Below are 56,563 nucleotides of genomic sequence, written 5' to 3'. Positions count from 1 at the left end.
TGTCGGGGGATGTCACGGCGCTGGATGGGACGACGCAGCGGCTGGTGGATCAGACGGCAGAGGTGGTCGACGCGGTGGCGGACGGGGCGGCGCCGGTGGCGCTGCTGGGGCATTCGATGGCGACGGATGTGCTGGTGCGGGTGGCGCAGGGGCGCGGGGATGTGGGGCCGGTGGTGCTGCTGTCGGCGTTCAGTCAGGCGATCGACGCAGGCCATCCTGCCGACCTGCTGCTAGTCACGGGCGCCGGAGAGCCGGGGCTGAAAGAGTTCGCGGTCGCGGCGGCGCAGATGGTCGATCCGGCTGCGGTCGATGGACAGACTGTCGTTGATGGTCCGGTCAGCCGGCGGGCGGTGATTGCGCCGTGGGTAGAGCATGTCTCGATCCTGCACAGCAGGCGTGGACGGGCGGAGGCAGTGGACTGGATCGACCGGGCTTACGTGCGAACCTCCGACGTGCCGATCCGCCATACGGGTTGGGCGATACTCGGGTTGCTGGGCGGCATCGTGGCGCTGTTCGGCGCGGTGGCGCGGGTGTTGCCGGTGACGCCGGTGGAGGCGATGCCCCTATCGCGCGGGCGGTTGGCGGTGGTGACGCTGGTGCCGGTGGTCGTGGCACCGGTTGTCTCGGTGCTGGTGAACCCGCAGGTGCTGCCGGTGCTGGTGGCGGGGTACCTCGCGCTGCATCTGGCGGTGTTCGGCGGGTTGCAGCTGTGGCTGATCCGGCGCTGGGGCGGGCGGTTCGGGGCGTTTTCGCCCTTGGCATTTCTCGTGCTGCTGGGGTGGAGCGTGGTGTTCGGCGCGGCACTTGACCGCTATGCCGCGAACTTTTGGCCCATCGCGCAGCGCGTGTGGATCATCGCGGCGATGGCGCTGGGGGCGGTGCCGTTCATGCTGGCGGATGCGGTGCTGACGCATGGGGCGTCATTGGGACGACGGTTTGTCTTGCGCGGCGGGTTCATCGTGTCGCTGGGGATCGCGGTGGCGCTGGACCCAAGCGGGCTGTTCTTTCTGGTGATGATCGCACCCGTGGTGCTGCTGTTCTATGCGGTCTTCGGCACGATGGGGCGCATGGCGGGGCGGCGCGCGGGGCCACTGGCGGCGGGGTTGGCGCTGGGACTGGTGCTGGCCTGGGCGCTGGGCGTCAGCTTTCCGCTGTTTCAGGCGTAAGGTAGGGGCGCAGCAGTTCCATGACGTCGACGCTTGCGCCAAGGCGCGCGGCGAGCAGGAAGATGCCGCCGAACTTGCGCTGCAGAAGCAGGACGTCGATCGGCAGTGGCGGCGGGATGAAGCCATCCTCTGCCAGTGCGATGCCTTGCTGTTGCAGGCGGCGGGACAGTGTCTGGTCGGCGAAGTCGATCTGCGGCGCGGTCAGGGCCGCGAAGACGTCGCGCATCATGGCGATGATCTGGGCGCGGTGGGTGGCTTGCGTGGCGGGGCCGATGAAGCCGATGGCTGCGGCGCATTCACCTAGTGCTGCGGGATCGTCGGCTAGACCGGCGCGGATCAGGGCGAGATAACGGGCGGCGACATCCGGTGCGATGTCGCGGGCGGCGCCGAAGTCGAGCAGGACGATGCGACCCGTGTCCGCCTGCCAGCGGTAGTTGGCGAAGTTCGGATCGGTCTGCATGGCGTTGAAATCGAAGAGTTCCGCCAGTGTGAGGGCGATCAGGTCGCGGGCGATGCGGTCGCGGGTGTCCTGCGGGGCATCGGCGGCAGTCTCGATCGACCTGCCGGGGACGAAGTCCATCGCCAGCACTTGACCGGTGGTCAGGTCGTCGTGCAGGCCGGGGACGGTAAACTGCGGCTGGTCGGCGAGGAGAGTGCCGAAACGCTGGAGCTGGGCGGCCTCGCGCAGGTAGTCGGTTTCGTCGTGCAACTGCTGGCGCGCCTCTGCGAGATAGGGCGCGAGGTCGAGACCCTTGGGCAGCAGGCCGGTCATGCGGATCAGGGCGCCGACGTTGGTCACGTCGCTGTCGATGCTGCGGGCGACGCCGGGGTATTGCACCTTGATCGCGAGCGTGCGGCCGTCGCGCAGGACGGCGCGGTGGACTTGCCCGATGGAGGCGGCAGCGATGGGGCGGACGTCGAAGGTCTTGAACTGTTGCAGCCAGTTTTTCGGCCACTGGGCGTCGAGGACCTGCCGCAGTTGTGCTGGCGGCATGAAGTGGGCGTCGTCGCGCAGGCGGGCCATGATCTGCGCCAGTTCGGGCGGCAACATCTCTCCGGTATCCATGGAGACGAGCTGGCCGACCTTCATGGCCGCGCCGCGCATGTTGGCCAACTGGTCGGCGATGCGGGTCATGTTGCCGGGGGTCAGGAGCAGGTCGCGGAAGGCGGGGCGCTGGCCGCGGCCCAGTTGGCCGATGCCCTGCAGCGCCATGTTGCCCGCGACGCCCGCAGTCATCGTGCCGAGGCGCGTCAGCCGCGAGAGGCGGCCGGAGGGGACAGGGACCGGGCGGGCGCGGGAGGGGGTGTCATTCATCCCCGAAAGCTAGCGGGGATGGGACGTAGCGCAAGGTTGCGGCCATGATGTCGCAGGTCAGGCGGTGTAGGAGGTCAGCGCAGCCTCTGCGCCGTCGGCCCAGATCATCGTGAGCCAGCGGGCGAAGGCATCGGCGAAGGGTTTCGCCTGCGCCAGATCGCCGTAGAGGGGCTGTTCGATCCATGCGGCGGGGCGGTCTTTCGCGGCCTTGGCAGCGGTCTGGAGGTCGGTCCAGATCGGGTCGTTGGCCTCGATCACCGTGCCGTCCTCGCGGGTGCCTTCGCACATGCGGGCCCAGAGGGCTTCGACCAAGGCGAGACCCTCGACCGGGGTGCCGGCCTTGAGGGCGTCGCGCAGGACCGGCAGGATGAAGCCGGTGTGGCGCGAGGAGCCATCGAAGGCGACGCGGCGGGTGGTGTCGCGGATCTGGGGGTTGGCAAAGCGGCTTTCGATCAGGTCGACGTAGGCCTGCGGTGTCATGCCGGGGACGGCGTGGACGTGGGGGACGATTTCGTCGGTTTCGACCTTGCGGAAGAAGGCGTGGATGGCGGGGTGTTCCATGCAGCCGGCGATGGTTTCGACACTCAGGATCTCGCCTGCGTTGGCGATGACCTGATGGCCGCCGTTCAGGATGCGGATCTTCATGGATTCAAAGCTGTGCACGTCGTCGGTGATGGTGGCGCCGACGTCTTCCCACGCGGGGCGACCGGCGCAGAACTTGTCCTCGATCACCCACTGGCGGAAGTTTTCGTGGGTCACGGGGACGTTGTCGGCCACGCCGAAGTCGCGCGCCAAGGCCAGTTCAGAGGGGCCGGTGGCGGGCACGATGCAATCCACCATGGAATTCGGAAAGGTGCACTGCGCGTCGATCCAGTCAGCGAGGTCCGGGTCGGACAGGCGGGCGAGGCCGGTGATCGTCTGGCGCAGGATGTCGCCGTTGCCTTGCAGGTTGTCGCAGGACTGGCAGGTGAATGGGCCGGAGTGCGCCGCACGCCGGGCGCGCAGGGCGGCGACCATGGCACCGAAGGCGCTGCGCGGTGTGTCTGGGTGGGCGGCGTCATGCACCATGTCGGGGTGGCCCGCGTCGAATGTGCCGTCCTTTTGGTAATAGCCGCCCTCGGTCACGGTCAGGGCGACGATGCGAATCTCTGGCGCGGACATGGCGGCGATCAGGGGGGCGTTGCCTTCGGCCACGGCGATGTAGTCGATCATGGAGCCTGTGACCTCTGCCGATTTGCCGGCGGGGTCGAGTTCGATCAGGGTCGTGAGGCAATCCTGTGCCAGCATCTTCTCTCGCGCGCTGGCATCGGCGGGGCGGACACCGGCGCCGAGGATCGCCCAGTCGTGCGCCTGCCCTGCGTCCATCAGCCGGTGCAGATACCACGCCTGATGGGCGCGGTGAAAGTTGCCGAGGCCGATGTGGACGATGCCGGGCGAGAGACTGGCGCGGTCGTAGGACGGCACGCGCACGCCCTCTGGCAGGTCGGACAGGGTGGCGAGGGACAGGGGGGTGGCCATGATGGGGCTTTCAATGGGGTCTTGAGGAATGACGGCGGCGCTTAGCTCATCCACTGGCCGCCGTCGACGTTGTAGGTTTGCGAGACGATGTAGTTCGCCTCGCTTGATGCAAGGAACACCGCCATGCCAGTCAGGTCGGCGGGCACGGCGAAGCGACCGGCGGGAACGCCTGCGGCGACCTCGGCCTTTTTTTGGCCAAGCGGTTTGCCTTCGAGTTTCGCGAACATGGAGTCGACGTGTTCCCAGTGTTCGCCGTCGACGACACCGGGGGCGATGGCGTTGACGTTGATGCCATGCTTGATCAGGTTCAGACCGGCGGATTGGGTCATCGAGATGACGGCGGCCTTGGTGGAGCAATAGACCAGCACGAGGGATTCGCCGCGACGGCCCGCTTGCGACGCCATGTTGATGATCTTGCCGCCGTGGCCTTGGGCGATCATCTGTTTCGCGGCGGCCTGCATGGTGAAGAGCGTGCCCGCGACATTGACGGCGTAGAGCTTGTCATAGCTGGCGCGGGTGATGTCGACGGTTTCAGCCGCATCGAACAGGGCCGCGTTGTTGATCAGGATGTCGAGCTTGCCGGTTTTTGCAACGACGGAGGCGATGGCGGCGTCGATGCTGGACTGGTCGGTGACGTCGAGTTGCACGGCGTAGGCGCGGTCGCCCAGTTCGCGCGCAGTCGCCTGTGCCGCGTCCATGTTGATGTCGGCGATGGCGACGGTGGCGCCTTCCGCAATATAGCGTTCGGCAAAGCCGCGACCGATGCCGCGGGCGGACCCGGTGATGAGGGCCGATTTGTCGGTCAGGCGGGTCATGCGATGCGCAAGCCTTTGTCGTCGAAACGGTGGATGTGTTCGGCCCGCGGTTCCAGATGGATCGTGTCGCCATGGGTCAGGCCGACCTCTCCCCCTGCCCGCACTGTCATGGGTTCGGACATTTCCGGCACGTGGACGTGGAAGAAGGTGTCGGACCCCAGATGTTCCGCCACGCCGACCCGGCCCGTGAAGGTGCCGCCGCTGTCGACGACGTCGAGGTGTTCGGGGCGGATGCCGATGGTGGTCGCGTTATGCTTTTGCGCAGGCGCGCCGGTCAGCAGGTTCATCTTGGGCGAGCCGATGAAGCCCGCGACGAAGGTGTTGCGGGGGGCTTTGTACAGCTCCAGCGGCGAGCCAACCTGTTCGATGTGGCCGGCGCGCAGGACGACGATCTTGTCGGCCATGGTCATCGCCTCGACCTGATCGTGGGTCACGTAGATCATCGTGGTGGCCAGCGTCTTGTGCAGTTCCGAGATTTCCATCCGCATGCCGACGCGCAGGGCGGCGTCGAGGTTGGACAACGGCTCGTCAAACAGGAACGCGGCGGGTTCGCGCACGATGGCGCGGCCGATGGCGACGCGCTGGCGCTGGCCGCCGGAGAGTTGCCCCGGCCTGCGGTCGAGATAGTCGGTCAGGTTCAGGGCGGTCGCGGCCTTGGCGATGCGGCGGTCCTGTTCGTCCTGCGGCATGCCCGCCATCTTCATCGGGAAGGCGATGTTCTTGCGCACGGACATGTGCGGATAAAGCGCGTAGCTTTGGAACACCATGGCGAGGCCCCGCTTGGCGGGGGGCAGGTCGGTGGCGGGCTGGCCGTCGATGCGGATTTCACCGCCCGAGACATCCTCCAGCCCCGCGATCAGGCGCAGGAGCGTGGACTTGCCGCAGCCGGAGGGGCCGACGAAGACGACGAATTCGCCATCCTCGACCGTCAGATCCAGCGGGGGGATGACTTCGACTTCGCCGAACTTCTTTTGAACCTTGTCGAGTGTGATGCGTCCCATGGTGGTCTCTCCTATTTGACCGCGCCGAAGGTCAGGCCCCGGACGAGTTGTTTCTGGCTGAACCAGCCCATGATGAGGATCGGCGCGATGGCCATGATCGAGGCGGCGGAAAGCTTGGCGTAAAACAGGCCTTCGGGTGCCGAGAAGCTGGAGATGAACTTGGTCAGAGGTGCCGCGTTCACGGTGGTCAGGATGATGGTCCAGAACGCCTCGTTCCACGCCAGAATGATATTGAGCAGGATGGTGGAAGCGATGCCCGGCACGGCCATCGGGGTCAGGACGTAGATGATCTCATTCCGCAGGCTGGCGCCGTCCATGCGCGCGGCTTCGAGGATTTCGCCCGGGATTTCGCGGAAGTAGGTGTAGAGCATCCAGACGATGATCGGCAGGTTGATCAGCATCAGGATCACGATCAGCATGATGCGGCTGTCATAGACGTTCAGGTATTTCGCGATCAGCACCAGCGGATAGAGCACGCCGACGGCGGGCAGCATCTTGGTCGAGAGCATCCAGAGCAGGATGTCCTTGGTCTTTTTGCCCGGCACGAAGGCCATGGCCCATGCGGCGGGCACGGCGATGATGATGCCCAGCAGGGTCGATCCCACGGCGATGATGATCGAGTTCATCAGGGCCAGCGGATAGTTCGACCGTGCCAGCACGTCGGAATAATTCTGCGTCGTCCAGTCGAAGAAGAACCAGACGGGTGGATCGGAAATTGCCACCGCTTCGGATTTGAAGCTGGTCAGGAAGGTCCACAGGATCGGGAAGAAGATCAGCAGACCGATGCCCCAGGCGAGGACCGTCCACATCATCTTTTTGCGGGGCGAGATTGCGCGAGCCATTGTCCGGGTCCCTTCAGGTATCGAGGTTCTTGCCGACGATGCGCATCAGGAAGATGGCAACGATATTGGCGAGGATGACGGCGACGATGCCGCCCGCAGAGCCGAGGCCGATGTTCTGGCTTTCCAGCACGCGCTGGTAGACGAGGTAGGTCAGCGTGCGGGTACCGAAGGCGCCGTTGGTGGTCACGAAGATTTCCGCGAAGATCGAGAGCAGGAAGATCGTCTGGATCAGGATGACGACGGTGATCGCGCGGCTGAGGTGCGGCAGGATGATGTACCAGAAGCGGCTGTAGCCGGGGGCGCCGTCCATCTCTGCAGCCTCAAGCTGTTCGGACGACAGGGACTGCACGGCGGTCAGCAGGATCAGCGTGGCGAACGGCAGCCATTGCCATGCCACGATGATGATGATCGACAGCAGCGGTGACTGGGACAGGAAATCATAGGGCTGCGCGCCGAAGAATTTCCACAGATAGCTGAACAACCCGTTGTCCACGTTGAAGAACATGTTCTTCCACACCAGCGCCGACACGGTCGGCATGACGAAGAAGGGCGCGATCACCAGGATGCGGACGATCCCCTGCCCGAACATCGGCTGGTCGAGCAGGAGCGCCAGCGCGATGCCGCCGCCGATGGTGATGACGAGGATTCCCGCCACCATCTGCAGGGTGACGACGACCGATGACAGGAACGAATCCGACGTCAGGAACGACACGTAGTTGTCGAACCCGATCCACGCATCGAACGTCGCCCTAAGCGGTCGGTAGTCCGCGAAGGAGAAGTAGAGTGTCATGCACAGCGGCACCAGCATCCACACCAGCAGCACGAAGACGGCTGGTGCGATCATGATCCGTGCGGATGATTTGGAATGTTCTGTCGCCATGACCGGCTCCTCCCGTCAGGTGATCGGATGCTTTCGAAGATCGTTTGACCTGCGAAAGGACCCGGGGGTCAGACCGGGGGCAGGATACCCTGCCCCCGGTCATTGGTGTCGCGGGCTTAGTAGCCTGCGGCTTCCATTTCCTCGGCGGTCAGCGACTGGGCATTCGCCAGCGCCTCGTCACCGGTCTGGTTGCCCGCCAGCGCGTCAGAGAACTGCTGGCCGGTCTGGGTGCCGATGCCTGCAAATTCCGGGATCGCGACGAACTGGACGCCGGTATAGGGCACTTCCTGAACGCTCGGGTTTTGCGGGTCGGCGGAGTTGATGCTGTCCAGCGTCATCTTGGCGAAGGGTGCCGCGTCCAGATATTCCTGGTTTTCGTACAGCGACTTGCGGGTGCCCGGGGGGACGTTGGCCCAGCCTTCTTCACCGGCGACCAGTTCCGCATAGCTTTGGCCCGTGGCCCAGCTGATGAAGTCCTTGGCCACGTCGACCTTCTTGGACGACGACGGGATCGCAAGGCTCCAGGCCCAGAGCCAGTTGCCGCGCTTGCCCAGACCGTTGTCGGGGGCCAGTGCGAAACCGACCTGATCGGCCACGGTGCTGTCGGCGGGGTTGGTCACGAAGGACGCCGCGACGGTCGCGTCGATCCACATGCCGCACTTGCCCTGCTGGAACAGCGTCAGGTTTTCGTTGAAACCGTTGTTGGCGGCACCGGCGGGACCGGATTCGTTCATCATGCCAAGGTAGAAGTCGATGGTGTTCTTCCACTCGGGGCTGTCGAACTGGGGCTTCCAGTCCATGTCGAACCAGCGGGCGCCGAAGGAGTTGGACATGGCGGTCAGGAAGGCCATGTTCTCGCCCCAGCCGGCCTTGCCGCGGGCGCAGATCCCGTTGATGTCATTGGCGCGGTCGGTCATCTTCATCGCGGCTTCGCGGATGAAGTCCCAGGTCGGCGCGTCGGGCATTTCCAGCCCGGCCTTTTCCATCAGGTCGGTGCGGTACATGACCATCGAGGATTCGCCGTAGAACGGTGCGGCGACCAGATCGCCGTCGACGGTCAGACCGCCGGCGATGGCGGGCAGTAGGTCGTCCTTGTTCCAGTCGTCGGCCATGCCGTCGTTCAGGGACGTCAGCCAGCCGTTCTTGCCCCAGATCGGCGCCTCGTAGGTGCCGATGGTCATGATGTCATACTGACCGCCGCCGGTGGAGATGTCGGTGGTCACGTTCTGGCGCAGCACGTTCTCTTCCAGGACGACCCAGTTGATCGTGTTGCCGGTGTCCTGTTCCCACTGGGGCGCGAGTTTCTGCATCCGCACCATGTCGCCGTTGTTCACGGTCGCGATGGTGATTTCCTCTGCCATGGCGGCGGAGGCGAGGCCGACGCACAGGCCAAAGCCAACGGTCGTGCCGAGAATGGTCGTCTTCATATTCATGGAAAGCCCTCCCAAGCCTTTTACACGCGTCAAGTCTAGGCGGAGGATTTGGCACCGGTCAACACAAAATTTCTAAAATCATCGCCGCGGCGCAGCATTACGCTGCTGCTTACGCAGAACTCCGGACCTTCATCACCCCATTCATCAGCTTTACGATCTGATTTCCGGTCTGATTTTCCGCGCGCAACTTTTCCAGCAGGCGGTCGACGGCGGCCTGCCCGATCCCGTCGACATCCTGTGCCACGGTGGTCAGCGGCGGGCTGGTGAAGGGGCAAAGCGGGTAATCGTCGTGACCGGCGATTCGCAGACCGCCACGGCGCAGCGCCCCCGGTTCCAGCCCATGCTGCGCCGCCGCACGCAGCGCGCCGATGGCGACCCGGTCGTTGACGCAGAGGATCGTGCTGTCGAGAAGCGCGCCGCGCGCGAAGTGGTCCGACATGACCGCCAGGCCGTGCGATTCGAAATAGGCGCCGGGGCCGGTCATCTGCGTGCCGATGACGACGGGTTCAAGGTCCAGTTCGGTCATCCGGGCGATATAGGCATTCTCGCGTTCGACCGCGTTGAAGTTCACCCGCGGCATGGCGAGGAACACCGGCGGGCCGCCGACGCGGCACAGATAATCGACCATCATGCCGGTGCTTTGCACGTGATCGGTGCCGACGAAATCGACGTTCGTCAAAAGCTCTGGACGGGAATCGAACAGAACGAAGGGCATGCGTGCGTTCAGACGCTCGTAGACATGCAGGTCGCTGTGATTGCCCAGCGGCGCCACGATGGCGCCATCGACGTTCATCGACAGGAAGGTTTCGGCCGCGCGCGCCTCTATCTCTGGGTCGGAGTGAGAGCATTGGCTGATGACCGTGTAGCCTGCCATCATCGCCGCCCGTTCGATGGATTCAAGCAGGCGGGTGAAGAACAGATCGTTGAGGTAGGGGATGATGACGCCGATCATGCCCGTCGTCTTGCGGTTCATTCGGGTGGCGAAGAAGTTCGGGGTGTAATCGACCCGGTCCAGCCCGGTGCGGATACGCTCGACCGAGGAACGGCTGACCTTTGTGGGGTCCTGAAAATAGCGCGACAGGGTGGGACGGGAGACGCCGATGGCGGCGGACAACTCCTCCATCGTGTGAATTTTCGGCTTTGGCATGGGTCGAAACCTTTCCGGATCACGTCCTTGGGGAAAGGTTATGACAAAAATGCGGGGCTGTAAGCCGCAAATTGTTTACATCGGTAAAATAACTTTGGTCGCCCTGTTCACATCGGACGAGAGCCGCCGATGGCGTGGGACCCTGATTCAGCGCAGTCTTGTCCGGATCGCCAGAGGGGCTGCGGGTGCGACAGGTTGACGGCACCCCGGCAACCCTTAAAGAAGAGCTGGCATCCGCGACGGCTGGCCTGCGGGCCGCGACCGGCGCGCTTTGGGAGGACGTCAGGACAGTGTTACGCAGTTTGAGTGTCGTGGCAGCCGCGATCAGCCGGCTGAACTGGGCGATCGGGCAGGTGTTTTCCTGGCTGAGCCTCGGGATCGTGCTGGTCTGCTTTACCGTCGTGGTGTTGCGCTATGTCTTTGCGACCAGCTTTCTGTGGTTGCAGGACCTTTATATCTGGCTGAACGGCGCGATGTTCATGGCGGTGGCGGGGTTCGCGCTGCTGCGTGACGATCACGTGCGCGTCGACATCTTCTATCGCCCGGCCCGGATGAAGACCCGTGCGGCGGTGGATCTGGTGGGCGTGCTGCTGTTCCTGCTGCCCTTCTGCTATATCGTGCTGATCTATTCGCTGCCCTTCGTGCAGCGGGCGTGGTCGTATCACGAGGCTTCGGCCAACGTGGGGGGCATGCCGGGGCTTTATATCCTCAAGACGTTCATCATCGGCTTTGCCGTGCTGCTGGCGCTGCAGGGTGTCGCCATGCTGTGCCGGTCGGTGCTGGTGCTGGGGGGGCGGCGCGATCTGGTGCCTGCGATGATGGCATACCCCGTGAAAACGGCCGACGCCGAGGCCCAAGCGATCGAAGGACTGCACTGATGGATCCCGTCACACTGGGCGAGACGCTTGCCGGTCTCATGTTCTTTGGCATCATCGGGTTTCTGCTGCTGGGCTTTCCGGTCGCCTTTTCGCTGGCCGGTGTCAGCCTTGGCTTTGGTGCTGTCGGCTGGTTTTTCGGCGTGTTCGATCCGTCGAACTTTGGATCGCTGCCGAACCGCTATATCGGGTTCATGACGAACGAGGTGCTGGTCGCGGTGCCGCTGTTCATCTTCATGGGCGTGATGCTGGAACGATCGCAGATCGCAGAGCAGTTGCTGCTGACGATGGGCAAGCTGTTCGGCAATCTGCGGGGCGGTCTGGGGATTTCGGTCATTCTGGTTGGCGCGATGCTGGCGGCCTCTACCGGCGTCGTGGGGGCCACGGTGGTCACGATGGGGCTGATTTCGCTGCCGGCAATGCTGCGGGCGGGATATGATCCCAAGATCGCGACCGGCGTCATCTGCGCGTCGGGCACGCTGGGGCAGATCATTCCGCCGTCGACGGTCCTGATCTTCATGGGCGACATGCTGTCGGGCATCAATTCGCAGGTGCAGATGGCCAAGGGGAACTTTGCGCCCGTTCCGGTGTCCGTGGGCGATCTGTTTGCGGGTGCGATCCTGCCGGGGTTGCTGCTGGTGGGGCTGTATCTGGGCTACGTGATCGTCAAGGCGATCTTTGACCCAAAGGCCCTGCCCGCCACGCCGGTCAGCCCGGAGGACCGCGCGACGCTGGGGCGCGACATCATGGTGGCCCTCGTGCCGCCGCTGCTGCTGATCATGGCGGTGCTGGGGTCGATCCTGGGCGGGATCGCCACGCCGACGGAAGCCGCCTCTGTCGGCGCCGTGGGTGCGATGGTGCTGGCCGCCCTGCGCTGGCGGCTGTCGTTTTCGATCCTGCAGCAGACGGTCATCAGCACGGCGACGATCACGTCGATGGTCTTTGTCATCCTGCTGGGCGCCTCGGTGTTTTCCGTCGTGTTCCGCCTGATGGGCGGCGACAATCTGGTGCATGAATTCCTGTCGAACCTGCCGGGCGGCACGCTGGCGGCCGTGGCCGTCGTCATGGGCATCATGTTCCTGCTGGGTTTCATCCTCGATACCTTCGAGATCATCTTCATCGTGATCCCGATCACCGCCCCCGTCCTGCTGGCGCTGGACGTGGACCCGGTGTGGCTGGGGGTGCTGGTGGGCGTGAACCTGCAGACGTCGTTCCTGACGCCGCCCTTCGGGTTCGCGCTGTTCTACCTGCGCGGCGTGGCACCGGCAGACATGCCGACATCCGCGATCTACAAGGGGATCATCCCCTTCGTGATCCTGCAGATCATTGCAATCGCGATCCTGTTCGCGTTCCCCGGCATCGTGACGTGGTTGCCAAGGCTGATAGCTGGGTGAGATCGGATCGGACCGGCTGTCGCCGGTCCGATCCGCCGGGGGCTTTGCCCCGTCGCCGGCTGGTCCTCGGACCAGTGGCGCACCGGCCGTCGACCCCCAAAGTATGTGCGACCAGAAGAAGATACGACCATCGCACCGTTTTATGCTTGTCGCACAGAAAAAAGGCCCGGGCATAATGCCCGGGCCTTTCGCGGTTTCAAGGTCGTGCGGATCAGAGCGTCAGGTACTTCTGGCGCGCCTGCACGAAGGGGCTGTCGATGTCTTGCGTGCGGGTCCGCAGGATGTTCAGGGATTCGACGAAGCTTTCGGCCGTCTTCTTGACCAGAGCGTCGCCGTTGTCGCGCAGGTCTGTCAGCACCTCGATGGAGGCCTTGGCGCCGGCTTCGAGGATGCTTTCGGGGAACTGGCGGACGTTCACGCCGTGGTCGTTGACGAGCGTCTGCAGGGCGCGCGGGTCGTTGGCCACGAAGTCGGAGGCGACCATGTCGTATTCCGCCTGAGAGCAGTCGCGCACGATGGCCTGCAGGTCAGCGGGCAGAGCCTGATACTTGGCCTTGTCGACAACGAGTTCCGTGGCGAGGCCCGGTTCGACGAAGCTGGGGAAGTAGTAGTTCTTGCAGACCTGATAGAAGCCGAGCGCCAGATCGTTGTAGGGGCCGACGAATTCGGCAGCGTCCAGCGTGCCGGACTGAAGGGCCTGAAAGATCTCGCCTGCCGCCATGTTGGTCACGGTGGCGCCGAGCTTTTCCCAGACCTGACCACCCAGACCGGGGGTGCGGAAGCGCAGGCCGTTGATGTCCTCGACGCCCATCAGTTCGTTCTTGAACCAGCCGCCGGCCTGTGTGCCGGTGTTGCCGGACAGGAAGCCCTGCACGCCGAACTGGTCGTAGACCTCGTCCCAGATTTCCTGACCGCCCATGAAGCGGACCCATGCGGCCAGTTCCTGTGCCGTCATGCCGTAGGGCACGCCGGTGAAGAACGACAGGGCGGCGGACTTGTTCTGCCAGTAGTAGGCGGCGCCGTGGCTCATCTCGGCGGTGCCGTCGATGACGGCGTCGAGGGATTGCAGCGGCGGGACCATTTCGCCGGCGGAATAGACCTGCACGGTCAGGCGGCCACCGGAGGCCGCGGTGATGCGGTCGGCCAGACGCTGGGCGCCGACACCGAGGCCGGGAAAGTTCTTGGGCCATGTGGTGACCATGCGCCAGGTCGTGTTGCCTTGGGCAATGGCGGGTGCGGCAAGGGCCGTGGCGGTGGCGCCGAGTGCGCCGGTGCGGATGAATGAACGACGATCCATTGTGAAACCTCCCTAGGACAATGATCACGGAGACGCCGCGTAGGGGGCGTCCCTTGGGGCGCAGTCAAATCAGGCCGACCGCTGGTTGTCCACCTGCGGCGGGGCGCTATGGCGCAAAAATGACGCGCGGGCTGATGCGGAGCAAGGGCGCGCCCTGCCCCTGCGGTCAGCCGTGGGCCAGCATGATGTGGCGCACGACGGTGTAGTCTTCCAGCGCGTAGGACGACATGTCCTTGCCGTAGCCGGATTGTTTCAGCCCGCCGTGGGGCATTTCGTTGCACAGCATGAAGTGCGTGTTGATCCAGGTGCAGCCGTAGCGCATCTGCGCCGCCGTCGACATGGCCCGGCCCACATCGCGGGTCCAGATCGAGGAGGCAAGGCCGTAGTCGCTGTCGTTGGCCCAGCCGATTGCCTGATCGGCGTCGTCGAAGGGGGTGATGGAGACGACGGGGCCGAAGACTTCACGGCGGACGATCTCGTCCTCTTGCCGGGCGCCGGCGATGACGGTGGGGCGGTAGTAGAAACCCTGGTCCATGGCTTCGCCGCCGGTGGTGACCTCGATGTGTTTCAGCTCTCTGGCGCGGTTCACGAAAGACGCGACCCGGTCGCGCTGGCGTTGCGAGATCAGCGGGCCGATGTCGTTGGTGGTGTCGTCGGCGTTGCCGAGCCGGATCGTGGAGACGGCAGAGGTCAGGTCGGCCACGAGGCGGTCGTAGATCTTTTTGCCCGCGTAGATGCGGCAGGCGGCGGTGCAGTCCTGCCCTGCGTTGTAGTAGCCGAAGGCCTGCAATCCTTCGACCACGGCCCCCAGATCGGCGTCGTCGAAGACGATGACCGGGGCCTTGCCGCCCAGTTCCAGATGGGTGCGCTTGACGGATTTCTGCGCCGCCTCCATCACCTTTTTGCCCGTCGCCACGTCGCCTGTGATCGAGATCATGTCGATGCCGGGGTGGTTGATGAGGTAGCTGCCGACGGTCTGGCCGCGCCCGGTGACGACGTTGGCCACGCCTTCGGGCAGGATGTCGGCCATGATGCGCGCGAGCTTGATCGCGGTCAGCGGGGTCTGTTCGGAGGGTTTGAAGACGACAGTGTTGCCGCCCGCGATGGCGGGGCAAAGTTTCCACGCCATCATCATCAGCGGATAGTTCCAGGGTGCGATGGAGGCCACGACGCCGACCGCGTCCCGGCGCACCATGCTGGTGAAGCCAGCAAGGTATTCGCCGGCGATCGCGCCGTGCATGTTGCGCACGGCGCCCGCGAAGAAGCGCCAGCAATCGACGATGGCCGGAATTTCGTCGTTCAGGGCGAGGTTGATCGGCTTGCCGCAGTTCAGCGCTTCGAGTTTGGCGAAGTCCGCGGCCTCGGCCTCGATCCGGTCGGCGATCTTGAGGAGGGCTGTCGCGCGTTCGCCGGGGGTGGTGCGGGACCAGTGGGTAAAGGCCGTGCGGGCGGATGCCACGGCGCGGTCGACCTGCGCCAGCGATGCCTCTGGCACATCGACGATCAGGGCGCCGGTGCGCGGGTTCAGGACGGGTTCCGGGGCTTCGGTGCCGGGCTCGAACGCGGTGCCGATCAGCAGGGATGTGTCGATGGTCATGGGGTGCTCCTTATGTCTTATTTTCCGCCGCCGGCGGTGTCGGACCCGCCACGGGTCAGGGTGTAGGCCAGCAGAATGGGGATGAAGGTCGCGCAGAACACGACGATGGCGACCACGTTGGTCACCGGGCGCTGGCGCGGGCGGACCAGTTCGTTCAGCATCCAGATCGGCAGGGTCGATTGCTGACCCGATGTGAAGGTGGTCACGATCACCTCGTCGAAGCTGAGCGCGAAGGCCAGCATGCCGCCCGCCAGCAGGGCCGAGCCGAGGTTGGGCAGCAGGATGTAGCGGAAGGTCTGGAAGGCGTTGGCGCCCAGATCCGCCGACGCCTCGACCACGCCGCCGGAGAGGCGGCGGAAGCGGGCGACAGCGTTGTTGTAGACGATCACGATGCAGAAGGTCGCGTGACCCAGCACGATGGTCAGGGTCGAAAACGGGATGTCCATGATCGAGAAGGCCGAGCGCAACGACATGCCGGTGATGACACCCGGCAAGGCGATGGGCAGGATGATCAGCAGCGACAGCTGGTCGCGACCGAAGAACCGTGCGCGCGCCATGGCGGCGGCGACCAGCGTGCCGAGGATCATCGCAAGCAGTGTCGAGATCGCGGCGACCTTGAGCGAGAGGTAGAGCGGCGGCCAGATGTCCGCCCGGCCCCAGGCCACGGCGAACCACTTGGTGGTCAGGCCCGGCGGCGGGAAGGCGAAGGAGCGTTCCTCTGTCGTGAAGGCGTAGAGGAAGATCAGCGCGATGGGCAGGTGCAGGAACAAAAGCCCCGCAATAGCCGAGAGGCGCAGGGACAGGGGCGCGCGGTCAGAGTGCATCGAAGGCCCCTGCCCGTTTGGCCAGCGTGAGGTAGATCAGCATGATGACGATGGGCACGACCGAAAAGGCCGCGGCGAGCGGGATGTTCCCGGCAGTGCCCTGCTGCTGGTAGACCGCCATGCCGATGAAGTTGGCCGAGGTGCCGATGATCTGCGGGATGATGTAGTCGCCCATGGTCAGCGAGAAGGTGAAGATCGAGCCTGCGATGATCCCCGGCAGGGCCAGCGGAAAGGTCACCTTGCGGAACGTGAGGCCCGGGCTGGCGCCGAGGTCGGCAGAGGCTTCCAGCATCGACTCCGGCACCCGTTCCAGCGCCGCCTGCATCGGCAGGATCATGTAAGGCAGCCAGACGTAGACGAAGACGATCCATGTCCCGATGAAGGAGGTGGACAGGGAACTGCCGCCGATGCTGGGCAATGCCAGCAGCGCGTCCAGCAGGAAAGACACGCCGAGGCTGTCAGCGATCCAGGTCAGGATGCCTTCCTTGGCGAGGATCAGTTTCCACGCGTAGACCTTGACCAGATAGGACGACCAGAGCGGCAGCATGACGCCGAGGTAGAAGACCGCCTTCCACCGGCCGCGGGCGTAGCGGGCGGCGTAATAGGCGATGGGCAGCGCCACGACGACCGAGGCGAGCGTGACGGCGGCGGACATGACCAGCGTGCGGATGATGATGTCCATGTTGGACGGACGCAGCAGGTCGCCGTAGGTCTTGAGCGTGAATTCGTGTTTGATGACGCCGGAAAATTCGTCGATGGAATAGAAGCTTTGCAGCAGCAGGGCGGCCAGCGAACCGAGGTAGACGATCCCCAGCCACAGCAGCGGCGGCGCCAGCAGGAGCGCCAGCAGGACGCGCGGCCTGCGCCAGAAGACGGCCGAGATCCGGTCGCCCGGGCCACGGTCGGGGAGGATCGCGGAGGCGGTCATGCCTCTGCCAGCAGGTGCAGGTCCTGCGGATCGAAATCGAAGCGGACGGTTTCGCCGTTTTCGGGCACGGGCTGGCCTGCGGGGATCAGCGCGGCCACGCTTTGGCCCGACACGTCCATCACGACGCGGGTGCCGGACCCGAGGTAGCGGATCGCGGTGACGGTGCCGCTGACGATGCCGTGATACAGCTGGATCGATTCGGGACGCAGGCTGGCCCATTTTTCCGGGCCGCCCAAGGCGCGCGTGACCTGAGGCGAGAGCACGTTGGAGGAGCCGACGAAGTCGGCCACGAAGCGCGTGCGGGGTTGCGTGTAGATCTGAAAGGGCGTGCCGATCTGCGCGATCTGGCCCTTGTTGAACACCGCCAGCCGGTCGGCCATCGACAGCGCCTCGTTCTGGTCGTGGGTGACGAAGACGAAGGTGATGCCAAGGCGGCGTTGCAGGGCCTTCAGTTCGTCCTGCATCGCTTCGCGCAGTTTGAGGTCCAGCGCGCCGAGGGGTTCGTCCAGCAGCAGGACCTTCGGTTCGTTGACCAAGGCACGGGCGAGCGCCACGCGCTGGCGCTGACCGCCGGAGAGTTGTGCGGGCTTGCGGTCGCCGTGGGCATCAAGCTGGACGACCGCCAGCATGTCGTCGGCGCGGTCGTGGCGCTGTTTCTTCGGCATGCCGGCGACCATCAGCCCGTAGGCCACGTTGTCGCGGACGTTCATGTGGGGGAACAGGGCGTAGTCTTGAAAGACCGTGTTCACGTGACGGCGGTTCGGCGGCACGTCGGCCATCTGCTGGCCAAAGATCTCGATCTTGCCGCTGGTGGGGCGCTCGAACCCGGAGATCAGGCGCAGGCAGGTGGTCTTGCCAGAGCCGGAGGGGCCGAGCATGGCGAAGAAGACGCCCTCTGCGATGTCCAGATTGACGCCGTCCACGGCGCGGACGCTGCCGTAGAGGCGCGAAACAGTCTCGAATCGGACGGCGGAGGTCATGGGGGATACCGATGTGGCAAGGGCGTGGGGCGCCCGTCCGCCCCGACAGGGGTCGGACGGGCTGGGTGTCAGCGGCCGCCGATCACGCCGATATAGTCGCTGACCCAGCGGTAATAGGGCACGCAGTCGCCCTGTTCGCAGGTGGAGACGGGCGTGGTCCAGAAGGCGATCTTGTCGAAATCATCGAGACCATTGGCGGTGCAGCCTTCGGCGGTCTGCAAGCCGCGACCGTCGGTGCAGGCGGCAGGCACGGCGGGCACGGCGCCGAACCAGACCGACAGGTCCGATTGCAGGTTCGACGACAGGCTGTGTTCCATCCACTTGTAGGCGCAGTTCGGGTGTTCGGCATCGACGTGCATCATCGACGTGTCCGCCCAGCCGGTGGCGCCTTCCTCGGGGATGGTGGAGGCGATGGGCAGGCCTTCGGATTGCAGCAGGCCGACCTGGAAGGGCCAGGAGCCGGAGGCCACGACGCCTTCGTTCTTGAAGTCGTCGATCTGGATGAAGGCGTCGTGCCAGTAGCGGCTGACCAGCGTGCGCTGGGTGCGCAGCAGGTCGAGGGCGGCTTTGTACTGGTCCTCGTTCAGCTCGTAGGGGGAGGTGATGCCGAGGTCGGGGTTGTGGAACATCAGGTAATGGGCCGCGTCCGCGATGTGGATCGGGCCGTCGTAGGCCTGCACGCGGCCCTTGTTGGTGGCGCCGTCGGGCAGGTCCATCTCCTCGAACACGACGTTCCAGCTGGTGGGGGCTTCGGGGAAGGTTTCGGTGTTGTACATCAACACGTTCGGCCCCCACATGTAGGGCACGCCGTAGTGCACGCCGTCGACCGTGTGCCAGCTTGCGTCCTTCAGCCGGTCGTCGACGGTGGACCACGACGGGATCAGGTCGATGTTAATCGGCTGGACCTTGCCGCCCGCGACCAGCCGCAGCGAGGCGTCACCAGAGGAGGTGACCAGATCGAAGCCGCCTTCGTTCATCAGGGCCACCATCTCGTCCGAGGTGTTGGCGGTCTTGACGTTGACCATGCAGCCGGTGTCGGCCTCGAACTTGGTCACCCAGTCGTAGGCGGGATCGGTTTCGCCGCGTTCGATGTAGCCCGCCCATGCGACGATGTTCAGGGCGCCCTCGCCCTCGCCCACTGCGGTCATCTGGGCGGTGGCGGTCTGGGCGCCGATCACGGCCAGAATTGTCGTCGTCATCAACAGCTTTTGCATCGGTGATCCCCGTTTGGTGCGAAATGAGAAGTGGCGGCAGGTGTTGACGGTATCGTGAGACTCGCCCCAAGCCTTCGCAATATCAAAGTTAAGAACAGCGTTATCGGATAAACCGATAGCTCAGCCGCCGGACACGGTGGCCTGCGCGACGCGGATGAAATGCGCAGCAGGCGCGGGCAGCGGCGCGCCGCGGCGCCATGCGAGGCCGACCTGCACGGTCGGCAGATCGCCTGAGACGTCGCGCAATTCGAGCCGGTCGCCTTCCAGCGACCACGGGCGGTAGGTCAGGCCGGGCAGGATCGCGACCCCTGCGCCCGTTGCGACCAGCGAGCGGACCGCCTCGACCGAGCGGGTGCGGAACATGATGTTGGGGCGGTGGGTCATGCCCTGCATCAGGTCGCGGGTGCTGCCCTCGATCTCGTCCCCCGTCAGCTGGATCAGGGGCCAGTCGGCCAGCGCGTCGAGTTCGATCGCCTCTTGCTGCGCCAGCGGATGGCCCAGCGGCAGCCAGAGGCGGTAGGGCGAGACCAGCAGCGTTTCGACATGGAGCGCGAGGCGGTCGCGGACGGAGGAGGTCAGCAGGACGGCGACGTCGAGCTCTCCTCCGATCAGGAGGTGCTGCAGGTGGTCGCCGCCTTCCTCGATGATGCTGAGTTCGGTCTGGGGATAGGCGCGGCGAAAGCGGGCCAGCAGGTCGGACAGGACGTATCCCGCGACCAGCGAGGTGACGCCAAGGGTCAGCCGGCCGGGGGCCTGTTCGGCGACGTCGGTAAAGGCGTGGCGGGCGGAGGCCACGTCGATCAGGATCTGGCGCGCGTGCCGCAGAAAGGCGGAGCCGCGGTGCGTCAGGGTGATGCCGCGGGCGCGCCTGTCGAACAAGGCGACGCCAAGGTCGGTTTCCAGCGACTGGATCGCCTCGGTCACCGAGGACTGCGAGATCGACAGTGCCTTGGCGGCGCGGGAGACGGACCCCTGCTCTGCTGCGGCGACGAAGAACGTGAGCTGGCGGAAGGTGAAGGCCATGGGCGGGGTCCGGGGTTTGATCGGGGCGTGCCACCTGCATCGGGCAGGATGGGCCGGTGATCAAGTGCTGCGTGGGATCAGACGCGGGAGGCCCGGCCCGGTGTCGCCGCCGCGTCGCCCTGTCCGGTCGTGCCGTGCTGGCGCCGGCGGGGCGGACGGCCCGACCGGGCGGCGTCTGCCACGCGGGCCGCCAGATAGCAGATCAGCATGGCGACCGGCGGCAGGACCCAGGGCAGCCATGCCAGACCCGGTTCGACGTCCATCAGGATCTGACCAACGAGGGCGAGGATCGTGCCGAACCCGAAGACCAGCAGGCCGTGGCCGCCCATCAGGCGCAGGGGCTGCGCCAGCGAAGATGCACAGAGGCGCGTCACGATCGGCAGGCAGGAGATGACGTAGACGAGCGCCAGAATGTGCAGCAGACGCGGCAGGGCGAGGATCGTCTTGTCGTGGGACACGAAATTGCGCGGCGCGCCGAGTGCGCCGAGTTGCGCCATCTTGTGGTTCATCACATCCGCGAGGGCGGGGATATGCCGCCACGCGAAGACGAAGAGCAGAAAGGCCGACAGGACGGCGACGGCGGGCCATGACACCGGCAGCAGTCGCTGGTCCTTGCGGTGGCGGATGCCGATCATCAGGCCCACGACGAAGATGATCTGCCATTCGTAGGGGCTGAGGAACCAGGCGCCGCCACCGGGAAAATAAGAGATGTTCCAGCCGTAAGCCCCCGCAACACCCCAGAGGAGTGCGCTGGCGGCGAGCGTCAGCCAAGGCGCCTTCAGCCCCGCGGCCAGCACGAAAGGGGCGGCCAGCAGCAGGACGATATAGGACGGCAGGATGTTCACGTAGCCAAGCTGATAGCGCAGCGTGGCCAGTCCCAGCAGGGCCCCGCCGGTGTCCTCGTAGATCGTCGACAGCCCGTGCATCTGACGCAATTCGGCGCGGTAGAAAGTCGTAGCCGACCACGCGAAGACGGCCAGCGCGATCACGCTGAGCAGGATCTGCACGGTATAGAGCGTCCACGCCCGCCGCCACATCGGCGCCATCGCATCCCAGAGGCGGGACTCTCCGGCCAGCCAGCGGGCGAGGCCCGGGGAATAGGCGATGCCGGCGGCGATGCCGGACATGACAAAGAATGCCTCTGCCGCGTCGGAAAAGCCGATGTTACGGACGGTGATGGTTTCCCAAGGGTTGCCGGGCATGTGGTCGATGACGATCATCATCAGCGCCAGACCACGGAAGGCGTCGATGCGCGGATCGCGGGGCCGCGACGGCGCGATCAGGCCCTGCCGGATCGGGATCAGCTTGGCGTCAGGCCGAACGGGCGATTGCGCCATGGCTCACTCCCTCTGCGGGGCGGTCGACGGTCAGACGCCTGCGATAGGCCTGCAGGACCGGCGACAGGGCCGCATCCTCTGGCACGGCGAAAAGCCAGCGACCGCCGGACCACGAGGTCATGGCGATCAGAACGGGGGCGAGGATCATCGGCACAGTGACCGGCAGCAGCCACAGCACGAGGTCGGAGGCCGCGAAGAACACGAAGGCCGAGGCCGCAAGGCCCGTCAGCACGATCCAGCGCCCGGCGCGCCAGCCGTCGCGCAGGGTCAGACGCCCCTCGCCGCGGGCGGTGGCGGGCCAGCCGCCGTCGCGGCCGGACATGACCTCTGCCACGGCGCGGGTCTGGTACATCAGCATCAGGGGCGCGATCAGGGCGGTCAGCAGGGTTTCCGCCAGAACCGAGAGCGCGGACCGGCGACGACCGCCGAAGGCCGCGCTGCGGCCGGTCACGAGGGATTCGAGCAGGATCGCGATCTTGGGCAACAGCAGCAGGCCGCCGACGCCACAGGCGAGGGCCACGATCTGCGTGGTCTTGTCGTCGGGGAACACGGGGAAGAGCTGGTACGCGTCGGGGAAGTAGTTCGGCGCACCGGCGGTGGCGGTGGCCAGCAGGGACACGATCAGGAACGCACCCCAGGCGACCGAGACAATGTAGGACAGGATGCCCTGGACGAAGACAAAGCGGCTCCACCCCCTTAAACCGGGGGCGCCGAGCAGGCGGATGTGCTGCAGGTTGCCCTGGCACCAGCGGCGGTCGCGGCGGGCGAAGGCGAGCAGGTTTTCGGGGCCTTCCTCGAACGAGCCGCCGATGCGGGGGTCCATTTCCACCCGCCAGCCGCCGCGCACCAGAAGTGCCGCCTCGACATAGTCGTGGCTGAGGATGGTGCCGCCGAAGGGGGGCGGACCCGAGAGTTCGGGCAGCGCGCAGCATTGTGCGACGGCGCGGACGCGGGTGATGGCGTTGTGGCCCCAGAACGGACCCGCCGGCCCCTGCATCCGGGCCAGACCGCGCGCGAAGACGGCGGAATGGAAGCTGGCCGAGAATTGCATCGCGCGCCCGAACAGGGTCGAGGCGCCGACGATGCGGGGCAGCGTCTGCAGCAGGCCGATGCCGGGGTCCGCTTCCATCCGGGCGACGAGGTGGCGGATCGTGGCACCTTCCATCAGGCTGTCGGCGTCCAGCATCACGGCATAGATATAGGCGCCGCCGGAGGTGCGGATGAAATCCTCGACGTTGCCGGCCTTGCGGCCGTGGTGGTCGGTGCGGGCACGGTAATAGACGCGGTTCGGGCCGTCGCGGTCGCTGAACAGCGATGACAGCGCCAGTTGTTCCGCCTGCAGCGTCTGCGGGTCGGACGTATCGGACAGGATCGCGAAATCGGCCGACACGCCTGCGTCACGCATCGACTGGCGCATGGCGGCGACGCGGGCGCAGACCTCGACCGGGTTTTCGTTGCAGATCGGCACGAGGATGACGGTGGCCGGGAACGGGCCATCGGGCAATGCCACGTCGGGCAGCGGGCCAAGGGTCGGCACGCCGATGAAGGCCTGCGCAGCGCCCCAGGCCAGCCAGGCGGTGGTCAGGGCGATCAGGGCCACGGCAGCGGCATCCCACGGATCGAAGCCGGTGTTCAGACCGGCCTGCGCCAGCGTGGCGGCGGCGGCGGCGGCGCACAGGGCCGCAAACACCAGACCCGCCAGTCGGGACAGGCGGGTCGGGCCGGGTTGCAGATGGGATTGCGCGGGCGCTGCCTGCCGCATGTCAGGCGCGGCGCAGGAACAGACGGCTGACCGCCATCACGAGGTCACCGACCCGGTCGCGTTCCAGCACCTGCCGCGGCATGTCCAGGGGCGCGCGTGCGGGCTGCCAGTCGGTCGCGTTCACGGTCACGGCAGCGTCGGTCGTGTCATTCATTCTTTGAGCCATTGGTATACCCAGGTTTCTGTCAGCGGCTTGTCCTCTGCGCCCAGAAAGGCGCGCAGTTCGACAGTCGCGTTGTTGTCGGCAGCGACCTCGAGCACGAGGCGCCACATGTGATCGTGTCCATCGACCTTTTGCAGCACCTCTTGCGTGAGGGTCCCACCGACGACGTCCACATGTGCGCTAACGGGGGAGTCTTCAATAGGTTCCCCAAGGGCCGGGCCTTCGAAATCAATCACGAACTTTCGCCGGTCGGTGCGCGGTTTCAAGCCGCCGACGCCTCCATTTCCGGCAAGGGTGCGCGAAACCTGTGCAAGATCCGAACTTGCGCCCGCAGGCTCTGCGCCCCAGAGCAGGCGGTAGGACATGCGCTTTTCGTCGCCGCCCTTGAAGTCGCCGGCGGGAATCCAGAACGCCACGATGTTGTCGTTGGCTTCCAGTTCTGACGGAATCTCGATCAGGCGGACGTTGCCGGTGCCCCAGTCGTCCAGCGGCTGGACCATCAGGGAGGGGCGCATTTCGTAATGCGCGCCCGCATCGAGGTAGTCGTCGAAACCGCGGTGCCGCTGCACCAGCCCGAAGGACTGCGGCGAGGGCGTTCCGAAGTAGGAGTTCGCCAGTTGCGGCGGGTTGTTCAACACACGGTAAAGCACCTTGTCACCGGTGTTGATCACCAGCGCCTCGCTGTCGTGGACACGTTCGCGGTAGTCGTCGAAGCTGCCCCGGTCGTTGGGACCGAAGAGGTACATGGAGGTCAGCGGCGCGATGCCGAGCTGTGCCACGTCGTTGCGGAAGAACAGGTCGGTCGTCACGTCCATGGTCGTCGTCTCGCCGGCAGAGAGGACGAAGCTGTAGGCGCCGACGACGGACTGGCTGTCCAGCAGGGCGTAAAACCTGATCTGGGTGTCGCCGGGTGCGGGACGTTCCAGCCAGAAAGCCGTGAACATCGGAAATTCCTCCGCCTCGGAGGTGGCGGTGTTCACCGCAAGCCCGCGGGCGCTGAGGCCGTAGCGGTTGCCTGCGCCCAAGGCCCGGAAGTAGCTGGCGCCAAGGAACGACACGACCTCGTCATAGCGGTCGGGGGCGTTCAGGGGCGCGTTCAGACGAAAGCCCGCGACGCCGGGCAGGTCGGTGCCGGCGGGCAGCGCCTCTGCCGCGTTGCCGTAGTAGTTGAAATCGTCGGTCGAAAAGACCAGCGGCCGGGCGCGGCCTTCAGCGACCTCGAACAGCTGCACGGTCGTATCGAAGAGCCAGCCGGGGTGGTAGGCGTGCAGGACCGCAGGCGCGCCGGGACCGGCCCACAGCGCGCTGTCTTCCTTGAACTGGATATTGCGGTAGGCGTCGTAGTCGAGTTCCGAGAACGGCGCGCCCAGCGGTGCGACGGGTTCGTAATCGCTGGCCGCCATCGCCTTGGCGCGGGCGATCAGGCTGTCGAAATCGAACGGTTCTTCGGTGCTGGGGGCGGCGGCTGTGGCGTCCTGCGCCGCCAGTCGTGCGGCCTGCAGGGGCAGGACCGCCGCGATGGCCACGGCAGAAAGGCCGCTGCGCAGGAAGGACCGGCGCGACGGGGTATAGAGGCGGGAGGGAGAATGCATTTGTCGCTGACTTCCGATTCGTGCTGCACTGCAGAATGCACGTCAAAGTCCCGCAAGTTCAAGACGGTCCGCGATGTTCGGCGAAGATTTGCTGCGGCCGCCCAAGGGGTGTCGCGGGCGGATCAATCCGGCCCGACGGGGCGCGGTGCGCCTGTCCATTCTGCCACAGGTGGGTGAAGACCGCCTTACGGGTAATCGCGGCGCACGCCCGAGAGGCGCGGCACGGGAGAGGCCGGCGCGGCGCGCAGCACGATGGGTTCGACGCGCGCGGGCTGACGGTTGGCTGTGGTGCGGCGCGGGGCGGCTGGCCCGGTGCGGCGGCGGAACGGGCGTTTCAGCAGCGCCCAAAGCGCGCGGATCGCGGCCCAGCCCAGCGCGAAACCGACGCCGCCGGTCACGACACCGGCGGCGGTCACCGGCATCGCGGGGCGATAATCGGCCCATGTCGCGGCAAAGGTGGACGGGTCCGCAAGGCGCTGCGGCATGGCGATGCGGTCCAGCGGGCTGGCGGCGCGCAGGGTGGCGAGATTGTCGGACAGCACGGCGTAGCGCCGGAAGGTGCGGCGCATGTCGGCCTGCCGGTCGGCCAGAAAGGGCGTGCCGGTCAACTCTCCCAGCGCCTGCCCACGGGTCAGGCCGGCGCGCATGGCCGAGGCCTCGAAATCCGTGACGACGATTTCGAGTGCATCGACCTGACCTGCGAGGCGTTGCAGGTATTGCTGTGCAAATTCAGGGTATTGCGAGCAGACAGCCGCACCCGCGATGCCACCGGCGAGGGCGAAGGTCCGGATCATGCGACCCCCGCGGCGTCCAGCCACGCGATGACGCGGGCGGCGTCCTGATCGGGGGGAAAGACGGGATAATTGACCTGCGCGATCACGCTGTCGCGCAGGATCAGGGTGCAGCGTCTCAGCAGGGTCTGGCCGTCCGCCTGAAACGTCGGCAGGTTCAGGGCGCGGGTCAGCGACAGGTCCGCGTCGGACAGCAGGGCGTAGGGCAGATGCAGGCGATCGACGGCCTCTGACTGCCAGTCGGTGGTTTGGGTGGACAGGCCGAACAGATGGCTCACACCGCGCGCGCGCAGATCGGCAAAGTGGTCGCGGTAGGCGCAGGACTGGGGCGTGCAGCCGCGCGCCCCCGGTGTGGCGTCCCAGTCGTCGGGCAGCGCGCGGTCGGGGCGGCCGGTCATGGGGTAGATGTAAATCACCGCAAGGCCCGCCAGCGCCGACAGGTCCACCGCGCGGCCATCGGTGGCCGGCAAAGAGACCCTTGGCATGGCGAGACCGGGCAGATGGGCCGTCCCGCCGTCATCGCGGGGCGCGGGAATCGTGGACCAGTCGACTGCGGTCAATGACATCGGATGGCGCCTCGGCACTGCTTGTTGTTTTGCGCCATGCTGCCGCAAAACGCGGGCCGCGTCCACTGCCTCGCTGCGGCGGGGGGGCGGCGCGGTGCCGCCCGGCCCGGTCAGATGCCGTCGTAGATCGCCGCAATGCGGGCGATGGCGTCCTCGGGCGTGATCTCCTCGCTCTCGCCGGTGCGGCGCGAGGTGAGTTCGACGACGCCGGTTTTCAGACCGCGGGGACCGACGGTGATGCGCCACGGCAGACCGATCAGGTCCATGGTGCCGAACTTGGCCCCTGCCCGCTCGTCCCGGTCGTCATAGAGCGGGTCGAGGCCGCGGGCCTTGAGCTTGGCATAAAGATCCTCGCAGGCAGCGTCGGTGGCGTCATCGCCCTGACGCAGGTTCACGATGCCGACGTGGAAGGGTGTGACGCCTTCGGGCCAGATGATGCCCTTGTCGTCGTGGCTCGCCTCGATGATGGCGCCCAGCAGGCGGGACACACCGATGCCGTGCGATCCCATGTGGACGGCGGTGGGCTTGCCATCGGGGCCTTGCACGGTGGCGCCCATGGCGTCGGAATACTTGGTGCCGAAGTAGAAGATCTGGCCGACCTCGATGCCGCGGGCGGTGCGGCGGCGTTCCTCGGGGACCGCGTTGAAGAGGGCCTCGTCGTGGGTTTCGTCGGTGCGGGCGTAGCGCGAGGTGAACTCCTCCAGCACGGCGGCACAGGCGGCCTTGTCGTTGAAATCGATCTCGCGGTCGCCGAAGGTCAGGTCGGTGATCTCGCTGTCGTAGAAGACCTCCGACTCGCCCGTTTCCGCCAGCACGAGGAATTCATGCGTATCCTCGCCGCCGATGGGGCCGGAATCAGCGCGCATCGGGATCGCCTGCAGACCCATGCGTTCGTAGGTGCGCAGGTAGGTGACGAGGTGGCGGTTGTAGGCGTGCAGCGCGTCCTCTTGCGTGAGGTCGAAGTTGTAGCCGTCCTTCATCAGGAACTCGCGGCCGCGCATGACGCCGAAGCGGGGACGGGTTTCATCGCGGAACTTCCACTGGATCTGATAGAGCGTCAGCGGCAGGTCCTTGTAGCTGCTGACATGCGCGCGGAAGATGTCGGTGACCAGCTCCTCTGCGGTCGGCGTGAACAGCATCTCGCGGCCGCCGCGGTCCTTGATGCGCAGCATCTCGTCGCCGTAGGCGTCGTAGCGGCCGCTTTCGCGCCACAGGTCTGCGGACTGGATGGTGGGCATCAACATGGCGAGGTGCCCGGCGCGGGCCTGTTCCTCGTGGACGATCTGTTCGATCCGCTTGAGAATCTTGTAGCCCATGGGCAGCCAGGAATAGATGCCGGCGCTGGCCTGCTTGATCAGGCCCGCCTGCAGCATCAGGCGATGGCTGACGATCTGCGCCTCGCGCGGGGTTTCCTTGAGAACGGGGAGGAAGTAGCGCGACATCCGCATGAGGCTGACCTTTTGAGCATTGGTTTGCGCAACTGTCTAGTGCGCGCCCTGCCCGCCCGCAAGCATGGCTTGCCCCGCAAGCCGCACTGCGGCATTGAGAGTTGACCATAAGGAGAGCGCCCCATGGCCATGTCGCATCGCCAGCAGACCATCTATTGGGGCATTGCCGCCGTCGTGTTCCTGTGGCTGCTTTATGCCCTTGGCAACGTCATCATGCCGTTCATTCTGGGCGGTGCGATCGCCTACATCCTTGATCCCGTGGCGGACCGCCTGCAGCGGCTGGGGCTGTCACGCGCGCTGTCGGTGACGATCATCGCACTGGTGGCGCTGCTGATCTTCGTGCTGCTGATCCTGCTGGTGATTCCGACGCTGATCTCTCAGGCGACGCAGTTGATCGAGACCGCGCCGAAGCTGTTCAACCAGTTGCAGCAATGGCTGACGACGCGGTTCCCGGAGATCCTTGTCGAAGGCTCGCCCATCCGCACGCAGTTGAGCAATATCGGCGAGATGATCCAGTCGCGGGGCGGCGAGTTGCTGAACACGGTGCTGTCGTCGGCGCTGGGGCTGGTGAACGTCGTCGTGCTGCTGGTCGTGGTGCCGGTCGTGGCGATCTATCTGCTGATCGACTGGGACAACATGGTGGCGCGCATCGACGTCCTGCTGCCGCGCGATCACGTCGACACGATCCGCGATCTGGCGCGCCAGATCGACCGGACGCTGGCGAGTTTCATTCGCGGTCAGGGCCTCGTGTGCCTGATCCTGGGCGTCTATTACGCCGTGGCGCTGGCGGCGGTTGGGCTGAACTTTGGCCTTGTCGTCGGCGCCATCGCGGGGATGCTGACCTTTATTCCCTACGTGGGGGCCATCGTCGGCGGCGGGCTGGCGATCGGGCTGGCGCTGTTTCAATACTGGGGCGACTGGGCGTGGATCATCGCGGTCTGGGCGATCTTTCAGTCCGGTCAGTTCGTCGAAGGCAATATCCTGACGCCGAAACTGGTGGGGTCCAGCGTGGGGCTGCACCCGGTCTGGCTGCTGTTCGCGTTGTCGGTCTTCGGGTCGCTGTTCGGATTCGTGGGCCTGCTGGTCGCGGTGCCGGTGGCGGCGGTGATCGGCGTGGTCATGCGCTTTGCACTCGACCGCTACCGTGCCAGCGCCCTTTATCGCGGCACGACGGACCAGTGAGCGTGGCGCGGCAACTGACCTTCGACTGGCCGGTGGGCGTGGCGCTGGGGGCAGAGGATTTCTTTGTCGCAGAACCCAACCGCGATGCTTATGCGATGATCGGCGCCCCCGCTGCGTGGCCGCAGGGCAAGCTGGTGCTGACCGGGCCGGAGGGGTCGGGCAAGAGCCACCTCGCCCGCGTCTTCGCGGCGCGCCACGGGGCCCGGATCGTCAGCGCAGAGGCTTTGCCGGATGATCTGCACCCGAACGGTGCCCTTGTGGTCGAAGACGCGGACCGTCTGCCGCGCGCGTCCGAAGAGGCGCTGTTCCATCTGCACAATCACATGGCATCGCACAAGTTGCCCCTGCTTTTGACCGCGCGCAGCCTGCCGGTGCGCTGGGATGTGGCCCTGCCGGATCTGGCGAGCCGGATGCAGGCCACGACGCCCGCCAGCATTGCGGCGCCTGACGATGCGCTGTTGCAGGCGGTGCTGATGAAGCTGTTCGCGGACCGTCAGATCCTGCCGCCGCCGGGCGTCGTGGCCTATCTTGTCCCGCGGATCGAGCGGTCGTTTGCGGGCGCGCAACGGATCGTGGCGGATCTGGATGCCCTGGCGCTGCAACACAAGCGGGCGATCACGGTCAAGCTTGCGGCACAGGTGCTGGACAGCGAGACGGGATTGTCGTGAGACTTGTCACACGCCTGCCATGAAACCCGGTCAGAAGGCCCCGCATGATGAACGCTGATTTTCTGGAACATGGCGCCCCGGACCCGGTCGCGCTGGATATCGACCTGACCACCGCCGACCGTTTCGTGAACCGAGAGCTGTCGTGGATCGGGTTCAACATGCGGGTGCTGGAAGAGGCCGAAAATCCCCGCGTGCCCCTGCTGGAACGCCTGCGGTTCCTGTCGATTTCCGCCACGAACCTCGATGAGTTCTATACCGTGCGGGTCGCGGGTCTGCGCGAACTGGCCCATGCGGGCAACACGACGCCGGGTCTGGACGGGCGCACGCCCGCCGAACAGCTGGGCCTGATCGACGTGAAGGCGCGCGAGCTGATGGACCGGCAGCAGACCGTGTTCCGTGCGCTTACGACCGAGATGGCGGCGGCGGATATCCATATCCTGAACCGCGCGGACCTGACCGAGGACGATATCGTCTTTCTGGGGGATTTCTTTCTGGAACAGGTGTTTCCGGTCCTGTCGCCGCTGGCGATCGACCCGGCGCACCCGTTCCCGTTCCTGCCCAACGAAGGCTTTGCGCTGGCACTACAACTGGAACGCGCCAGCGACAAGCGGCCCCTGCGCGCCCTGCTGCCGGTGCCCGCGCAGATCAGGCGCTTTGTCCGGCTGCCGGGCGAGTCGTTCCGCTTTGTCCCGCTGGAGGAGTTGCTGCTGCAGTTCGTGGGACGGCTTTATCCCGGCTACAAGGTCAAGGGAAACTGCGCCTTCAAGGTGTTGCGCGACAGCGATCTGGAGCTGGAGGACGAGGCAGAGGATCTGGTGCGCGAGTTCGAGGTCGCACTGAAGCGCCGCCGGCGCGGCGAAGTCGTGCGGCTGAAGATCTCGGACAATGCACCGGCCCCGCTGCGCGTGCTGATCATGCAGGAATTGCATGTGACCGAGGAAGAGGTCGTGAACGTCGACGGGCTGATCGGCATCTCGGACCTGTCCGAACTGGTGCTGGACGACCGCCCCGATCTGCTGTGGCCCCCGTTCAGTCCGCGCGTGCCGGAGCGTGTGCAGGATCACGACGGCGACATGTTCGCCGCGATCCGGCAAAAGGACATGCTGCTGCACCATCCTTACGAGACCTTCGACATGGTGGTCCGCTTCCTGACGCAGGCGGCGCGTGACCCGGATGTGGTGGCGATCAAGCAGACGCTCTACCGGACCTCCAAGAAATCCCCCATCGTCGAGGCGCTGTGCGAGGCGGCGGAGGACGGCAAGTCAGTGACGGCGCTGGTGGAGCTGAAGGCGCGGTTCGACGAGGCTGCGAACATCCGCCAGTCGCGCCGGCTGGAACGGTCGGGTGCCCATGTCGTCTATGGCTTTCTGAACTACAAGACCCATGCCAAGATCAGCACCGTGGTCCGCCGCGAGGGCGAAAAGCTGGTGACCTATACGCACTTCGGCACCGGCAACTATCATCCCATTACGGCGCGCATCTATACGGACGTGTCGCTGTTCACCTGCGATGCGGCCTTGGGGCGCGATGCGACGAAGGTGTTCAACTACCTGTCCGGCTATGCCCAGCCAGAGGGGCTGGAGAACCTTGCGATCTCTCCCATCAGCATGAAGGGCAAGCTGATCGAGATGATCGAGGCCGAGGCCGCGAACGCGCAGGCGGGCAAGCCTGCGGTGATCTGGGCCAAGATGAACAGCCTGATCGAAAAGGACGTGATCGACGCGCTTTATGCGGCGAGTGCTGCCGGGGTGAAGATCGATCTGGTGGTGCGCGGCATCTGCGGGCTGCGGCCGGGCGTCGTGGGGCTGTCCGAGAATATCCGCGTCAAATCCATCGTCGGGCGGTTTCTGGAACACAGCCGGATCGTGTGTTTCGGGTCGGGCCATATGCTGCCCAGCAAAAAGGCGCGGGTCTTCATCAGCTCTGCCGACTGGATGAGCCGCAACCTGAACCGCCGGGTGGAAACGCTGGTCGAGATCACCAACAACACCGTCAAGGCGCAGATCGTCAGCCAGATCATGGCGGCCAACATGGCCGACGTGGCGCAAAGCTGGGTCATGCAGGCGGACGGCACGTTCGAGCGCGCGACATGGCCGGAGGGGGAGTTCGCCTTCAACTGCCACCGGTTCTTCATGGAAAATCCCTCGCTGTCGGGCCGCGGATCGGCGGGCGCGTCCGACGTGCCACAGCTGACCCATACCGAGGACGCAGCTGCGGCAGCGCCCGTTGACTCCTGACTTGGCCGCGTCACATGGTGACCCTCTGACATGACCGGGACGATCAGACGATGACGGACGACGCCGCCACCGAAACCATCGACTGGGGTCCGTTCGGTCGCCCCCTGTTCAACGACGAGGCAGCCCAGAGTCTGGGTCGCGTGGGCGTGGTGGACGTGGGATCGAACTCTGTCCGGTTGGTCGTGTTCGACGGCGCGGCGCGCAGTCCCGCCTATTTCTACAACGAAAAGATCATGTGCGCGCTGGGGGCCGGTCTGTCGGAAACCGGCACGCTGAACCCGCAGGGGCGTATCCGTGCGCTGTCCGCAATCAGGCGCTTTGCGGCCCTTGCGCAAGGGATGGGTATCGCGCCCCTGACCGCCGTGGCCACCGCCGCAGTGCGCGAGGCCAGCGACGGGCCCGATTTTCGGGCCGAGGTGGAACGGGAGACCGGCATCAAGCTGTGGGTCATCGACGGTGAGGAAGAGGCGCGGTTGTCGGCGCAGGGCGTGCTGCTGGGCTGGCCCGGCAGTTACGGCATGGTCTGCGATATCGGCGGGTCCAGCATGGAACTGGCCGACCTGTCCGAAGGCCGTGTCGGGCACCGGGTCACGTCACCGCTGGGGCCGCTGAAGCTGCGCGAGGTGAAGGGCGGCAAGAAGGTCCTGAAGGCGCATATCAAGGCCATCGTCGCCGACCTGCACGAAAAGATGGACCACGAGACGGGGATGCGCCTGTTTCTGGTCGGCGGATCGTGGCGGGCGATTGCGCGGGTCGACATGGAACGGCGCGGCTATCCGCTGACCGTGCTGCACGAATACCGCATGACCGCGCGGCGCATCGGGGATACCGCGAAATACATTTCCGCATCCGACCTGCAGGATCTGCGGGCGCGGTGCGGGATTTCCGACAGCCGGATGTCGCTGGTGCCGCTGGCGGTCATGGTGCTGAAGGAACTGGTGCGCACCTTCAAGCCGCGCGACGTGGCCGTGTCGTCCTATGGCATCCGCGAGGGGATGCTGTACGAACAGATGCCGCGCGCTCTGCGCGAGCGTGACCCGCTGATCGAGGCCTGCCGCTTTGCCGAGGCCAAGGACGCCCGCCTGCCCGGCTTTGGCCGGTTGCTGTATGATTTCGTGAAACCGCTGTTTCCGCGTGCCAACTGGCAGCGGCTGCGGATCATCAAGGCCGCCTGCCTGCTGCATGACGTCAGCTGGCGCGCGCACCCGGATTACCGGGCCGAGATCACATTCGACAACGCCACACGCGCGAACCTTGGCGGGCTGAAGCATTCGGAACGGGTGCAGCTGGGGCTGGCGCTAATGAAGCGGTATTCGTCCAAGACGCCGGACGGCCGCTTTGCGCCGCTGTTCGCGATGCTGACGCCGGAGCAAATGAAGGAAGCCGATATCCTTGGCCGTGCCATGCGGTTCGGCGCGATGCTGTGGCTGGATGGCGATACCCCGCCGGGCACCATCAAGTGGAGCGCCAAGGCCAAGCACCTGACGCTGACCCTCGCCGCAGGCGCGCGACCGCTTTACGGCGAGGTCGCGGAGGCCCGGCTGGGCGCGCTGGCGCAGGCGATGGACGCGACTTTTGAAGTGAAGTTCAAAAGCTAGAGGTCGACCTCTGCGTCGTTCTTTTGCGGAACGTAGCGCGGGGCGTCGGGCTTGCGCGGGATGATGATGTCGCCGTTGGGCAGGATCCTGGGCGGCATGTAATTGCTGATGTCGTCGATGTTGGCCATGATGTCGGCCAGGGCCGGGCCCATCTCTTCGCGCAGCATCTTCATCGCGGGGCCGACGTCGTCGGCAAGGTCCTGCAGGTCGCGCAGCGCGGGCGCGGCTTGGGACAGCAGGCCACGGAACAGAAGCTTGGCCCCCTCCTCCATCAAATCGCGGCCGGGGGCCGGGTCCACCTGTTCCTGCGGCGGATCGGTCATCTGCGCCGTGGCGGGCAAGGCCGAGACGGCAATGAGGCTGGCAAGGATGATCTGTTTCATGCCTTATCAGATAGGGTCGCCCTCGCCCCTTGCCAAGGGTGCGGGCAGGTCGATGACGACGGGAAAATGATCCGAGGCCAGCAGCAGCGCGTCCCGGAGTGCGGGATCGTCATAGCAGGCCCGCGTGTCGAAGGGGTGCCAGATCGTCCAGCGCGGGTCGCGCGCGGCCAGATCGGGGCTGACCATGATGTAATCCAGCAGGGCCGAGAGATAGACGTCGTCGTGCCTGAACCGCGCCGTCGCGGGCATCGCGGCGCTGGGTCCGGACAGGGCCAGACGGGCGTGCGGATCGAACAGCGGGATCGCACCGTCCTCGCCCAGCACGATGTCCACACCGGAGCGGCCAAAAAGCGCCTCGAACGCATCAAGACCCGGGCCGTCGTTGAAATCGCCCATCACGAGGAGCGGTCGTTGCAGCGCCAGCACCTGATCGACGCGGGCGCGCAGCCAGGCGCATTGCGCCAGCTGCTTGCGCCTGTTCGCGATGTGGATCTGCGTCATGCGGGCCTGCGAGCCGGTCGCGTGCGCTGCCTTCGATTTCGCGTGGACCCCGATCAGGGACAAGGTGCCATGGCCGGGGGCGGTCACGGTCACCTCCAGCGGGGGTTTCGACCAGCGGACCGCGTCGGGGCGGGCGTCCTGATCCAGATCGATGGTGAATGTGCCGTCGAATTGCGGGGCGGCAGGACTGTCCAGTGGCGTATGGGCGGCGGTGAGCCGGTCGGGGTCGTAAAGAAGTGCGATCTCTTGCTGCGTGTCATTGACAAAGCCGGTCAGCACCGCCCGGGTCCGCAGTCCAAAGCGGTCGGCAAAGGTGGTCAGGGCCGTGACGGTGCTGCGGTGGCGCGCGGTATCCGGCGCCTCGATCACCATGACGGCGTCGGCGTCGAGGCGGGCGAAGACGGTGCCGAGGGCCGCGATCTGCTGGGTGCGCGTGATATTCCAGCGCCCGGACCAGCCGTTGTTGTCCAGCAGCTTGCCCGCATCGTCGAACAGGCTGTTGAACCATTCGACATTCCAGGTTGCCAGCCGCAGGGGCGGGATCACTGGCGCAGGTCCGCGATGTCTTCCCAGGCGCGGTTGATCGCGACGAGGCGCTTTTCCGCGAGCTTCACCGCCTCTTCGGGCACGCCGCGGGCGAGCATCCGGTCGGGGTGGGTGTCGCGCACCTGCTGGCGCCAGGCGGCGCGGATCGTGGCAAGGTCCGCGTCGGGGGCCACGCCCAGCACGCCATAGGGATCGCGGGCGGCATCTGGGACGAACTGCGCGCGGATCCGGGTGAAGCGGCGGTCGTCGAAGCCGAAGATTTCGGCCACGCGGGACAGGAAGGCATCCTCGCTGGGGTGATAGCTGCCGTCGGCGAGGGCGATGTGAAAGAGCCCTTCCATCAGGTCACAGAGCGGCGCGGTATCGTTGCCGAACATGCGCTTGATGCGCGCGGCGTAATCCTCGAACCCCGCGACGTCGGTGCGGGCCATGTTGAACAGGCGCGCGGCGTTGGCCTCTTCCTGCGGGGGGATGTGGAACACCTCGCGGAAGGCTGCGACCTCTGAGCGGGTCACGGTGCCATCGGCCTTGGCCATCTTGGCGCCGAGCGCGATGACGGCGATGGTAAAGGCCACGGACCGGTCGGGGGGCGTGCGCAGCATCTCGAACACTGCGGACAGGCTTTCGCCCGCGCGCAGGGCGGCGATGGCATCGGATATGCGGGTCCAGATCGACATGGGGTGCAGCCTAAAGCATCTTTTGCAGAAGGATAAGGTCGATCCAGCGGTCGTATTTGCGCCCGACCTGCGGCAGATGCGCCACCTGCGCGAACCCGAGGGCAATGTGGAAGGCCACGGCGGCGGGATTTTCCGCGCTGCACCCGGCAAAGAGGCTGTGCAGGCCGCGCCCGCGCGCATGATCGCAGAGCGCCTTCATCAGCGCCCGCCCGGTGCCCTGCCCGCGCGCCTGCGGGCCGAGGATGATGGTGTGTTCGCCCGTGTGCCGGTAGCCGTCGCCGCCGCGGAACTGGGCGTAGGTGGCAAAGCCCAGCAGGGCGTCCGCGTCTGTGGCCACAAGGAAGCCTTGCGCCACCTGCCGGTCGGCGATCATCGACGCGACGTCGGCGTCGGATTTCTGCACCGGGTTGAAGGTGATGGTGGTGTCGCGGATCAGCGGGTTCCAGATCGCCGCGATGGCCGCGGCGTCTGCGGTGGTCGCGGGACGGATCCGGACCGTCACAGGGTCACGCGCCCGTTCGGCGCATCGAGCGTCGCGGTAAAACCTGCTGCGCCCGTTGTGAATGTGACGCGCGGATCCTGGAGGGCGAGGCCGTCCTGCAGCAGTGCGGCCTGCGGATGGCTGACATGCCACTGGATCAGGCGGCAGCCGGATTCGGCAAGCTTCTCGGTAGGATGCTGAGCGTTCTTCGCCCACTGGATCAGGGTCGGCATGGCACCGTCCAGCGGCAGGTGGCCATCAGCCGGGACAGTGATCTGCCAGTGCAGGTCGCCGCGTGTCAGCGGGACGGCGGGACCGGGATCGACGGGCGCTGCGGCAATGGCGGAGTCGAGGTCGTCCGTGCGGCAGATCCAGTTCGCGGGACGCATCGGGCCGATAAAGTGGTCCAGGCCGAACCACGCAGGGCGCCCCGTGGGGGGCGCCTGCGGGTCGAGGGCGATGAGTTCGAGGTAGAGCTCGCCCAGCCCCAGCAACATGTTGTGGGTGCCATAGCGGTCGTGGCGGCCACCGGGCTGCAACGCGACGCCGAGGCGCTGTGACAAGTCGGTGGCGGCTGCGGCCAGATCGGTGCAGGCGATGGCGATGTGATCGAAGGTCAGCATGGGCGGTGTCCGAAGGGTCTGGACCTACAGACACCGCCGGGCGGGACTTGGCAAGCGAGACGGCCATGGGTGACCCCATGGCCGTGCCTCCGGCGGAAGTATTTTTGGCCAGAAGAAGCTCAGGTGCGTGCGTCGCGGATCAGCTTGAGGATATCCTCTGCCGCTTTGGGGATGTTCGTGCCGGGGCCGAAGATCGCCTTGACGCCCGCGTCGGTCAGGAACTTGTAGTCCTGCTGCGGGATCACACCGCCGCAGATCACGAGGATTTCGCCGGCGCCTGCCGCCTCCAGCGCCTTGATCAGCTTGGGGGCCAGCGTCTTGTGACCGGCGGCCTGAGAGCTGATGCCGATGACGTGGACGTCATTGTCGATGGCGTCCTGGGCGGCCTCCTCTGGCGTCTGGAACAGCGGGCCCACGTCGACATCAAAGCCGATGTCGGCGAAGGCGGTGGCGATGACCTTGGCGCCGCGGTCGTGGCCGTCCTGCCCCATCTTGACCACCAGCATGCGCGGACGGCGGCCTTCCTCGGTCGCGAAATCCTCGACCGCTTTCTGGATCGTGGCGAAACCTGCGTCGCCCTCGTAGGCGGCACCGTAGACGCCGGCGAGGGTTTTGACCTCTGCCCGGTGGCGGCCGAAGACCTCTTCCATCGCGGCGCTGATCTCTCCGACGGTGGCGCGCTGGCGGGCGGCCTCGACCGCGGCCTCCAGCAGGTTGCCGCCGTCGCGGGCGCGGCGCGTGATCTCTGACAGGGCCGCGTCACAGGCGGGCTGATCGCGGCCTGCGCGGGTGGTCTTGAGCCGCGCAATCTGGCTGTCGCGGACACCGGCGTTGTCGATGTCGCGGATGTCGATCGGGTCTTCTTTGTCTTTGCGGTACTTGTTGACGCCGACGATGACCTCGGTGCCACGGTCGATGCCGGCCTGACGCTTGGCCGCCGTCTCCTCGATCCGCATCTTCGGCATGCCGGAGGCCACGGCCTTGGTCATGCCGCCCATCTCCTCGACCTCGTCCATCAGCGCCCAGGCCGCTTCGGCGAGGTCGTGGGTCAGTTTCTCGACGTAGTAGCTGCCGGCCAGCGGGTCGATCACGCGTGTGACGCCGGTTTCCTCTTGCAGGATCAGCTGGGTATTGCGCGCGATGCGGGCGGCGAAGTCGCTGGGCAGGGCAATCGCCTCGTCCAGCGCGTTGGTGTGCAGGGACTGGGTGCCGCCCAGCACCGCGCTCATCGCCTCGTAGGCGGTGCGCACGACGTTGTTGTAGGGGTCCTGTTCCTGCAGGGACACGCCGGAGGTCTGGCAGTGGGTGCGAAGCATGGAGGATTTGGAATCCTTGGGCTGGAATTCCTCCATCACGCGGAACCACAGCAGGCGGGCGGCGCGCAGCTTGGCGGCCTCCATGAAGAAGTTCATGCCGATGGCGAAGAAGAAGGACAGGCGGGGGGCGAATGCGTCGACGTCCATGCCCGCCGCAATCGCGGCGCGGACGTATTCGCGCCCGTCGGCCATGGTGTAGGCGAGTTCCTGCACCAGGTTCGCGCCGGCCTCTTGCATGTGGTAACCCGAGATCGAGATCGAGTTGAATTTCGGCATCTCTTTGGCCGTGTATTCAATGATGTCCGAGATGATCCTCATGCTGGGTTCGGGCGGATAGACATAGGTGTTGCGGACCATGAATTCCTTGAGGATGTCGTTCTGGATCGTGCCGGAGAGGACCGCCTTGTCATGGCCCTGCTCCATCCCGGTGACGATGAAGTTGGCGAGGATCGGGATGACCGCGCCGTTCATCGTCATGGAGACCGACACTTTGTCGAGCGGGATGCCGTCGAAGAGGATCTTCATGTCCTCGACCGAATCGATGGCGACCCCGGCCTTGCCGACGTCCCCTTCGACGCGGGGGTGGTCGCTGTCATAGCCGCGGTGCGTCGCGAGGTCGAAGGCGACAGAGACGCCCTGCTGGCCGCCCGCGAGGCCCGCGCGGTAGAAGGCGTTCGATTCCTCGGCCGTGGAGAAGCCCGCGTATTGCCGGATGGTCCAGGGGCGGCCTGCGTACATCGTGGCCTTGACGCCGCGGGTATAGGGCGCCTGCCCCGGAATACCGCCCATGTGCGGCAGGTCGGCCACGTCCTCGGCCGTGTAAAGCGGCTGGACGTCGATGCCTTCCAGCGTGTGCCATGTCAGGTCCGAGAGCGCGCGGCCCCGCAGTTCCTTGGCGGCGATCGTCTTCCAGTCGGCTTTGTCGGTCATCGGTAATCCCCCGTGGTGGTATGGTCCGGCGTCCAGATGTCCCCGACCCGGCGATGGGTGGGTTGCACCTTGATGGCGGTCTGTGCGGTAAAGGTCAAAAGCGGATCGTCCATGGCGCGTAGCGTGGGCGGGTCATCGGCGTAGACCTGCCCCGCAAAGGCGGCGCGGAAGCGTGCGAGCCGCGGCGAAAGGCCGGGAGAGAGCGACGCGCGCCCGAGGTTGCCACGCGGCGTGCCGATCATGTTTTCCTTTGACACCAGAAGCCGCGGACAGCGGCCCGGCATCGACCGGCGGCGGTTCGCGACGCGGCGGGCGGCCTCGGCGTCGGCAGCGCTGTGGCCGGGGGGGCGCGCGCGGTGTGCGAACAGCCCTTCGTGGGTGACGGTGCCGGTCCGGGGCATGTTGCAGCCACAGATCAGGGACGTCCGGTTCTGGTCGAGCTCGGCCTGAAACATGGTCGTCGCACAGCGATGCGCATCGATGTGAAAGAGCGTCTTGACCATGCGCCGCACCCTGCACAGCAGCACAGCACCGGGGATGACGGAGGTCTGGACGGCGCCCATCATGCCAGACGCTCGGGCAAGATCGGGTTAATCATGCTGCGGGCCGGTATGACGCACTTCGCAGGGACGCCCCGGCACCCTATATGGTGTAGCATGATGAAAACATGCATTGCAGGCGCCCTTGTGGCCGTGACGTTGACCGGAACCGCCATGGCACAGACCACCCCGCCGCCCGACCCCTCGCACAGCGCCGAGACCGATGCCGTCGCCCGGTGGGAGGCGGCGCGCACCGTGCCGCTGGATGCGCGCGGCGTGGATCTGGACGCCTTCCAGTGGATCGCGCGCCCGGTGCTGGTGTTCGCGGATTCGCCCAACGATCCGCAGTTCGTGCAGCAGATGGAGCTGCTGGCGGAACGGGCCGAGGAGCTGGCCCTGCGTGATGTCGTCGTGATCTTCGACACGGCCCCCGCCGACCGCAGCGACATCCGACTGCGGGCGCGGCCGCGCGGTTTCATGCTGTCGCTGATCGGCAAGGACGGCCAGATCAAGGCCCGCAAGCCCAGTCCCTGGACCGTGCGGGAGCTGTCGCGGTCGATCGACAAGATGCCGATGCGGCAACAGGAAATGCAGGACCGGCGCGGCGTGGACCAGTGACGCGGCATCATGATCCGCGCCGGCCGGCGGCGTGGCTGATCGCCCACCAAGCCAGCGCCATCAGCATCGCCAGATTGACGACCAGCACCAGCAAGGGGCTGAGGCCGGTGACGGCCAGCACCCGCCCGACCACGTAGAGCAGCGCATAAACCGCAAGGCCACCCAGCACGAAGGTCCGGATCGGTTCGAGCGGAATGCCGGTGGCGCGCACGATCCCCCAGAACGCAACCACGGCGATCATCGGCGCCGTCACCGCGCGGCGCGGCAGCTGCGTGGCATAACTGACCGTGCCGTCCGGGATCATCACCACCAGCGCACCGAATGCCAACAGCACCGAGGCCGCACAGGCCACGGCCCAGATCAGCACAAGGCGGGGTGTTGGGGTCATTCGAATTCCAGAATCACGTCATCCACCGCAAGGCTGTCGCCCACCCCCGCATTCACCTTGGACACGAAGCCGCGCCGTTCCGCGCGCAGGATGTTTTCCATCTTCATCGCCTCGACGGTGCACAGGGTCTGGCCTTCGTGGACCTCGTCACCGACGGCCACGTCGATTTTCACGATCAGGCCCGGCATCGGGCAAAGCAGCAGCTTGGACGTGTCCGCCGGCACCTTTTCCGGCATCAGCCGCGCCAGTTCCGCCTGACGCGGGTTGCGCACATGCACCTTCAGGTCGGCGCCCCGATGGCGCACCTGAAATCCGCCAGAAATCCGCGCGACTTTCAGCACCAGGGGCGATCCGTCCACCTGCAGGCGGGCCAGCGGCTGCCCCGGCGTCCAGTCGCTTTCGACCCGCAGCGTGCGGCCGTCGATCGTCACGGCGGCCCCTGCCCGGTCGGCTGCGATCACCGCATCGAAAGACTGCCCCTGAAGTGCCACGTTCCAGTCCGTGCCGACGACGCGTTCGTGATTGCCCATCCGGCCGCTGATCCGCGTGCGCCGGATTTCCGAGATCCGGTGCATGGCGACCGTCGCCGCAGCAACGCGCAGTAGCGTGTCGTCCGACAGGGCGACACCGTCAAAGCCGTCGGGAAACTCCTCGGCGATGAAGGCGGTCGTCATCGCACCGTCGACGAATTTCGGATGATCCATCACGGCGGCGAGGAACGGCAGGTTGTGACCGATCCCCTCCAGCTCGAACCCGTCGAGGGCCAGCCGCATTTCCGCAATCGCGGTGGCGCGGTCGGGCGCCCAGGTGCAGAGCTTGGCGATCATGGGATCGTAGAACATGCTGATCTCGCCGCCCTCGAAGACGCCGGTGTCGTTGCGCACCGCGCGCGTCGGCGTCGCCTCTTCGACCGGGGGACGGTAGCGGGTCAGACGACCGATGGAGGGCAGGAAGCCGCGATAGGGATCCTCGGCATAAAGGCGCGATTCGATGGCCCAGCCGTTGATCGTCAGATCGCTTTGCCCAAAGGGTAAGGTTTCGCCCGCCGCGACCCGGATCATCTGTTCGACGAGGTCGATGCCGGTGATCAGTTCCGTCACCGGATGTTCGACCTGCAGACGGGTGTTCATTTCAAGGAAATAAAAGTTGCGGTCGCCGTCGACGATGAATTCGACCGTCCCGGCAGAAGTGTAACCCACCGCCTGCGCCAGTGCCACGGACTGCTTGCCCATCGCGGCGCGGGTTTCCTCGTCAAGGAAGGGGCTCGGCGCTTCTTCGATGACCTTCTGGTTGCGGCGCTGGATCGAACATTCACGCTCGTGCAGATAGACGGCGTTGCCGTGCTGGTCCGCCAGCACCTGAATCTCGATATGGCGCGGCTGTGTGACGAACTTTTCGATAAAGATCCGGTCGTCGCCAAAGCTGTTGGCGGCCTCGTTCTTGGACGACTGAAAGCCCTCGCGGACCTCATCCTCTTTCCAGGCGATCCGCATGCCCTTGCCGCCGCCGCCGGCACTGGCCTTGATCATCACCGGATAGCCGATCTGACCGGCGATCTTGATGGCCTCATCCGCATCCGCGATCAGGCCCATATGGCCGGGCACGGTGCTGACGCCCGCCTCCTGCGCCAGCTTCTTGGAGGTGATCTTGTCGCCCATCGCCTCGATCGCCTTGACCGGCGGCCCGATGAAGGCAACGCCAGCGGCCTCCAGCGCCTGCGCGAACTTCGGATTTTCGGACAGAAAGCCATAGCCCGGATGCACGGCCTCGGCGCCCGTCGCCTTGATCGCCTCCATGATACGGTCGATCACGATGTAGGACTGGTTCGCCGGGCTGGGGCCGATGTGGACCGCCTCGTCCGCCATCTTGACGTGCAGCGCGTTGCGGTCGGCGTCGGAATAGACCGCCACGGTCGCAATGCCCATGCGGCGGGCCGTCTTGATGACGCGGCAGGCGATTTCGCCACGGTTGGCAATCAGGATCTTCTTGAACATGGGCGTCAGTCCTTCAAACGAAAAATCGCCGCCGGGGTAACACCCCGACGGCGATCGATTGTCGTGCGTTGCGCCGCAGCGCTGCGCTTAGCGGCGAGTCGGGCGGCAGACGCCGGCGTCGTCACACAGCAGGCCAGCGGCTGCACCGGCCAGCGCCGTGCCGGTCGGATCGGTGCCGAGCGGACCGGAGAGTGCGGCGCCAGCGCCTGCACCGATGAGACCACGCTCCAGATCGGTGTCACCGATGCCGGAACCGGCACATGCGGACAGACCGAGGGCGGCGATGGGGGCCAGGAGCCAGGAAGCTTTGAACATGTTGTCTTGCCTTTGGTTAAGTTTGCGATGGGTGCAAAATCGCTGGTGTCCACGGGCAACTCAAGCCCGATTAGTGATAAAAGGCGCTTTGCCGCCGAAAGGTCCCCGAAAAAATGGGTGTTATCCGATAGCATGCGCTGTGTTGCCCGGCCGACACCGCGCGACACGCTGCAAGGGCCGGTTTGGGCGGTCATGCAAAGATATCCGGAAAGCTGATCCGTGCCCGCGCGACGTCGATCCGCAGAAGCGCGTCATAACTTTCGGGGTCGAAGGGATCCTCTGCCGCCACGACCTCGCGGCCGAACAGCCAGCTCAGCCGGCCGGCGTCCAGATTGCCGCGCACGAAGGTGTCCTCGCCGAAATGAGTCCACAGGGCTTCCATGAAGCCCGCATCGGCGCGCCGGTCGGGCGGCCTGCGGTCGGCATAGCGTTCCCGCTCCACCAGCTTGGTGGCACCGTCCTTGTGACCACGCCGGATGACGAATTGATAATCCGTGCCGGGCAGACGCCCGGGAAAGCCGCGATGCTTTTCCATCATGCGGCCCTCGCCACAGCGTCACCGGTCGGCAGCGACCTCGGGCAGGCCGACACGGGCCTGACCTTTCGATCCGCTGACCGCCACGACCGCCATAAGCGCCACGACGCAAAATACCTTGAGTCCGTTCGACATGTGCCTGATCCGTCTGCCTGATGCAGCCAGCGTTGATCGCCGGTCTGCCATTGTTGCAAGGCGGGTCTGCACCCGCCCCGTGCAACAGTCTTAGCAGGTCCGCTGCATCTGCCCAGCGCCGCTGCGCGCGACAGGTGCGACAGTGGCATCATTGCATCGCCGCTTGGGCGGATCGCCGCCAAAGTGCCATGGATCATCAGAAGTCCTCCCAGACGCAGGTGTCGCGATCCAGACGGAACGGCTGAAAGTACTGGACCACCTGCGAATCATATGTGCCGAAATCGACGGGCTTGTCAGACACCGACAGCACCACATCGCCGGTCGTCCAGCCATGTTCAAGCAGCGCCGGCACGATGACGCTGTCGCAGACGAACTGCAGATCGCCGATCACATCGCCGAACGTCTTGTTCCCGGCCTCGGGCGCGATGGCCGGCACAAGAAACCGGAACCGCGCCACCTGGCTGTCAGCGTCGAGGATCACGTCGTAAAGCGAAATCTCAAGGCCCGACGGGACGGCGATCTGCTGCGCGCCCACGGCACCGGCCCACAGGCATGCGGCGATCAGCGGTCCCGCAAGGCGGCGATAAGTGCATCCTTTGTCATGGTCGAGCGTCCGTCCACGTCCAGCTCCTGCGCGCGGGCGTAAAGGTCGTCCTTCGTCCAGTCCTCGTAGGGCTGTGCCTTGCCGCCCTTTTCGCTCGGGTGCTGGTCCGGTGACGCCTGCGCATTGGCAATCCGCGCTGCCTTCTGCTTGGACGCGCCCTGCTCCAGCAGGGCTTCGTAGGTCGCGTCGTCCTTGATGCTCGGTCCGTGATCCTTGGTCATCGCGCTCTCCTTTCGGGTGCAACGACAAAACAAACGAACGGGTTCCCGTCCTCGCTTTTTTCAAAATACTCCGGGGGGAGTCCGCATCTTGCGGACGGAGGGCTGGCCCCCCTGCCTCACAGCGGGATGTTGTCATGCTTCTTCCACGGATTCTGCAACGACTTGCCACGCAGGGACGCGAAGGCGCGACAGACCCGTCGCCGGGTCGAGCGGGGCATGATGACCTCGTCGATGAACCCCTTGGAGGCCGCGACGAAAGGATTGGCGAAACGGTCCTCGTATTCCTTGGTGCGCTCCGCGATCTCCTCGGTACTGCGGCCGCGATAGATGATCTCGGTCGCGCCCTTGGCGCCCATCACGGCGATTTCCGCCGTGGGCCAAGCATAGTTGAAATCGCCGCGCAGGTGCTTGGACGCCATCACGTCATAGGCGCCGCCGTAGGCCTTGCGGGTGATGACCGTGACCTTGGGCACCGTCGCCTCGCCGTAGGCGAACAGCAGCTTGGCGCCGTGCTTGATGACGCCGCCGTATTCCTGTGATGTGCCCGGCAAAAAGCCCGGCACATCGACCAGCGTCAGGATCGGGATCTCGAAGGCATCGCAGAACCGGACGAAGCGGGCGGCCTTGCGGCTGCTGTCGATGTCCAGACACCCGGCCAACACCATCGGCTGGTTGGCAACGACGCCGACGGTCGATCCTTCCAGACGGATGAACCCGGTCAGGATGTTCTTGGCGAAATCGGCCTGCAGCTCGTGAAAGTCGCCCTCGTCCGCCAGCTTGAGGATCAGTTCCTTCATGTCGTAAGGCGCGTTGGCGTTGTCGGGGATCAGCGTGTCGAGGCTTTCGTCCAGACGGTTCACGTCATCGAAGAAGGGCCGCGTCGGCACGGTCTTGCGGTTGTTCAGCGGCAGAAAGTCGAACAGGCGGCGGCATTCGGCGATCGCCTCGACGTCGTTGTCAAAGGCGGCATCGGCCACGCTCGACTTTTTCGTATGGGTGGAGGCGCCGCCGAGTTCCTCGGCGGTGACGACCTCGTTCGTGACGGTCTTGACCACGTCGGGCCCGGTTACGAACATGTAGGATGTGTCGCGCACCATGAAGATGAAGTCGGTCATGGCGGGCGAATAGACCGCACCGCCCGCGCAGGGCCCCATGATCAGGCTGATCTGCGGCACCACGCCAGAGGCCATGATGTTGCGCTGGAACACCTCGGCGTAGCCTGCCAGCGAGGCCACGCCTTCCTGAATGCGCGCGCCGCCGGAATCGTTGATCCCGATGACCGGCGCGCCGTTTTGCAGCGCCATGTCCATGATCTTGCAGATCTTCTGCGCGTGGGTTTCCGACAGCGACCCGCCAAAGACGGTGAAGTCCTGGCTGAAGACATAGACCATGCGCCCGTTGATCGTGCCCCAGCCGGTCACGACGCCGTCGCCCATCGGGGTGCTGTCCTGCATGCCGAAGTCGATGGCGCGGTGGGTGACGAAGGCGTCGAATTCCTCGAAGCTGCCCTGATCCAGCAGCAGGTCGATCCGCTCGCGCGCGGTCAGCTTGCCTTTGGCGTGCTGCGCGTCGATGCGGGCCTGTCCGCCCCCCAGATGGGATTCGGCCCGGCGGGCCGCCAAAGCGTCCAGATGATCCTTCATGGTGTGCCCCCCGCAGCATTCGCCTTAATGTCGCACGACCATAGGTGCCGTCGCCCAGCAGGTGAAGCCCAAAGCGCGAAAACGGACGCCGCGTTGTCAACAAATTTCCATCCGTCATGGCCTGCGGATGTCTGGACTTGCGGCCCGCGACGCCTGCGGGTCGATCCGGCGCAAGCCGCAACGGATCTGGGGATCAGCGGCGGGCGGCGCGCCAGCCGGCGGCACGGGCCTCTGCCTCGGTGCAGAACCAGCGTTCGCCGCGGGCGGTGCTGATGCGGGTGGCGGCGTAGTTTTCCTGCCCGGGCATGTGATAGATGTGGCCGCCCCCGCTGATGTTGCCCTTGATCTGACAGCTGCCGGTTGCCGCCGGTGCCGCCTTGCGCGCGGCGCGGTAATCGGCGGGGTTCTGCATCTGCGCCGCCCACAGGCCGCGCCCACCGGCCTGCGCCGCCGCCTCGTCTGCCACGTAATCGGTGCTGTAGCGTTGGTAGGCTCTGGCCATCCCTGCGGCGACCATGCCGCGACCGCTGTCCTGCCCGCGCGCGGTGCAGCGGGCCACGGTGCGCCCGTAACGGTCGGTGTCGCGCGGCGCGCAGGTCACCGGTTGCCCTGCGATCAGGCTGCGCAGCGCCGTCGTGGCTGCCGCCCCGCAGGCGAGCGTGACACCCGCGGCGCTGCGGCAGGTCTGCGCCGCTTCTGGCGCGTCGATGCCGTGCAGGCGGATCCGCGTCTCTCCGATCTGGAGGGTATCGCCGTCGATGACCCGCGCCGGCCCCGAGAGGTCGGCGCGGGCTGCCAAGGCACAGAACAGTAAACAAATGGTTAAAAGGATTCGCATGATCCCAAGCTAGGGACGAGACGTGGCAAGGACAGGGCAGACGTGCTGCCCTGTTCATTGCATTTTCTTCAAATCAGCGCTGTCTGGTTTGCCAGTCGGGATGAATCCACGGCTGTTCATTGGCCGCAGGTAGGGGATCGCGACCCAGAATGTGGTCCGCCGCCTTTTCGCCGACCATGATCGAAGGCGCGTTCAGGTTGCCGTTGGTGATGCGCGGAAAGATCGAACTGTCGGCCACCCGCAGGCCGTCGACCCCGATGACACGGCACTGGGCATCGACAACGGCGAGGGGATCGTCCGCCGCCCCCATCCGGCAGGTGCCGCAAGGGTGATAGGCGCTTTCGGCGTGTTCACGGATGAAATCATCAAGCTCCGCGTCGGACTGGACGGCGGCACCCGGCTGGATCTCGTGACCGCGGAAGGGGGTGAAGGCCTCTTGCGCGAATATCTCTCGGGTCAGGCGGATGCAGGCGCGGAAATCCTCCCAATCCTGCGGGTCGGACATGTAGTTGAAGCGGATCAACGGATCGGCGGCGGGGTCGGCGCTGGCGAGCGTGACGCTACCGCGCGAGGGCGAGCGCATCGGGCCGACGTGGGCCTGAAAGCCGTGGCCTTCGGCGGCGACCTTGCCGTCGTAGCGGATCGCCAGCGGCAGGAAGTGGAACTGGATATCGGGATACTCGACCCCGGCGCGCGACCGCACGAAGCCCGCACTTTCGAATTGATTCGAGGTGCCGAGGCCGCGCTTGCCCAGCAGCCATTGCGCGCCGATCAGCATCTTCCAGAAAAGCTTCCAGTAGGTGAATAGCGTCACCGGCTGGGTCGCGGCCTGTTGCAGGTAAAGCTCCAGATGGTCCTGCAGGTTCTGCCCGACGCCCGCACGGTCGGCGACGAGCGGGATGCCATGTTCCGCCAGATGTGCCGCGGGGCCGATGCCGGAGAGCATCAGCAGTTTCGGCGAGTTGATGGCGGAGGCGGCGATGATGACTTCGACGTTTGCGTCGATGATTTCGGTCACGCCGCGGCGCTTGACCTCGACCCCCGTGGCGCGGCCGTCCTTGATGATGACGCGCCGGGCAAAGGCGCGGGTGACGCGGGCGTGGCCGGTCTTCTGCGCGGGGCGCAGATAGGCGTTGGCGGCGGACCAGCGGCGGCCGTGATAGATGGTGGCGTCGAACGGGCCGAAGCCTTCCTGCTGCTGGCCGTTGTAGTCGTCGGTCGCGGGATAGCCCGCCTGCTGGCCCGCCTCGACGAAGGCCTTGACCAGCGGGTTGCGGCGCGGCCCGCGGGAGACGTGCAGCGGCCCGTCGGTGCCGCGCCAGTCCGGATCGCCGCCGTGGATGCCCGCGTGCCAGTGTTCCATCCGCTTGTAGTAGGGCAGCACGTCCGCATAGGCCCAGCCCTGCGCGCCCATCTCGGCCCAGGTGTCGAAGTCGCGGGCGTGGCCGCGCACGTAGACCATGCCGTTGATCGAGGACGATCCGCCGATCACCTTGCCACGCGGCGTGGCGAGGGTGCGGTTGCCCAGATGCGGTTCCGGCTGGGTGCGGAAACCCCAGTCGTAGGTCTTCATGTTCATCGGATAGGACAGCGCCGCGGGCATCTGGATGAAAGGCCCCGCGTCGGACCCGCCGTGTTCGATGATCAGCACATCCTTGCCCGCCTCGGCCAGCCGGTAGGCAATGGCGCAGCCAGCGCTGCCAGCGCCGATGATGACGTAGTCGGCCTTCATCAGAACGGTGCCTCGACCGGGTTCATGGCGACATAGACGCCCTTGATCTGAGTGTAGAACTCGATGGCGGCCTTGCTGTTCTCGCGGCCGACGCCGGACATCTTGGACCCGCCGAAGGGCGCCTCGACGGGGGCAAGGTTGTGGGTGTTGACGTAGCAGGTGCCGGCCTCGAACCCTGCCGCCATGCGGTGGGCGCGTGTCAGGTCCTTGGTGAACACGCTGGCCGCGAGGCCGTAGGGCGTGGCATTGGCGCGGCGCAGGGCCTCTTCTTCGGTGTCAAACGTGAGGACCGACATGACGGGGCCAAAGATTTCGTCCGTCGCCAGCGCCATGTCGTCGGTCACGTCGGCAAAGACGGTCGGGTCGATGAAGAAACCGTCCCGGTCCGGGCGCGTGCCGCCGTGGACCAGACGCGCGCCGGCGGCGATGCCTTTCGCGATGCAGGCCTCGACCAGATCGCGCTGACGAGCACTTACCATGGGGCCGAAGTTCGTGGCCATGTCCATCGGGTCGCCCATCACCACATGGGCGAGGCGTTCGGTCAGGCGCTTGAGGAAGGCATCGACCAGCCCGCGCTGCACGAAGACCCGCGTGCCGTTGGAACAGACCTGCCCGGTGGAATAGAAATTGCCGAGGATCGCGCCGGAGACGGCGTCTTCGAGGTCCGCATCGTCGAAGACGACCTGCGGGGACTTGCCGCCGAGTTCCATCGTGACGTTGCGCAGACCTGCGGCGGCGGCGGCATAGACCTTCTGCCCCGTCGGCACGGAGCCCGTCAGCGAGACCTTGGCCACGCGCGGATCGGTGATCAGCGACGCGCCCACGGCCCCCATCCCCTGCACCACGTTGTAGACGCCCGGCGGTGCGCCGGCTTCGGTCAGGATCTCGGCCACCTTGAGCGCGCAGAGCGGCGTCGTCTCTGACGGCTTGAAGACCATGGTGTTGCCGCAGGCGAGTGCGGGCGCGCCCTTCCAGCAGGCGATCTGGGTGGGATAGTTCCACGCACCGATGCCGACGCAGACGCCCAAGGGTTCGCGCCGAGTATAGACGAAGTCGCCGCCCGCGAGCGGGATGTGTTCGCCGGTGATCGTGGCGGCCATGCCGCCGAAGTATTCGAGCGCGTCGGCGCCGGAGGTTGCGTCGGCCACGGTGGTTTCGGACAAGGGCTTGCCGGTGTCATAGCTTTCCAGCACCGAGAGGTCGTGATTGCGGTCGCGCATGATGTCGGCGGCGCGGCGCAGGATGCGGCCGCGTTCGGTGCCGGTCATTGCGGCCCATGCGGCCTGCGCGTCCTTGGCCGACTGGAGCGCGCGGTCGATGATCGCGGGGGTGGCGGCGTGCACACGGGCGATGACCTTGCCCGTGTAGGGATAGATCACGTCGATCGGATCACCTGCGGTGTCTTCGACGTATTCGCCGCCGATGAAATGACTGGCGGTGGGTTGCGTGGTGGTCATGGGAGCCTCCGGCGGGAGTATTTCAGGAAAAAGCAAGGTTCGTGCGGCGACGGGTCTTGCGTCAGCGCCTGTCTTTGAGGGTGTTCAGCAACGACAGGACCTGGACCACCGCATCGAGCTTTGGGACGGCCAGCGCGCGGCGGATGTAGAGGCCGTCGATCAGTGCGGCGACCAGGTCAGCGCAGGCCACGGGGTCGGCCACCTGACCGCGCAGGGCGTGGGTGAGGTTGGATCGCAAGCGGCGCTGGTAGAGTGTCAGAAGGCGCTGCGCCTGCGGGTTGGTCTGGGCCTGCACGTAGAAGGTCATCCAGGCACTGATCGTGGCGGGATCGAAACAGGAGGGCGCGAAGCTGGCGGTGACGATGGCGGCGGCGCGGTCGTCGGAGTCCTGCAGGGCGCGCAGGACCTCTGCCCGGTAGTCGGTCAGGATCTGGCGCATGGCGGCGACGAAGATCTGGTCCTTGCCGCCGAAATAATGGTGCGCAAGGGCCGATGACATGCCCGCACGCTTTGCAATGCGGCTGACGCTGATGTCCAGCGTGCCGGCATCGCCCACCTCGGCAATTGTGGCTTTCACCAGGGCGGCGCGGCGTATAGGTTCCATCCCAAGCTTGGGCATTGCACTCATTTCCTTGTTGCAATGTCCGTCTAGACCATTTTTGATTGACTGATCAATCAAGAAAAACCGACCGGGAGACGACGATGACCTTCAAGAGTACCCTTTCCGTACTGGCCCTTGTGGCCGCGACCCCTGCACTGGCGCAGGACGATTGCAGCAGCGTGACATTTGCCGACGTGGGCTGGACCGATATCACGGCCACGACCGCCGCGACCTCCGTCATCCTTGATGCGCTGGGCTACGAGACCGACACGAAGCTGCTGAGCGTGCCTGTCACGTACATCAGCCTCGCCGAGGGCGACGTCGACGTGTTCCTTGGCAACTGGATGCCGACGATGGAGGCGGATATCGCCCCCTACCGCGACGCGGGCACCGTGGATACCGTGCGCACGAACCTGACGGGAGCGAAGTACACGCTGGCCGTGAACAAGGTCGCTGCCGACATGGGGATCAAGACCTTTGCCGATATCGCGACCCATGCGGATGCACTGGACGACGAGATCTATGGCATCGAGCCCGGCAACGACGGCAACCGCCTGATCCTCGACATGGTGCAGGCCGATGCCTTTGGCCTGAAGGATTTCAAGGTCGTTGAATCCTCTGAACAGGGCATGCTGGCGCAGGTCGAACGGTCGAACGGCCGCGACACGCCGATCGTCTTCCTGGGCTGGGAGCCGCACCCGATGAACGCCAAGTTCGACATGACCTACCTGGAAGGGGGGGACGACTGGTTCGGGCCGAACCTGGGCGGGGCCGAGGTGCTGACGAATACGACTGCGGGCTATGTCGCGGCCTGCCCGAACGTCGGCAAGCTGCTGGAAAACCTGTCGTTCACGCTGCCGATGGAAAACGAGATCATGGGCGCGATCCTGAACGACAACGCGGACCCCGAAGCCGCCGCCACGACCTGGCTGGCCGCCAACCCCGATGTCTGGGGTGCCTGGCTTGACGGTGTGACGACGCTGGATGGCGGCGACGCCATGGCCGCCGTCACGGACACGCTGTCCAGCTGATCCCCTTCAGGCGCGGGCCGTCCGGCCCGCGTCACGACGTACGAAAGGCGCGCCCATGGACTGGCTGACGAACACGAAAATACCCGTGGGCCTGTGGGCGCGGGCCATCTTCGACTGGATCAACGCGCATTTCGGTGGCGTCATCGACAGTCTGGCGCAATTCATCGAGAACACCTTCGAGTTCATCGTCGATGCGCTCTTGCTGCCCCCGCCGCTGGCAGCTGTACTTGTCCTGACGGCGCTGGGGTGGCTGTTGCAGCGGCGCTGGCAATCGGCGGCGCTGATCTTCTTCGGGTTCCTGTTCGTCATCAACCAGGGCTACTGGGAAGAGACGATGCAGACCCTGACGCTGGTGGTCCTGGCCTGTGCGGCCTGTATGGGGATCGGCGTGCCTGTCGGCATCGCCGGGGCGCATAACCCACGTTTCTATCAATCCATCGTGCCGGTGCTGGACCTGATGCAGACGCTGCCGACCTTCGTCTATCTGATCCCGACCATCGTGCTGTTCGGGATCGGCATCGTGCCGGGGCTGGTCGCCACCGTAATCTTCGTGCTGCCGGCGCCGATCCGGCTGACCTACCTCGGGATCTCGTCCACACCGACGGCACTGGTCGAGGCGGCACAGGCCTTTGGCGCGACGAAGCGCCAGCTGCTTTGGAAAGTGGAACTGCCGTCGGCCCTGCCGCAGATCATGGCGGGCCTCAACCAGGCGATCATGCTGTCGCTGTCGATGGTGGTCATCGCGGGTCTGGTCGGGGCAGACGGGTTGGGCGTGCCGGTGGTGCGGGCGCTGAACACGGTCAACACGGCGCTTGGGTTCGAGAGCGGGTTCATCATCGTCATCGTGGCGATCATGCTGGACCGCACGCTGCGGGTGCGCCGGAAATGAGTGCGGTGGAGTTCGACAACGTCTCGATCGTGTTCGGGGATACACCGGAGAGCGCCCTGCCCCTGATGGACAAGGGGATGACGCGGCCCGAGATCCGCAAGGCTTGCGGTCAGGTGCTGGGTGTTCATGACTGTTCGCTGACCGTCGAGGAAGGCGAGATCCTCGTGCTGATGGGCCTGTCCGGGTCCGGCAAATCGACCCTGCTGCGGGCGGTCAACGGGCTGAACCCCGTCGCGCGTGGCGAGGTGCGGGTCAGGACGCGCGACGGCATGCGGTCCGTGACGCAGGCCGACAGTAAGACGCTGCGCAAGCTGCGGCTGCACGACGTCGCCATGGTGTTTCAACAGTTTGGCTTGCTGCCCTGGCGCAGCGTGCGCGACAACGTGGGGCTGGGTCTGGAACTGGGCGGGCAATCGGCCACGCAGCGCCGCGCAAGGGTGGACGAAGAGCTGAAACTGGTTGGTCTGGCCGATCGGGCCGATGCGCTGGTCGGAGAATTGTCGGGCGGGATGCAGCAGCGCGTGGGGCTGGCGCGGGCCTTTACCACCGATGCGCCGATCCTGCTGATGGACGAACCCTTCAGCGCCCTCGATCCGTTGATCCGCACGCGGTTGCAGGACGAACTGCTGGACCTGCAAAAGGAACGTGGCCGGACCATCGTCTTTGTCAGTCACGATCTGGATGAGGCGTTCAAGATCGGCAACCGCATCGCGATCATGGAAGGCGGGCGCATCGTGCAGGTCGGCACGCCGCGCGACATTTTCACCAATCCGGCCAATGACTACGTGGCGGAGTTCGTAGCCCACATGAACCCGCTGGGGGTGCTGACGGCGCGTGACGTGATGATTGCAGGCGCGGGATCGGACGGCCGCGTCGATGCGGAAACGCCGGTGCAGGCCATCATCGACCGGATCGCGCCGGGCGAGTCGCTGTTGGTGATGGAGGGTGACACGGCGATCGGACAGATCACACAAGCGTCGCTGCTGGCGCGGTTGGGCGGTAGCCACAAGCCCACCGTCGGCTGAGGCAACCGGTTTATGCCGAAACTCCGGAAGCTCCGGGGTTTCGGCAAGAAGCGAGCTTCAGCTCGCGGCGTAGGCGGCCATGACCTCGTCGGAGGCTTCGACGTTCGTCGTCACGTTCTGCACGTCGTCGTCGTCCTCCAGCGTCTCGACCAGCTTCATCAGCTTGGTCAGACCCTCGAGGTCCATCTCGGTCTGCATGTTGGGCAGCCAGATCAGCTTGGTGCTTTCCGCTTCGCCCAGGGCCTCTTCCAAGGCGGTCGAAACTTCGTTCAGATCGGTGGGGGCGCAGTAGACGACGTGGTTGTCGCCGTCGGACTGCACGTCCTCGGCGCCCGCCTCGAGTGCGGCCATCATCACCGTATCCTCGTCACCGACGGAGGCCGGATAGACGATCTGGCCCTTGCGGTCGAACATGAAGCCGACGCTGCCCGTCTCGCCCAGATTGCCGCCGTTCTTGGTGAAGGTCGAGCGGACGTTGGACGCGGTGCGGTTGCGGTTGTCAGTCATCGCCTCGACGATGACCGCCACGCCGTTGGGGCCGTAGCCTTCGTAGCGGATCTCGTCATAGCTTTCCGCGTCGCCGCCGACCGCCTTGTTGATGGCGCGCTCGATCACTTCCTTGGGGACAGAGTTCTGCTTGGCTTCCTTTACGGCAAGGCGCAGGCGCGGGTTCTTGTCCACATCGGGATCGCCCATCTTGGCGGCGACGGTGATTTCCTTGCTCATCTTGGAAAACAGCTTGGCGCGCAGCTTGTCCTGACGCCCCTTGCGGTGCTGGATGTTCGCCCATTTGGAATGCCCGGCCATGGCGCGTGCCCCTTCTTGATCTGTCGGTGATTGCGCGCTGCTATAGCGCAGGCAACCCCTGCCCCGCAAGCCTGCGGGTTAGAGGGGGTAGATGAGTGGAATGACGAGCGAACAGATCACGGCGAGCGACAGATTGAGCGGCACGCCGATCCGCAGGAAGTCCGCGAATTTATACCCGCCGGGCCCGTAGACCAGCGTGTTGGTCTGGTAACCGATCGGGGTGGAGAAGCTGGCCGAGGCCGCCATCATCACCGCGATGACCAGCGGGCGCGGGTCGACGGAGAGCGCCGTGGCCAAGCCGATGGCGATGGGCGTCATCACGACGGCGACGGCGTTGTTGGACACCAGTTCCGTCAGCACCATGGACAGGGCATAGACGGCGAAGACCACGACGTAAGGCGGCAGCACGGTCATGTAGGGCGCGAGAGAGCCCGCGATGATCTCGACGGCACCCGATTCTTCCAGCGCGGCACCGACGGCCAGCATGGCGAAGATCAGGGCCAGCAGGTGGCCGTCGATGGACTGGAAGGCCTCGTCCGCGTCGATGCAGCCGGTCAGCAGGACGACGACCGCGCCAAGGAACGACAGTTGCAGGATCGGGGCCACGTCGAAGGCCGCCAGCACGACGACCGCCAGCATGACGCAAATCGCGATGGGCGCGTGGCTGCGGCGGTAGGCGCGGGCAGAGGGTTTGGAGACGTCGGCAAGGTTCATGTCGGCTGCGAGGCGGGCGATATCCTCTGGCGCGCCTTCCAGCAGAAGGGTGTCGCCCACCTTGACCACCAGATCGTCCAGCTGGCGGCCGATGTTGCGGTCGCGGCGGTGGACCGCCAGCGTGTAGACGCCGTAGCGGCGGCGCAGGCGCATCGCGCCAAGGCTGCGGCCCACCATGCGGCATTCGGGGGAAATCAGGACCTCGACGGTCGAGGTTTCCACAGCTGAGACCTGATCGACGCGGCGCAACTCTTTAGTCGCCTGCAGCGACAGCAATTCGGTCATCGCGGTGCGCAGCACGACGCGGTCGCCGATCTCGAGTGTCACGTTTTCCAGATCGCGGCGCAGGGACGCATCGCCCCGGATCACGTCGATAAGGCGCACGCCTTCGCGCTTGAACAGTTGCACGCTCAGAACCTCGCGGCCCAGCAGGTTGCTGTCGGTGGGGATCACCGCCTCGGTGAAAAAGCGCATCTTTGACCGGTCGGACAGCATCGTGGCCATGCTGGTCCGGTCCGGCAGCAGGCGGTTGCCGAAGAGGATCAGGTACCCCATCGTCCAGACCGCGATCACCAGACCGATCGGCGTCACCTCGAAGATGCCGAAGGGTTCCAGCCCCGACTGCCGCGCCACACCGTCGACGACAAGGTTCGTCGAGGTGCCGATCAATGTCAGCGTGCCACCGACGATGGATCCGTAGGACAGCGGAATCAACAGCTTGGAGGCCGACATCTTCAGCGTGCGGGCCATCTGGACGAAGACGGGCAGCATCACCACCACGACGGGCGTGTTGTTCACGAAGGCCGAGGCGGAGACCACGAAGCCCATGACGCCGCCGATCGCCTGCCGCGGATTTCGCTTGGCGGCGCGTTCGGCAAGCTGTGTGACGTAGTCGAGCGCGCCGGTCCGCACCAGCGCCCCCATGATGATGAACATCATCGCGATGGTCCAAGGCGCGGCGTTCGACAGCACCTTGACCGCCGCGTCATAGGGCAGGATGCCGGTGAACAGCAGGAAGGCCGCGCCGAGCATCGCCACGACCTCGGTCGGGTAGGATTCGCGCATGAAGAGCGCGAACATGACGGCCAACACGACCAGCGTGACGATGGCCTGATGCTGTGTGAGGATGGCGAGATTTATCATCGCAGGGCTTTCAGTGTGTCGCCATGTCATTGTTGCCCTTTGCGGGGGCCGGCGCAACGGGGTGGCGGGGTTGAACGAGGGTCAGGCCGGTCGCCATCAGGGCAAGGGCGGCCCAGACCCAGAGGGAGTAACGCTCTCCCAGCAGCAACATGGCCCAGAGCACGCCGAAGCCGGTGACCAGATACGCCACCTGACCCGCGAAGGTGGCGCCGGCGCGGCCCACCAGCCAGACATAGGTCGTGTAGACGACTGCATGGATCAGCGAGGCGGCCAGGAGAGTGGCG

At 65.8% G+C, this 56,563-nt stretch carries 54 protein-coding genes (2 of these 54 cut by a window edge); 11 read left to right on the top strand and 43 right to left on the bottom strand.

The features are described from left to right. A protein-coding gene (locus GLR48_RS10375; protein ID WP_237061187.1) for an alpha/beta hydrolase crosses the window boundary here: on the top strand, positions 1-1,166 show its 3' portion. Its footprint begins 280 nt before the window's first position; the window shows 1,166 of its 1,446 coding nt (coding positions 281-1,446); its start codon lies beyond the left edge, outside the window; the stop codon is at positions 1,164-1,166. Here the strand turns inward: GLR48_RS10375 and GLR48_RS10370 are convergent. From GLR48_RS10370 to GLR48_RS10335, 8 genes are all read right to left on the bottom strand, one after another. Further along, positions 1,141-2,481, bottom strand: coding sequence for an ABC1 kinase family protein (locus GLR48_RS10370; RefSeq protein WP_237061186.1), 1,341 nt, complete (start codon positions 2,479-2,481; stop codon positions 1,141-1,143). The genes GLR48_RS10375 and GLR48_RS10370 overlap by 26 nt on opposite strands. A gap of 57 nt (positions 2,482-2,538) precedes the next feature. Next, complete coding sequence (locus tag GLR48_RS10365) at positions 2,539-3,999, bottom strand: mannitol dehydrogenase family protein (protein ID WP_237061185.1); 1,461 nt, start codon at positions 3,997-3,999, stop codon at positions 2,539-2,541. Between the two features lie 41 nt (positions 4,000-4,040). Next, positions 4,041-4,814, bottom strand: coding sequence for an L-iditol 2-dehydrogenase (locus GLR48_RS10360; RefSeq protein WP_237061184.1), 774 nt, complete (start codon positions 4,812-4,814; stop codon positions 4,041-4,043). Next, on the bottom strand, positions 4,811-5,815 hold the full coding sequence (locus tag GLR48_RS10355; RefSeq protein WP_237061183.1) for an ABC transporter ATP-binding protein: 1,005 nt from the start codon (positions 5,813-5,815) through the stop codon (positions 4,811-4,813). The genes GLR48_RS10360 and GLR48_RS10355 overlap by 4 nt, the downstream gene beginning before the upstream one ends. Before the next feature lie 11 nt (positions 5,816-5,826). Then, positions 5,827-6,657, bottom strand: coding sequence for a carbohydrate ABC transporter permease (locus tag GLR48_RS10350; RefSeq protein ID WP_237061182.1), 831 nt, complete (start codon positions 6,655-6,657; stop codon positions 5,827-5,829). A gap of 13 nt (positions 6,658-6,670) precedes the next feature. Continuing rightward, positions 6,671-7,537, bottom strand: coding sequence for a carbohydrate ABC transporter permease (locus GLR48_RS10345; RefSeq protein ID WP_237061181.1), 867 nt, complete (start codon positions 7,535-7,537; stop codon positions 6,671-6,673). Between the two features lie 116 nt (positions 7,538-7,653). Beyond that, positions 7,654-8,964, bottom strand: a complete 1,311-nt coding sequence (locus GLR48_RS10340) for an ABC transporter substrate-binding protein (RefSeq protein ID WP_442915836.1) — start codon at positions 8,962-8,964, stop codon at positions 7,654-7,656. Between the two features lie 115 nt (positions 8,965-9,079). Further along, entirely contained in the window at positions 9,080-10,117 is a 1,038-nt protein-coding gene (locus GLR48_RS10335) for a LacI family DNA-binding transcriptional regulator (RefSeq protein WP_237061179.1), read from the bottom strand. Between the two features lie 302 nt (positions 10,118-10,419). Here GLR48_RS10335 and GLR48_RS10330 point away from each other — a divergent pair, with 302 nt between their 5' ends. Together GLR48_RS10330 and GLR48_RS10325 are read left to right on the top strand one after the other, a co-directional pair. Further along, the gene (locus GLR48_RS10330; RefSeq protein WP_237064510.1) at positions 10,420-10,995 is read left to right on the top strand and encodes a TRAP transporter small permease subunit; all 576 of its coding nucleotides are present in this window, start codon (positions 10,420-10,422) and stop codon (positions 10,993-10,995) included. Further along, positions 10,995-12,386, top strand: coding sequence for a TRAP transporter large permease (locus tag GLR48_RS10325; protein ID WP_237061178.1), 1,392 nt, complete (start codon positions 10,995-10,997; stop codon positions 12,384-12,386). The genes GLR48_RS10330 and GLR48_RS10325 overlap by 1 nt, the downstream gene beginning before the upstream one ends. Before the next feature lie 211 nt (positions 12,387-12,597). Here GLR48_RS10325 and GLR48_RS10320 read toward each other — a convergent pair whose 3' ends face one another. The 14 genes from GLR48_RS10320 to proS all read right to left on the bottom strand — a co-directional run bounded on the left by GLR48_RS10320 (position 12,598) and on the right by proS (position 27,908). Next, positions 12,598-13,683 (bottom strand): TRAP transporter substrate-binding protein, encoded by a 1,086-nt coding sequence (locus tag GLR48_RS10320; protein WP_237061177.1) that lies wholly within the window; start codon positions 13,681-13,683, stop codon positions 12,598-12,600. Between the two features lie 166 nt (positions 13,684-13,849). Beyond that, complete coding sequence (locus tag GLR48_RS10315; RefSeq protein WP_272911393.1) at positions 13,850-15,280, bottom strand: gamma-aminobutyraldehyde dehydrogenase; 1,431 nt, start codon at positions 15,278-15,280, stop codon at positions 13,850-13,852. Positions 15,281-15,297: 17 nt separating this feature from the next. After that, positions 15,298-16,104, bottom strand: a complete 807-nt coding sequence (locus tag GLR48_RS10310) for an ABC transporter permease (RefSeq protein WP_237061176.1) — start codon at positions 16,102-16,104, stop codon at positions 15,298-15,300. Next, the gene (locus GLR48_RS10305; protein ID WP_237061175.1) at positions 16,094-17,032 is read right to left on the bottom strand and encodes an ABC transporter permease; all 939 of its coding nucleotides are present in this window, start codon (positions 17,030-17,032) and stop codon (positions 16,094-16,096) included. Before GLR48_RS10305 ends, GLR48_RS10310 begins: the two co-directional genes overlap by 11 nt. Continuing rightward, on the bottom strand, positions 17,029-18,012 hold the full coding sequence (locus GLR48_RS10300; protein WP_237061174.1) for an ABC transporter ATP-binding protein: 984 nt from the start codon (positions 18,010-18,012) through the stop codon (positions 17,029-17,031). Before GLR48_RS10300 ends, GLR48_RS10305 begins: the two co-directional genes overlap by 4 nt. A gap of 68 nt (positions 18,013-18,080) precedes the next feature. Beyond that, on the bottom strand, positions 18,081-19,211 hold the full coding sequence (locus tag GLR48_RS10295) for an ABC transporter substrate-binding protein (protein ID WP_237061173.1): 1,131 nt from the start codon (positions 19,209-19,211) through the stop codon (positions 18,081-18,083). A 135-nt stretch (positions 19,212-19,346) separates the two neighbouring features. Then, a complete protein-coding gene (locus tag GLR48_RS10290) occupies positions 19,347-20,249 on the bottom strand; it encodes a LysR family transcriptional regulator (RefSeq protein WP_237061172.1) in 903 nt (300 codons plus the stop codon). A gap of 77 nt (positions 20,250-20,326) precedes the next feature. After that, on the bottom strand, positions 20,327-21,586 hold the full coding sequence (locus GLR48_RS10285; RefSeq protein WP_237061171.1) for an OpgC family protein: 1,260 nt from the start codon (positions 21,584-21,586) through the stop codon (positions 20,327-20,329). Next, positions 21,561-23,348, bottom strand: coding sequence for a glucans biosynthesis glucosyltransferase MdoH (mdoH, locus tag GLR48_RS10280; RefSeq protein ID WP_237061170.1), 1,788 nt, complete (start codon positions 23,346-23,348; stop codon positions 21,561-21,563). The genes GLR48_RS10285 and mdoH overlap by 26 nt, the downstream gene beginning before the upstream one ends. Position 23,349: 1 nt before the next feature. After that, complete coding sequence (locus tag GLR48_RS10275) at positions 23,350-23,502, bottom strand: hypothetical protein (RefSeq protein ID WP_237061169.1); 153 nt, start codon at positions 23,500-23,502, stop codon at positions 23,350-23,352. Then, entirely contained in the window at positions 23,499-25,103 is a 1,605-nt protein-coding gene (locus GLR48_RS10270) for a glucan biosynthesis protein (RefSeq protein ID WP_237061168.1), read from the bottom strand. Before GLR48_RS10270 ends, GLR48_RS10275 begins: the two co-directional genes overlap by 4 nt. A gap of 185 nt (positions 25,104-25,288) precedes the next feature. Then, positions 25,289-25,897 (bottom strand): DUF2937 family protein, encoded by a 609-nt coding sequence (locus tag GLR48_RS10265; protein ID WP_237061167.1) that lies wholly within the window; start codon positions 25,895-25,897, stop codon positions 25,289-25,291. Then, on the bottom strand, positions 25,894-26,460 hold the full coding sequence (locus GLR48_RS10260) for a peroxiredoxin (protein WP_237061166.1): 567 nt from the start codon (positions 26,458-26,460) through the stop codon (positions 25,894-25,896). Before GLR48_RS10260 ends, GLR48_RS10265 begins: the two co-directional genes overlap by 4 nt. A gap of 110 nt (positions 26,461-26,570) precedes the next feature. Then, positions 26,571-27,908, bottom strand: a complete 1,338-nt coding sequence (gene proS / locus GLR48_RS10255) for a proline--tRNA ligase (RefSeq protein ID WP_237061165.1) — start codon at positions 27,906-27,908, stop codon at positions 26,571-26,573. Positions 27,909-28,031: 123 nt separating this feature from the next. Between proS and GLR48_RS10250 the strand changes: the two genes are divergently transcribed. From GLR48_RS10250 to GLR48_RS10235, 4 genes are read left to right on the top strand one after another with little or no spacing between them, the layout of a single operon-like run. After that, positions 28,032-29,090 (top strand): AI-2E family transporter, encoded by a 1,059-nt coding sequence (locus GLR48_RS10250; RefSeq protein ID WP_237061164.1) that lies wholly within the window; start codon positions 28,032-28,034, stop codon positions 29,088-29,090. A gap of 2 nt (positions 29,091-29,092) precedes the next feature. Continuing rightward, positions 29,093-29,758, top strand: a complete 666-nt coding sequence (locus tag GLR48_RS10245; RefSeq protein WP_237061163.1) for a chromosomal replication initiator DnaA — start codon at positions 29,093-29,095, stop codon at positions 29,756-29,758. A gap of 44 nt (positions 29,759-29,802) precedes the next feature. After that, on the top strand, positions 29,803-31,995 hold the full coding sequence (locus GLR48_RS10240; protein WP_237061162.1) for an RNA degradosome polyphosphate kinase: 2,193 nt from the start codon (positions 29,803-29,805) through the stop codon (positions 31,993-31,995). A gap of 50 nt (positions 31,996-32,045) precedes the next feature. Beyond that, entirely contained in the window at positions 32,046-33,593 is a 1,548-nt protein-coding gene (locus GLR48_RS10235; protein WP_237061161.1) for a Ppx/GppA family phosphatase, read from the top strand. Here the strand turns inward: GLR48_RS10235 and GLR48_RS10230 are convergent. The 7 genes from GLR48_RS10230 to GLR48_RS10200 all read right to left on the bottom strand — a co-directional run bounded on the left by GLR48_RS10230 (position 33,590) and on the right by GLR48_RS10200 (position 39,616). Next, positions 33,590-33,976: a hypothetical protein gene (locus GLR48_RS10230; RefSeq protein WP_237061160.1), complete on the bottom strand. Its 387-nt coding sequence runs from the start codon at positions 33,974-33,976 to the stop codon at positions 33,590-33,592. The two genes, GLR48_RS10235 and GLR48_RS10230, sit on opposite strands and share 4 nt — an antisense overlap. A 6-nt stretch (positions 33,977-33,982) precedes the next feature. Next, positions 33,983-35,011 carry an endonuclease/exonuclease/phosphatase family protein gene (locus tag GLR48_RS10225; RefSeq protein ID WP_237064508.1) on the bottom strand — a complete coding sequence of 343 codons (1,029 nt, stop codon included), beginning with the start codon at positions 35,009-35,011 and terminating at the stop codon, positions 33,983-33,985. Between the two features lie 8 nt (positions 35,012-35,019). Next, positions 35,020-35,700: a molecular chaperone DjiA gene (locus GLR48_RS10220; protein ID WP_237061159.1), complete on the bottom strand. Its 681-nt coding sequence runs from the start codon at positions 35,698-35,700 to the stop codon at positions 35,020-35,022. A 10-nt stretch (positions 35,701-35,710) separates the two neighbouring features. Beyond that, positions 35,711-36,202, bottom strand: coding sequence for a GNAT family N-acetyltransferase (locus tag GLR48_RS10215; RefSeq protein ID WP_237061158.1), 492 nt, complete (start codon positions 36,200-36,202; stop codon positions 35,711-35,713). After that, positions 36,199-36,804: a VOC family protein gene (locus GLR48_RS10210; RefSeq protein ID WP_237061157.1), complete on the bottom strand. Its 606-nt coding sequence runs from the start codon at positions 36,802-36,804 to the stop codon at positions 36,199-36,201. The genes GLR48_RS10215 and GLR48_RS10210 overlap by 4 nt, the downstream gene beginning before the upstream one ends. A 119-nt stretch (positions 36,805-36,923) precedes the next feature. Beyond that, a complete protein-coding gene (gene scpA, locus GLR48_RS10205; protein WP_237061156.1) occupies positions 36,924-39,050 on the bottom strand; it encodes a methylmalonyl-CoA mutase in 2,127 nt (708 codons plus the stop codon). After that, entirely contained in the window at positions 39,047-39,616 is a 570-nt protein-coding gene (locus GLR48_RS10200; protein WP_237061155.1) for a hypothetical protein, read from the bottom strand. Before GLR48_RS10200 ends, scpA begins: the two co-directional genes overlap by 4 nt. A 147-nt stretch (positions 39,617-39,763) precedes the next feature. On the opposite strand from GLR48_RS10200, the gene GLR48_RS10195 reads away from it, so the two are divergent. Beyond that, on the top strand, positions 39,764-40,207 hold the full coding sequence (locus GLR48_RS10195; protein WP_237061154.1) for a DUF4174 domain-containing protein: 444 nt from the start codon (positions 39,764-39,766) through the stop codon (positions 40,205-40,207). Between the two features lie 7 nt (positions 40,208-40,214). Here GLR48_RS10195 and GLR48_RS10190 read toward each other — a convergent pair whose 3' ends face one another. The 11 genes from GLR48_RS10190 to betI all read right to left on the bottom strand — a co-directional run bounded on the left by GLR48_RS10190 (position 40,215) and on the right by betI (position 50,688). Further along, positions 40,215-40,595, bottom strand: a complete 381-nt coding sequence (locus tag GLR48_RS10190; protein ID WP_237061153.1) for a hypothetical protein — start codon at positions 40,593-40,595, stop codon at positions 40,215-40,217. Further along, positions 40,592-42,589 (bottom strand): acetyl-CoA carboxylase biotin carboxylase subunit, encoded by a 1,998-nt coding sequence (locus GLR48_RS10185; protein WP_237061152.1) that lies wholly within the window; start codon positions 42,587-42,589, stop codon positions 40,592-40,594. Before GLR48_RS10185 ends, GLR48_RS10190 begins: the two co-directional genes overlap by 4 nt. An 87-nt stretch (positions 42,590-42,676) precedes the next feature. Further along, entirely contained in the window at positions 42,677-42,904 is a 228-nt protein-coding gene (locus tag GLR48_RS10180; RefSeq protein WP_237061151.1) for a hypothetical protein, read from the bottom strand. A gap of 190 nt (positions 42,905-43,094) precedes the next feature. Then, positions 43,095-43,439 carry a hypothetical protein gene (locus GLR48_RS10175; RefSeq protein WP_237061150.1) on the bottom strand — a complete coding sequence of 115 codons (345 nt, stop codon included), beginning with the start codon at positions 43,437-43,439 and terminating at the stop codon, positions 43,095-43,097. A 331-nt stretch (positions 43,440-43,770) separates the two neighbouring features. Next, the gene (locus tag GLR48_RS10170; protein ID WP_237061149.1) at positions 43,771-44,109 is read right to left on the bottom strand and encodes a DUF6497 family protein; all 339 of its coding nucleotides are present in this window, start codon (positions 44,107-44,109) and stop codon (positions 43,771-43,773) included. Between the two features lie 26 nt (positions 44,110-44,135). Continuing rightward, positions 44,136-44,399, bottom strand: coding sequence for a DUF7218 family protein (locus GLR48_RS10165; protein WP_237061148.1), 264 nt, complete (start codon positions 44,397-44,399; stop codon positions 44,136-44,138). Between the two features lie 116 nt (positions 44,400-44,515). Continuing rightward, a complete protein-coding gene (locus GLR48_RS10160; protein ID WP_237061147.1) occupies positions 44,516-46,042 on the bottom strand; it encodes an acyl-CoA carboxylase subunit beta in 1,527 nt (508 codons plus the stop codon). A 193-nt stretch (positions 46,043-46,235) separates the two neighbouring features. Continuing rightward, positions 46,236-46,841 carry a thermonuclease family protein gene (locus GLR48_RS10155; RefSeq protein ID WP_237061146.1) on the bottom strand — a complete coding sequence of 202 codons (606 nt, stop codon included), beginning with the start codon at positions 46,839-46,841 and terminating at the stop codon, positions 46,236-46,238. Positions 46,842-46,953: 112 nt separating this feature from the next. Next, the gene (gene betA, locus GLR48_RS10150) at positions 46,954-48,612 is read right to left on the bottom strand and encodes a choline dehydrogenase (protein ID WP_237061145.1); all 1,659 of its coding nucleotides are present in this window, start codon (positions 48,610-48,612) and stop codon (positions 46,954-46,956) included. Further along, positions 48,612-50,069 carry a betaine-aldehyde dehydrogenase gene (betB, locus tag GLR48_RS10145; RefSeq protein WP_237061144.1) on the bottom strand — a complete coding sequence of 486 codons (1,458 nt, stop codon included), beginning with the start codon at positions 50,067-50,069 and terminating at the stop codon, positions 48,612-48,614. Before betB ends, betA begins: the two co-directional genes overlap by 1 nt. A gap of 61 nt (positions 50,070-50,130) precedes the next feature. Further along, the gene (betI, locus tag GLR48_RS10140) at positions 50,131-50,688 is read right to left on the bottom strand and encodes a transcriptional regulator BetI (RefSeq protein ID WP_237061143.1); all 558 of its coding nucleotides are present in this window, start codon (positions 50,686-50,688) and stop codon (positions 50,131-50,133) included. A gap of 83 nt (positions 50,689-50,771) precedes the next feature. Between betI and choX the strand changes: the two genes are divergently transcribed. Genes choX through choV form a run of 3 tightly spaced genes read left to right on the top strand, consistent with a single transcriptional unit; the run spans position 50,772 to position 53,615 of the window. Then, the gene (choX, locus tag GLR48_RS10135; RefSeq protein WP_237061142.1) at positions 50,772-51,701 is read left to right on the top strand and encodes a choline ABC transporter substrate-binding protein; all 930 of its coding nucleotides are present in this window, start codon (positions 50,772-50,774) and stop codon (positions 51,699-51,701) included. 55 nt (positions 51,702-51,756) lie between these two features. Continuing rightward, positions 51,757-52,590 carry a choline ABC transporter permease subunit gene (gene choW, locus GLR48_RS10130; RefSeq protein ID WP_237061141.1) on the top strand — a complete coding sequence of 278 codons (834 nt, stop codon included), beginning with the start codon at positions 51,757-51,759 and terminating at the stop codon, positions 52,588-52,590. Next, a complete protein-coding gene (gene choV, locus GLR48_RS10125; protein ID WP_237061140.1) occupies positions 52,587-53,615 on the top strand; it encodes a choline ABC transporter ATP-binding protein in 1,029 nt (342 codons plus the stop codon). The genes choW and choV overlap by 4 nt, the downstream gene beginning before the upstream one ends. 57 nt (positions 53,616-53,672) lie before the next feature. Here the strand turns inward: choV and GLR48_RS10120 are convergent, their stop codons facing one another. From GLR48_RS10120 to GLR48_RS10110, 3 genes are all read right to left on the bottom strand, one after another. Continuing rightward, positions 53,673-54,422, bottom strand: coding sequence for a YebC/PmpR family DNA-binding transcriptional regulator (locus tag GLR48_RS10120; RefSeq protein WP_237061139.1), 750 nt, complete (start codon positions 54,420-54,422; stop codon positions 53,673-53,675). Between the two features lie 78 nt (positions 54,423-54,500). Next, positions 54,501-56,279 (bottom strand): SLC13 family permease, encoded by a 1,779-nt coding sequence (locus tag GLR48_RS10115; protein WP_237061138.1) that lies wholly within the window; start codon positions 56,277-56,279, stop codon positions 54,501-54,503. A 10-nt stretch (positions 56,280-56,289) separates the two neighbouring features. Then, positions 56,290-56,563, bottom strand: partial view of a DMT family transporter gene (locus GLR48_RS10110; protein WP_237061137.1) — the end only. Its footprint extends 653 nt past the window's final position; only the last 274 of its 927 coding nucleotides appear in the window; its start codon lies beyond the right edge, outside the window; its stop codon occupies positions 56,290-56,292.

Source organism: Loktanella sp. M215, from assembly GCF_021735925.1.
GTDB lineage: Bacteria > Pseudomonadota > Alphaproteobacteria > Rhodobacterales > Rhodobacteraceae > Loktanella.
This window is presented reverse-complemented; position numbering and strand designations above follow the sequence as displayed.

Bases quoted from the DNA above. Each gene is read 5' to 3' on its own strand.
- GLR48_RS10275 (WP_237061169.1), bottom strand. From the start codon at position 23,502: ATGAATGACACGACCGACGCTGCCGTGACCGTGAACGCGACCGACTGG.
- GLR48_RS10360 (WP_237061184.1), bottom strand. From the start codon at position 4,814: ATGACCCGCCTGACCGACAAATCGGCCCTCATCACCGGGTCCGCCCGC.
- choW (WP_237061141.1), top strand. From the start codon at position 51,757: ATGGACTGGCTGACGAACACGAAAATACCCGTGGGCCTGTGGGCGCGG.
- GLR48_RS10210 (WP_237061157.1), bottom strand. From the start codon at position 36,804: ATGCTGACCTTCGATCACATCGCCATCGCCTGCACCGATCTGGCCGCA.
- GLR48_RS10340 (WP_442915836.1), bottom strand. From the start codon at position 8,964: ATGAAGACGACCATTCTCGGCACGACCGTTGGCTTTGGCCTGTGCGTC.
- GLR48_RS10350 (WP_237061182.1), bottom strand. From the start codon at position 6,657: ATGGCTCGCGCAATCTCGCCCCGCAAAAAGATGATGTGGACGGTCCTC.
- GLR48_RS10180 (WP_237061151.1), bottom strand. From the start codon at position 42,904: ATGTTCAAAGCTTCCTGGCTCCTGGCCCCCATCGCCGCCCTCGGTCTG.
- betB (WP_237061144.1), bottom strand. From the start codon at position 50,069: ATGACCACCACGCAACCCACCGCCAGTCATTTCATCGGCGGCGAATAC.
- choX (WP_237061142.1), top strand. From the start codon at position 50,772: ATGACCTTCAAGAGTACCCTTTCCGTACTGGCCCTTGTGGCCGCGACC.
- GLR48_RS10300 (WP_237061174.1), bottom strand. From the start codon at position 18,012: ATGACCTCCGCCGTCCGATTCGAGACTGTTTCGCGCCTCTACGGCAGC.
- GLR48_RS10165 (WP_237061148.1), bottom strand. From the start codon at position 44,399: ATGACCAAGGATCACGGACCGAGCATCAAGGACGACGCGACCTACGAA.
- scpA (WP_237061156.1), bottom strand. From the start codon at position 39,050: ATGACCGACAAAGCCGACTGGAAGACGATCGCCGCCAAGGAACTGCGG.
- GLR48_RS10115 (WP_237061138.1), bottom strand. From the start codon at position 56,279: ATGATAAATCTCGCCATCCTCACACAGCATCAGGCCATCGTCACGCTG.
- GLR48_RS10160 (WP_237061147.1), bottom strand. From the start codon at position 46,042: ATGAAGGATCATCTGGACGCTTTGGCGGCCCGCCGGGCCGAATCCCAT.
- mdoH (WP_237061170.1), bottom strand. From the start codon at position 23,348: ATGCGGCAGGCAGCGCCCGCGCAATCCCATCTGCAACCCGGCCCGACC.
- GLR48_RS10265 (WP_237061167.1), bottom strand. From the start codon at position 25,897: ATGATCCGGACCTTCGCCCTCGCCGGTGGCATCGCGGGTGCGGCTGTC.
- GLR48_RS10310 (WP_237061176.1), bottom strand. From the start codon at position 16,104: ATGCACTCTGACCGCGCGCCCCTGTCCCTGCGCCTCTCGGCTATTGCG.
- GLR48_RS10230 (WP_237061160.1), bottom strand. From the start codon at position 33,976: ATGAAACAGATCATCCTTGCCAGCCTCATTGCCGTCTCGGCCTTGCCC.
- GLR48_RS10185 (WP_237061152.1), bottom strand. From the start codon at position 42,589: ATGTTCAAGAAGATCCTGATTGCCAACCGTGGCGAAATCGCCTGCCGC.
- choV (WP_237061140.1), top strand. From the start codon at position 52,587: ATGAGTGCGGTGGAGTTCGACAACGTCTCGATCGTGTTCGGGGATACA.
- GLR48_RS10325 (WP_237061178.1), top strand. From the start codon at position 10,995: ATGGATCCCGTCACACTGGGCGAGACGCTTGCCGGTCTCATGTTCTTT.
- betA (WP_237061145.1), bottom strand. From the start codon at position 48,612: ATGAAGGCCGACTACGTCATCATCGGCGCTGGCAGCGCTGGCTGCGCC.
- GLR48_RS10200 (WP_237061155.1), bottom strand. From the start codon at position 39,616: ATGATGGGCGCCGTCCAGACCTCCGTCATCCCCGGTGCTGTGCTGCTG.
- proS (WP_237061165.1), bottom strand. From the start codon at position 27,908: ATGCGGATGTCGCGCTACTTCCTCCCCGTTCTCAAGGAAACCCCGCGC.
- GLR48_RS10240 (WP_237061162.1), top strand. From the start codon at position 29,803: ATGATGAACGCTGATTTTCTGGAACATGGCGCCCCGGACCCGGTCGCG.
- GLR48_RS10290 (WP_237061172.1), bottom strand. From the start codon at position 20,249: ATGGCCTTCACCTTCCGCCAGCTCACGTTCTTCGTCGCCGCAGCAGAG.
- betI (WP_237061143.1), bottom strand. From the start codon at position 50,688: ATGCCCAAGCTTGGGATGGAACCTATACGCCGCGCCGCCCTGGTGAAA.
- GLR48_RS10345 (WP_237061181.1), bottom strand. From the start codon at position 7,537: ATGGCGACAGAACATTCCAAATCATCCGCACGGATCATGATCGCACCA.
- GLR48_RS10315 (WP_272911393.1), bottom strand. From the start codon at position 15,280: ATGACCATCGACACATCCCTGCTGATCGGCACCGCGTTCGAGCCCGGC.
- GLR48_RS10175 (WP_237061150.1), bottom strand. From the start codon at position 43,439: ATGGAAAAGCATCGCGGCTTTCCCGGGCGTCTGCCCGGCACGGATTAT.
- GLR48_RS10285 (WP_237061171.1), bottom strand. From the start codon at position 21,586: ATGGCGCAATCGCCCGTTCGGCCTGACGCCAAGCTGATCCCGATCCGG.
- GLR48_RS10370 (WP_237061186.1), bottom strand. From the start codon at position 2,481: ATGAATGACACCCCCTCCCGCGCCCGCCCGGTCCCTGTCCCCTCCGGC.
- GLR48_RS10270 (WP_237061168.1), bottom strand. From the start codon at position 25,103: ATGCATTCTCCCTCCCGCCTCTATACCCCGTCGCGCCGGTCCTTCCTG.
- GLR48_RS10320 (WP_237061177.1), bottom strand. From the start codon at position 13,683: ATGGATCGTCGTTCATTCATCCGCACCGGCGCACTCGGCGCCACCGCC.
- GLR48_RS10295 (WP_237061173.1), bottom strand. From the start codon at position 19,211: ATGACGACGACAATTCTGGCCGTGATCGGCGCCCAGACCGCCACCGCC.
- GLR48_RS10260 (WP_237061166.1), bottom strand. From the start codon at position 26,460: ATGTCATTGACCGCAGTCGACTGGTCCACGATTCCCGCGCCCCGCGAT.
- GLR48_RS10335 (WP_237061179.1), bottom strand. From the start codon at position 10,117: ATGCCAAAGCCGAAAATTCACACGATGGAGGAGTTGTCCGCCGCCATC.
- GLR48_RS10120 (WP_237061139.1), bottom strand. From the start codon at position 54,422: ATGGCCGGGCATTCCAAATGGGCGAACATCCAGCACCGCAAGGGGCGT.
- GLR48_RS10190 (WP_237061153.1), bottom strand. From the start codon at position 40,595: ATGACCCCAACACCCCGCCTTGTGCTGATCTGGGCCGTGGCCTGTGCG.
- GLR48_RS10195 (WP_237061154.1), top strand. From the start codon at position 39,764: ATGGCACAGACCACCCCGCCGCCCGACCCCTCGCACAGCGCCGAGACC.
- GLR48_RS10305 (WP_237061175.1), bottom strand. From the start codon at position 17,032: ATGACCGCCTCCGCGATCCTCCCCGACCGTGGCCCGGGCGACCGGATC.
- GLR48_RS10220 (WP_237061159.1), bottom strand. From the start codon at position 35,700: ATGTCGATCTGGACCCGCATATCCGATGCCATCGCCGCCCTGCGCGCG.
- GLR48_RS10365 (WP_237061185.1), bottom strand. From the start codon at position 3,999: ATGGCCACCCCCCTGTCCCTCGCCACCCTGTCCGACCTGCCAGAGGGC.
- GLR48_RS10355 (WP_237061183.1), bottom strand. From the start codon at position 5,815: ATGGGACGCATCACACTCGACAAGGTTCAAAAGAAGTTCGGCGAAGTC.
- GLR48_RS10250 (WP_237061164.1), top strand. From the start codon at position 28,032: ATGGCCATGTCGCATCGCCAGCAGACCATCTATTGGGGCATTGCCGCC.
- GLR48_RS10235 (WP_237061161.1), top strand. From the start codon at position 32,046: ATGACGGACGACGCCGCCACCGAAACCATCGACTGGGGTCCGTTCGGT.